Annotated in this window: 52 protein-coding genes and 10 pseudogenes (1 of these 62 running past the window's edge); 41 read left to right on the top strand and 21 right to left on the bottom strand. The window is 70.5% G+C overall.

The annotated features are described in order from the left end of the window. Window positions 1–377: 377 nt before the first annotated feature. The 3 genes and pseudogenes from QC029_RS10180 to QC029_RS10170 form a co-directional block, all read right to left on the bottom strand. Window positions 378–984, bottom strand: a pseudogene (locus tag QC029_RS10180) (transposase family protein); the annotation flags it as partial. A gap of 46 nt (window positions 985–1,030) precedes the next feature. Continuing rightward, window positions 1,031–1,417 carry a transposase gene (locus tag QC029_RS10175; protein WP_279555205.1) on the bottom strand — a complete coding sequence of 129 codons (387 nt, stop codon included), beginning with the start codon at window positions 1,415–1,417 and terminating at the stop codon, window positions 1,031–1,033. A 266-nt stretch (window positions 1,418–1,683) separates the two neighbouring features. Beyond that, entirely contained in the window at window positions 1,684–2,595 is a 912-nt protein-coding gene (locus QC029_RS10170; protein ID WP_279555202.1) for an alpha/beta fold hydrolase, read from the bottom strand. A gap of 122 nt (window positions 2,596–2,717) precedes the next feature. Here QC029_RS10170 and QC029_RS10165 point away from each other — a divergent pair, with 122 nt between their 5' ends. After that, window positions 2,718–3,356, top strand: coding sequence for a TetR/AcrR family transcriptional regulator (locus QC029_RS10165; protein ID WP_279555201.1), 639 nt, complete (start codon window positions 2,718–2,720; stop codon window positions 3,354–3,356). 80 nt (window positions 3,357–3,436) lie between these two features. Here QC029_RS10165 and QC029_RS10160 read toward each other — a convergent pair. After that, window positions 3,437–3,568: pseudogene (locus tag QC029_RS10160) on the bottom strand (IS3 family transposase); the annotation flags it as partial. Between the two features lie 1,465 nt (window positions 3,569–5,033). Here QC029_RS10160 and QC029_RS10155 point away from each other — a divergent pair. From QC029_RS10155 to QC029_RS10110, 10 genes and pseudogenes are all read left to right on the top strand, one after another. After that, the gene (locus QC029_RS10155) at window positions 5,034–6,164 is read left to right on the top strand and encodes an ATP-binding protein (protein ID WP_279555200.1); all 1,131 of its coding nucleotides are present in this window, start codon (window positions 5,034–5,036) and stop codon (window positions 6,162–6,164) included. Then, on the top strand, window positions 6,164–6,565 hold the full coding sequence (locus QC029_RS10150; protein WP_279555199.1) for a roadblock/LC7 domain-containing protein: 402 nt from the start codon (window positions 6,164–6,166) through the stop codon (window positions 6,563–6,565). Before QC029_RS10155 ends, QC029_RS10150 begins: the two co-directional genes overlap by 1 nt. Continuing rightward, entirely contained in the window at window positions 6,562–6,936 is a 375-nt protein-coding gene (locus tag QC029_RS10145; protein WP_279555197.1) for a DUF742 domain-containing protein, read from the top strand. Before QC029_RS10150 ends, QC029_RS10145 begins: the two co-directional genes overlap by 4 nt. Next, window positions 6,911–7,507, top strand: coding sequence for an ATP/GTP-binding protein (locus QC029_RS10140; protein ID WP_279555196.1), 597 nt, complete (start codon window positions 6,911–6,913; stop codon window positions 7,505–7,507). The genes QC029_RS10145 and QC029_RS10140 overlap by 26 nt, the downstream gene beginning before the upstream one ends. A gap of 10 nt (window positions 7,508–7,517) precedes the next feature. Beyond that, complete coding sequence (locus QC029_RS10135; protein WP_279555195.1) at window positions 7,518–8,879, top strand: cytochrome P450; 1,362 nt, start codon at window positions 7,518–7,520, stop codon at window positions 8,877–8,879. Window positions 8,880–8,980: 101 nt separating this feature from the next. Next, window positions 8,981–10,231, top strand: coding sequence for a cytochrome P450 (locus tag QC029_RS10130; RefSeq protein WP_279555194.1), 1,251 nt, complete (start codon window positions 8,981–8,983; stop codon window positions 10,229–10,231). A 7-nt stretch (window positions 10,232–10,238) separates the two neighbouring features. After that, window positions 10,239–11,012, top strand: a complete 774-nt coding sequence (locus QC029_RS10125; protein WP_279555193.1) for an enoyl-CoA hydratase/isomerase family protein — start codon at window positions 10,239–10,241, stop codon at window positions 11,010–11,012. A 121-nt stretch (window positions 11,013–11,133) separates the two neighbouring features. Beyond that, window positions 11,134–11,397 (top strand): annotated as a pseudogene (locus QC029_RS10120) (transposase); the annotation flags it as partial. A 101-nt stretch (window positions 11,398–11,498) separates the two neighbouring features. Continuing rightward, window positions 11,499–12,311 (top strand): hypothetical protein, encoded by an 813-nt coding sequence (locus tag QC029_RS10115; RefSeq protein ID WP_279555192.1) that lies wholly within the window; start codon window positions 11,499–11,501, stop codon window positions 12,309–12,311. A gap of 258 nt (window positions 12,312–12,569) precedes the next feature. Beyond that, window positions 12,570–13,211, top strand: a complete 642-nt coding sequence (locus QC029_RS10110) for a carbonic anhydrase (RefSeq protein WP_279555191.1) — start codon at window positions 12,570–12,572, stop codon at window positions 13,209–13,211. Between the two features lie 334 nt (window positions 13,212–13,545). On the opposite strand, the gene QC029_RS10105 is transcribed toward QC029_RS10110, so the two are convergent. Continuing rightward, complete coding sequence (locus tag QC029_RS10105) at window positions 13,546–14,523, bottom strand: L-threonylcarbamoyladenylate synthase (RefSeq protein WP_279555189.1); 978 nt, start codon at window positions 14,521–14,523, stop codon at window positions 13,546–13,548. 85 nt (window positions 14,524–14,608) lie between these two features. Continuing rightward, window positions 14,609–14,864: pseudogene (locus QC029_RS10100) on the bottom strand (transposase); the annotation flags it as partial. 470 nt (window positions 14,865–15,334) lie between these two features. Between QC029_RS10100 and QC029_RS10095 the strand changes: the two are divergent. The 3 genes and pseudogenes from QC029_RS10095 to QC029_RS10085 form a co-directional block, all read left to right on the top strand. Then, window positions 15,335–15,646, top strand: coding sequence for an STAS domain-containing protein (locus QC029_RS10095; RefSeq protein ID WP_279555188.1), 312 nt, complete (start codon window positions 15,335–15,337; stop codon window positions 15,644–15,646). Between the two features lie 183 nt (window positions 15,647–15,829). Next, on the top strand, window positions 15,830–16,249 hold the full coding sequence (locus QC029_RS10090; protein ID WP_279555187.1) for an ATP-binding protein: 420 nt from the start codon (window positions 15,830–15,832) through the stop codon (window positions 16,247–16,249). 125 nt (window positions 16,250–16,374) lie between these two features. Continuing rightward, a pseudogene (locus QC029_RS10085) lies at window positions 16,375–16,697 on the top strand (helix-turn-helix domain-containing protein); the annotation flags it as partial. Window positions 16,698–16,822: 125 nt separating this feature from the next. On the opposite strand, the gene QC029_RS10080 reads toward QC029_RS10085, so the two are convergent. Then, window positions 16,823–18,022 carry a hypothetical protein gene (locus QC029_RS10080; RefSeq protein WP_279555186.1) on the bottom strand — a complete coding sequence of 400 codons (1,200 nt, stop codon included), beginning with the start codon at window positions 18,020–18,022 and terminating at the stop codon, window positions 16,823–16,825. Window positions 18,023–18,106: 84 nt separating this feature from the next. Here QC029_RS10080 and QC029_RS10075 point away from each other — a divergent pair, with 84 nt between their 5' ends. The 14 genes and pseudogenes from QC029_RS10075 to QC029_RS10010 form a co-directional block, all read left to right on the top strand. Further along, window positions 18,107–19,084 (top strand): ABC transporter substrate-binding protein, encoded by a 978-nt coding sequence (locus QC029_RS10075; protein WP_279555185.1) that lies wholly within the window; start codon window positions 18,107–18,109, stop codon window positions 19,082–19,084. Window positions 19,085–19,188: 104 nt separating this feature from the next. Beyond that, window positions 19,189–20,331, top strand: coding sequence for an iron ABC transporter permease (locus QC029_RS10070; protein WP_279555204.1), 1,143 nt, complete (start codon window positions 19,189–19,191; stop codon window positions 20,329–20,331). Beyond that, window positions 20,328–21,335 (top strand): iron ABC transporter permease, encoded by a 1,008-nt coding sequence (locus QC029_RS10065; protein WP_279555184.1) that lies wholly within the window; start codon window positions 20,328–20,330, stop codon window positions 21,333–21,335. Before QC029_RS10070 ends, QC029_RS10065 begins: the two co-directional genes overlap by 4 nt. A 20-nt stretch (window positions 21,336–21,355) precedes the next feature. Further along, window positions 21,356–22,177 carry an ABC transporter ATP-binding protein gene (locus QC029_RS10060; protein ID WP_279555183.1) on the top strand — a complete coding sequence of 274 codons (822 nt, stop codon included), beginning with the start codon at window positions 21,356–21,358 and terminating at the stop codon, window positions 22,175–22,177. A gap of 57 nt (window positions 22,178–22,234) precedes the next feature. Further along, window positions 22,235–22,348, top strand: a complete 114-nt coding sequence (gene amiA / locus QC029_RS10055) for a streptamidine family RiPP (protein ID WP_241270818.1) — start codon at window positions 22,235–22,237, stop codon at window positions 22,346–22,348. A gap of 92 nt (window positions 22,349–22,440) precedes the next feature. Then, window positions 22,441–23,295, top strand: coding sequence for a hypothetical protein (locus QC029_RS10050; protein WP_279555179.1), 855 nt, complete (start codon window positions 22,441–22,443; stop codon window positions 23,293–23,295). After that, a complete protein-coding gene (locus QC029_RS10045) occupies window positions 23,292–24,773 on the top strand; it encodes a CocE/NonD family hydrolase (RefSeq protein WP_279555178.1) in 1,482 nt (493 codons plus the stop codon). The genes QC029_RS10050 and QC029_RS10045 overlap by 4 nt, the downstream gene beginning before the upstream one ends. Next, entirely contained in the window at window positions 24,770–26,149 is a 1,380-nt protein-coding gene (locus tag QC029_RS10040; protein ID WP_279555177.1) for a YcaO-like family protein, read from the top strand. The genes QC029_RS10045 and QC029_RS10040 overlap by 4 nt, the downstream gene beginning before the upstream one ends. 8 nt (window positions 26,150–26,157) lie before the next feature. Then, window positions 26,158–27,312, top strand: a complete 1,155-nt coding sequence (locus QC029_RS10035; protein ID WP_279555176.1) for a SagB/ThcOx family dehydrogenase — start codon at window positions 26,158–26,160, stop codon at window positions 27,310–27,312. After that, complete coding sequence (locus QC029_RS10030) at window positions 27,309–29,048, top strand: ABC transporter ATP-binding protein/permease (RefSeq protein WP_279555175.1); 1,740 nt, start codon at window positions 27,309–27,311, stop codon at window positions 29,046–29,048. The genes QC029_RS10035 and QC029_RS10030 overlap by 4 nt, the downstream gene beginning before the upstream one ends. Then, window positions 29,045–30,799, top strand: coding sequence for an ABC transporter ATP-binding protein (locus QC029_RS10025; protein WP_279555174.1), 1,755 nt, complete (start codon window positions 29,045–29,047; stop codon window positions 30,797–30,799). The genes QC029_RS10030 and QC029_RS10025 overlap by 4 nt, the downstream gene beginning before the upstream one ends. Before the next feature lie 148 nt (window positions 30,800–30,947). Further along, window positions 30,948–31,696: pseudogene (locus QC029_RS10020) on the top strand (transposase family protein). A gap of 92 nt (window positions 31,697–31,788) precedes the next feature. Next, window positions 31,789–32,292: pseudogene (locus QC029_RS10015) on the top strand (transposase family protein); the annotation flags it as partial. Next, window positions 32,278–32,777 (top strand): annotated as a pseudogene (locus QC029_RS10010) (Tn3 family transposase); the annotation flags it as partial. The pseudogenes QC029_RS10015 and QC029_RS10010, both read left to right, overlap by 15 nt. Before the next feature lie 128 nt (window positions 32,778–32,905). On the opposite strand, the gene QC029_RS10005 reads toward QC029_RS10010, so the two are convergent. Beyond that, on the bottom strand, window positions 32,906–33,772 hold the full coding sequence (locus tag QC029_RS10005; protein ID WP_279555173.1) for a GNAT family N-acetyltransferase: 867 nt from the start codon (window positions 33,770–33,772) through the stop codon (window positions 32,906–32,908). A 262-nt stretch (window positions 33,773–34,034) separates the two neighbouring features. Between QC029_RS10005 and QC029_RS10000 the strand changes: the two genes are divergently transcribed. The 4 genes and pseudogenes from QC029_RS10000 (at window position 34,035) to QC029_RS09985 (ending at window position 37,568) form a co-directional block, all read left to right on the top strand. After that, entirely contained in the window at window positions 34,035–35,537 is a 1,503-nt protein-coding gene (locus QC029_RS10000; protein WP_279555172.1) for a carboxylesterase family protein, read from the top strand. A 159-nt stretch (window positions 35,538–35,696) separates the two neighbouring features. After that, window positions 35,697–36,074: pseudogene (locus QC029_RS09995) on the top strand (transposase family protein); the annotation flags it as partial. A 92-nt stretch (window positions 36,075–36,166) separates the two neighbouring features. Beyond that, on the top strand, window positions 36,167–36,586 hold the full coding sequence (locus QC029_RS09990; RefSeq protein ID WP_279555171.1) for a hypothetical protein: 420 nt from the start codon (window positions 36,167–36,169) through the stop codon (window positions 36,584–36,586). A 202-nt stretch (window positions 36,587–36,788) separates the two neighbouring features. Further along, window positions 36,789–37,568: a GNAT family N-acetyltransferase gene (locus QC029_RS09985; RefSeq protein ID WP_279555170.1), complete on the top strand. Its 780-nt coding sequence runs from the start codon at window positions 36,789–36,791 to the stop codon at window positions 37,566–37,568. A gap of 32 nt (window positions 37,569–37,600) precedes the next feature. Here QC029_RS09985 and QC029_RS09980 read toward each other — a convergent pair whose 3' ends face one another. From QC029_RS09980 to QC029_RS09970, 3 genes are all read right to left on the bottom strand, one after another. Continuing rightward, the gene (locus QC029_RS09980; protein ID WP_279555169.1) at window positions 37,601–37,990 is read right to left on the bottom strand and encodes a hypothetical protein; all 390 of its coding nucleotides are present in this window, start codon (window positions 37,988–37,990) and stop codon (window positions 37,601–37,603) included. Between the two features lie 40 nt (window positions 37,991–38,030). Further along, a complete protein-coding gene (locus QC029_RS09975) occupies window positions 38,031–38,402 on the bottom strand; it encodes a C40 family peptidase (RefSeq protein WP_279555168.1) in 372 nt (123 codons plus the stop codon). Between the two features lie 136 nt (window positions 38,403–38,538). Continuing rightward, window positions 38,539–39,459, bottom strand: coding sequence for a leucine-rich repeat domain-containing protein (locus tag QC029_RS09970; RefSeq protein ID WP_279555167.1), 921 nt, complete (start codon window positions 39,457–39,459; stop codon window positions 38,539–38,541). Window positions 39,460–39,635: 176 nt separating this feature from the next. Here QC029_RS09970 and QC029_RS31180 point away from each other — a divergent pair, with 176 nt between their 5' ends. Further along, window positions 39,636–40,037, top strand: coding sequence for a transposase (locus tag QC029_RS31180; protein ID WP_369281317.1), 402 nt, complete (start codon window positions 39,636–39,638; stop codon window positions 40,035–40,037). A 172-nt stretch (window positions 40,038–40,209) separates the two neighbouring features. Here the strand turns inward: QC029_RS31180 and QC029_RS09965 are convergent, their stop codons facing one another. After that, entirely contained in the window at window positions 40,210–41,115 is a 906-nt protein-coding gene (locus QC029_RS09965; RefSeq protein WP_279555166.1) for a helix-turn-helix transcriptional regulator, read from the bottom strand. Window positions 41,116–41,273: 158 nt separating this feature from the next. Between QC029_RS09965 and QC029_RS09960 the strand changes: the two genes are divergently transcribed. Beyond that, window positions 41,274–42,056, top strand: coding sequence for an SDR family oxidoreductase (locus QC029_RS09960; protein WP_279555165.1), 783 nt, complete (start codon window positions 41,274–41,276; stop codon window positions 42,054–42,056). 43 nt (window positions 42,057–42,099) lie between these two features. After that, a pseudogene (locus QC029_RS09955) lies at window positions 42,100–42,510 on the top strand (SDR family NAD(P)-dependent oxidoreductase); the annotation flags it as partial. A gap of 112 nt (window positions 42,511–42,622) precedes the next feature. Here the strand turns inward: QC029_RS09955 and QC029_RS09950 are convergent. After that, on the bottom strand, window positions 42,623–42,760 hold the full coding sequence (locus QC029_RS09950; protein WP_279555208.1) for a hypothetical protein: 138 nt from the start codon (window positions 42,758–42,760) through the stop codon (window positions 42,623–42,625). 9 nt (window positions 42,761–42,769) lie between these two features. On the opposite strand from QC029_RS09950, the gene QC029_RS09945 reads away from it, so the two are divergent. Beyond that, on the top strand, window positions 42,770–43,009 hold the full coding sequence (locus QC029_RS09945) for a hypothetical protein (RefSeq protein WP_279555206.1): 240 nt from the start codon (window positions 42,770–42,772) through the stop codon (window positions 43,007–43,009). A 29-nt stretch (window positions 43,010–43,038) separates the two neighbouring features. Then, a complete protein-coding gene (locus QC029_RS09940) occupies window positions 43,039–43,269 on the top strand; it encodes a 4-oxalocrotonate tautomerase family protein (protein ID WP_279555164.1) in 231 nt (76 codons plus the stop codon). A 113-nt stretch (window positions 43,270–43,382) separates the two neighbouring features. Here QC029_RS09940 and QC029_RS09935 read toward each other — a convergent pair whose 3' ends face one another. Together QC029_RS09935 and QC029_RS09930 are read right to left on the bottom strand one after the other, a co-directional pair. Continuing rightward, complete coding sequence (locus tag QC029_RS09935; protein ID WP_279555163.1) at window positions 43,383–43,619, bottom strand: hypothetical protein; 237 nt, start codon at window positions 43,617–43,619, stop codon at window positions 43,383–43,385. A gap of 226 nt (window positions 43,620–43,845) precedes the next feature. Further along, on the bottom strand, window positions 43,846–44,301 hold the full coding sequence (locus QC029_RS09930; RefSeq protein WP_279555162.1) for a hypothetical protein: 456 nt from the start codon (window positions 44,299–44,301) through the stop codon (window positions 43,846–43,848). A 250-nt stretch (window positions 44,302–44,551) separates the two neighbouring features. Between QC029_RS09930 and QC029_RS09925 the strand changes: the two genes are divergently transcribed. Further along, window positions 44,552–45,148 carry a hypothetical protein gene (locus QC029_RS09925; protein WP_279555161.1) on the top strand — a complete coding sequence of 199 codons (597 nt, stop codon included), beginning with the start codon at window positions 44,552–44,554 and terminating at the stop codon, window positions 45,146–45,148. A 41-nt stretch (window positions 45,149–45,189) separates the two neighbouring features. After that, the gene (locus QC029_RS09920) at window positions 45,190–45,960 is read left to right on the top strand and encodes a transposase (RefSeq protein WP_279555203.1); all 771 of its coding nucleotides are present in this window, start codon (window positions 45,190–45,192) and stop codon (window positions 45,958–45,960) included. Between the two features lie 63 nt (window positions 45,961–46,023). On the opposite strand, the gene QC029_RS09915 is transcribed toward QC029_RS09920, so the two are convergent. Then, entirely contained in the window at window positions 46,024–46,458 is a 435-nt protein-coding gene (locus QC029_RS09915) for an Rrf2 family transcriptional regulator (protein WP_279555160.1), read from the bottom strand. A 128-nt stretch (window positions 46,459–46,586) separates the two neighbouring features. On the opposite strand from QC029_RS09915, the gene QC029_RS09910 reads away from it, so the two are divergent. Further along, window positions 46,587–47,336, top strand: a complete 750-nt coding sequence (locus QC029_RS09910; protein ID WP_279555159.1) for an SDR family NAD(P)-dependent oxidoreductase — start codon at window positions 46,587–46,589, stop codon at window positions 47,334–47,336. Window positions 47,337–47,711: 375 nt separating this feature from the next. Here the strand turns inward: QC029_RS09910 and QC029_RS09905 are convergent, their stop codons facing one another. Further along, the gene (locus QC029_RS09905; RefSeq protein WP_279555158.1) at window positions 47,712–47,951 is read right to left on the bottom strand and encodes a transposase; all 240 of its coding nucleotides are present in this window, start codon (window positions 47,949–47,951) and stop codon (window positions 47,712–47,714) included. A 375-nt stretch (window positions 47,952–48,326) separates the two neighbouring features. Here QC029_RS09905 and QC029_RS09900 point away from each other — a divergent pair, with 375 nt between their 5' ends. Then, the gene (locus QC029_RS09900; protein WP_279555157.1) at window positions 48,327–48,677 is read left to right on the top strand and encodes a hypothetical protein; all 351 of its coding nucleotides are present in this window, start codon (window positions 48,327–48,329) and stop codon (window positions 48,675–48,677) included. Here QC029_RS09900 and QC029_RS09895 read toward each other — a convergent pair. The 4 genes from QC029_RS09895 to QC029_RS09880 all read right to left on the bottom strand — a co-directional run. Next, window positions 48,668–49,513, bottom strand: coding sequence for an aminoglycoside phosphotransferase (locus tag QC029_RS09895; RefSeq protein WP_279555156.1), 846 nt, complete (start codon window positions 49,511–49,513; stop codon window positions 48,668–48,670). The genes QC029_RS09900 and QC029_RS09895 overlap by 10 nt on opposite strands. A gap of 76 nt (window positions 49,514–49,589) precedes the next feature. Next, a complete protein-coding gene (locus QC029_RS09890; protein ID WP_279555155.1) occupies window positions 49,590–49,829 on the bottom strand; it encodes a transposase in 240 nt (79 codons plus the stop codon). A 498-nt stretch (window positions 49,830–50,327) separates the two neighbouring features. Next, window positions 50,328–52,304 carry an AMP-binding protein gene (locus QC029_RS09885; RefSeq protein ID WP_279555154.1) on the bottom strand — a complete coding sequence of 659 codons (1,977 nt, stop codon included), beginning with the start codon at window positions 52,302–52,304 and terminating at the stop codon, window positions 50,328–50,330. 146 nt (window positions 52,305–52,450) lie between these two features. Then, window positions 52,451–52,660 carry the end of a hypothetical protein gene (locus QC029_RS09880; protein WP_279555153.1) on the bottom strand. It continues 324 nt past the right edge of the window, so the window shows 210 of its 534 coding nt (coding positions 325–534); its start codon lies off the right edge, out of view; it ends in the stop codon at window positions 52,451–52,453.

The following is a 52,660-nucleotide window of genomic DNA, read 5'->3' as shown; positions in this document are numbered from 1 at the left end:
GACGACCGGGGACACGCCGGTCGTCAGCCCGACCGCGGACGCCCCCAGAAAACCGCGGCGGCTGACAGCGTCGAAATCCATCTCCGTCTCCTTTCCGGCGAACTCCGCCGAAGCCGCCGAGCCGAAGGCAACGGCGGATGACGACGGAACCCGTGGACGGGCCTGTGGCTGTCTCGGTTGCCCAACCCGCAAGCGCGGCTCGTGTCTATTCTTCTCCCGACCCGGCCGGTCGCCCCGAGGCCCCCGCCCATCGGTAGCCGATCGGAGCAGCACATCCCGCCGCCACGGGGCGCGCTGGGCGCACCGCTGGACGTGTACGGCTTGGACAGACGGTCGATGCGTCGGGTTGAGCAGTGGGCCCGTTGTAGTGCCCGTCACGCCTTCAGCCGTGCGGCTCCGCGTTCGACCGGTGCTCGTGCCGCTGGCAGGGCCCGGTTGACCGTGCGCTGGGTTGGTGTGCGTTCTCGGTGGGGTGGGCGTCGGATCGGTGTGGTCACCCAGGGGCCGGCTCCGAGGTAAGCGCGGTCGGCGAGCACGGGCACGCCCTGCCGTTCGCAGATCCGGATGATCTGGTGGGTGCGGGCCGCGGTCAGGTCGTGGGTGCGGCCGGGCAACGCGGGTGAGATCCACAGCAGTCTGCCCGTGGAATCGATTACGACCTGCACGTTCACGCCGTGGCGGCGGTGCTTGTGGGAGAAGTCGGCCCGGCTGTCACCGACCCGGTCGCACTCGGCGAGCGTGCCGTCCGGGAGGACGTGCTGCGGGATCGGTCTCCCGCAGCACTCGCAGCAGCCCGGGCGCCCGGCGGGACAGATGGCCGACGAGGGCGGTGACGCAGGCGTGGGTGGTGCCGACCGAGATCCCGAAGCCTGCCGCGATCTGGGCGAGGGTGTCGTGCCGGCGCGGGTACGCCAGGCCGACCGGGGCACGCTGGTGCGGCGGGAGCTTGCAGCGGCGGTCACCTTCGCGGGTGACGATGAGCATCGTGACCCACTCCACCAGCGCGTGCGACAGGTCCAGTGCGATGCCCCTATGGACGGCAAGTGGCCGCCGACAAGGTGAAGCCGGTGTGGAGGATCGTGTAGACGGTTGGGGCGAGGTAGCGCTTCAGGCAGCGGATGATCTCCCGTTTGGACAGGTCCTCGGCGGTCCGGCGCTTGAGGTACTCCTGGGTGGCAGGATCCCGGCGCAGGCGAGAGAGTACCGCCCGGTGCAGGGCGGCGTTGGCCTGCCGGTTGCCGCCGCGGTTGAGCCGGCGGCGGCTGGTCTTTCCGGAAGACGCCTCGACGGGGCCGGCCCCGCACAAGGCGGCGAAGGACGCCTCACCCCTCACCCGGTCGGGGTTGTCCCCGGCCGCGATGAGCAGGGCGGCCGCCGAGTCCGGCCCGATGCCCTGGACCCGCAGCAAGGCGGGCACCGTCTGCTGGATCAGGCCGGTCATCTGCCCCGGAACATCCTTGATCTCCGCGTCCAGGTACCGGACGCGCCGTGCCAGCCGGCCCAGCGTGTGGACGACGGCCGACTCGGCAGGGCCGAGACCGTCCTGTGTCAGCGTGGTGCACCGGGCGAGGAGCCGCGGCGCGGCCAGGCCCTCCAAGGGATCGCGCACCCATGCAGGGGCGTTGACCAGGACGGCCTTGAGCTGGTTCACGGCCTGGACGCGTGCCTTGACGGCTTGCAGTACTAGGCGACGGAGGCCATGAAGTCCAGCATCCGGCGGTTGATTTCCTCCGCGTGGTCGATCTGCGGTCCGTGGCCGGTGCCGGGGATGATCTCGGCCCGGGCGCCCGGTATCACGCGCGGCACGCGCTCCATTTGCCGCTGGGGGTGCACGAGGAGGCTTCGCTTGCCGAGCACCAGGTAGAGCGGGGTTCGAATCGTGGACAGTTCGTCATCTGACAGGGGCAGGGGGGCTGGGCGGCGGATGCGGTAGGCGCGGACGGCCGTCCTGATCATCGTGCGCAACTCCGGCACGACGAGGACCGGCTGTTCCAGCCAGGCTGCGAGGCGTGGGCGCAGGGCCTTGGGCGCGAAGGTCGCGAAGAGGCTGATGAAGATCCAGACGAAGAAGCGCAGCCCCACCTTCTCCAGGCCGCCGGGGTCGAGGAGCGTGACCGAGGCGAGGCGGCCGGGCCTGCGATGGGCCTGGTTCAAGGCGAGCCAGCCGCCGTAGGAGGTGCCGACGAGGTGGACGTGGTCGAGGCCGAGTCCGGTGAGCGTCTCCTCGAGCCACTGGGCGGCGTGTTCGGGCTGGTGAAGAGGGGCGCGCTGGACGCTGCGTCCGGGGTCGCCGGGGGTGTCGAGAGCGTAGACGGGGCGGTCGGCGCTGAGGTCGGGGGTGTTCGGGTACCACATGGCGGAGCAGGAGCCTGCTCCGTGGACTAGGACGATGGGGGTGCGGGATTGGGCCGCCGGGTCGGCGGGGCCGTAGTGGTACACGTGGGTGGTGCCGAAGGAGGTCTCCACGTCCTGTTCCGCGAGGGCGGGTGCTCCCAGTGCGTAGACCGCGTCGCAGGCCTCGAAGTAGCGGTCACGCCAGGTGTCGCTCACGTAGCGGCCGACGTCGGCCGGGGTACGGGCAGTGGTCCCAGGCATGGTCGCCTCCGGAGGGGTCTCGGTTTGTGATACGAACGTACCATGATGTTGGTACGGTCGTATCATCAAGAGGGTCCGGTGGAGGCCGTACCGGCGGGAACGAGAAGCGGAGGAGTGGACGGGTGCCCAAGCGCGTGGACCACGCGGAACGACGCACCGAGATCGCCGAGGCGCTCGTCCGGGTCGCCGGGCGACGCGGGCTGCATGCCGTGAGGATGCGCGATGTGGCAGCCGAGGCGGGCGTGTCACTGCGGCTGGTGCAGTACTACTTCGAAACGAAGGAGAAGCTGCTGCTCTTCGGGCTGGAGCATCTGGCGGCGAGATTCGGGGATCGGGTCTCCGCCCGCGTCCGGGCTGCCGGTGGCAGCCCGGGCCCGCGCGCGATGGTCGAGGCGCTGCTGATGGCGGCCCTGCCGGCCGACGAGGAGAGCCGCACGTTCCACCACCTCTACACCTCGTACGCCGTTCTGTCCGTGAACGACCGGGCTCTCGCTGCCCAGCCCTTCATCAAGAATCCCGACGCCGCCGAAGACGCCGTGACCGAACTCCTCCGGCAGGCGCAAGAGACGGATCTGCTCGAACCCGGTCTGGACGCGCGGTTGGAGGCAGTCAGCCTGCTTGCCATGTCTGCGGGGCTCGGCACCAGCATCCTCGTCGGCCAGCGCAGCCCGGAGTCCGCCGCCGCAGTCCTGGAGCATCACCTCGACCGGATCTTCCGCACTCATGGGGGCGCCGCGTCGACGCAAGGGACTCCAGAGTGATCACTTGTTCTTGAACGGACAAAAGCGTTGCACACCGGATGCCGGGCCTCCTCGACCTCGTATTCAAGAGCGAGAGGGCCGGTGGTGTCGGCGAGCCGCAGCTGGTTCGCACAGGTCGCGGTGAAGTCACGGCGGACCAGGTCGTCGTGCACAGGCGGGCCGGCCTTCTTGCCGAACACGCTCCACCAGCGGTTGTCCCGGCAGATCCGCCGCGCAGTCCGGTCCGCCATCACGGCCCCGGCGCCGCGCGCTTCGTCGGCCAGGAAACGGTAACCGAGCCCCTGCGTCCGCGAGATAGCCCTGAAAAACAACCTGCTCACCGTGTCGCTGGGCCCCGATTCCCTGGAGGACCTGGAACTGGAGGACGCGCAGATCGAAGCCGTGCTCAAGGTGCCGGCCGGGGACATCCAGCAGCTGAGGGAGGCACTGGTCCGGATGCTGGCGCTCGGACGCCACGACGCACGCCCCACATACGAGTCGACCTCGAGACCCTGCTCTGCCCCGCAAGTCGGCGGCGGACGAGGGCGACACCCTCGGACACGGCCCGGATGCCGTTCCGCCGCCGACCAGCCTGAGCACCCCGGCGCGTCAGCTCTTCATCCCCGCCGCCCCGTACACCGGCACGGCACGGGCCCGGGGCGTCGGCCATCTGGGGCACGCGCGCCGACGCGTGGACCTGTCCTACGCCCGTCGGGCGGCAGCCGGTCATATGGTCGCCGTGGCACGCTAAGGCGCAGAACCCCGGGCGTTGGCCGGTGACAGGAGCGCGCCACCGGGCAGGCCCCGCACACCCACGGGGTCTGCCCCCTGCGTCCCTGGGGCGCGCCGGCCGGTCCCGCACCGCGGCGCGTGGGGGTCCGCAGCGGGAGATGAGACCTGCCTCCCTGCCTGGTTTCGATCACGGCATGCTCTCCGCTGCTTCCCCGGCTCCGGGCGGCTGCCTGGAGCGTAGGCGGCTTTCCGTCACCGGGGCCGGGGATGTGGAGGAAGCGGCGTGGGGGACGGCGGCACGGCCGCTCACGTCGACGGTGCGGACTTCGGCCGACTTCGATGAGATTCAGGGCCTTGCGCCAGCACCCGGGCGGGTACCTGCGGGGTGTGGAAACCTCTCTGAGCGCCTGGGGCATCACTTGTCCAGCAAGGTGATTCCGTCAGACCCGGGGCACATCACGCCGGTCGTTCGATCTCCTCGCGCAGGGCCAGCGGTTTCCCGGGCAGCTGTGCAGCACTACCGTGGCGGCCGTCCCCCGCCTTGGGAACGGCGATTTGCCGGGTCCGGGCTGCCTGGACCGCGGTGGCTGCGACCGCCCGAGCGCTTCGAAAAACATGCAAAAGGTAAGCGAAGGAAAAATATGTCAGCGACGGCGAAAAGGTGCGCTCCTCTAAAGTCGGCGACAGGAGGGCGGTGCTAAGATCGACGCGCTTGCTTGACAGTACCTGGGCCTCCAAGGGTGACCGTGGGGGAAGTTCCCGGCAGTGGGGAACGACGGGGTCCGCGGCGACTACGCTTGGCGGTGCTGAGCACGCAGCGGGCGTGGCGGGGGGATCGCGGCGTCCGGTGCGCTTCCGCGTTTCCTGCGAGACAAGCAAAGTGCGGTCCCATCATGATCCCTCGTTAAACAGAGAGAGCTCATGCCACATTACTTTACAGACCCGGTTTTCTGGGGTCTGGCTGCTGTGGCACTTGTCGCCATAGCCGTACTCCTCCTGAGCAGGCGACGTGTCCGGCAGTTGGCCAACGACTTAACGCTGAGGAACGCGCATATTGAAAAACTGGAGAAGGAGCTGAGGGAGACCGGGCAGCGACTGGCCAGGGCCGAGGAGAGCGCCGAAGAGGCCGCCAGGGAAGTCCGGGACATCACTGACGGAAAGATTTCCGCAGTCCTCAAGTCGGCCATGCAGACCCTCCGCCTCCTCGCCGGCGAGCAGCAGCTCATGCTGGACAAGCTGGAGCGGGAGTACGGCGGCCACAAGATCCTGCAGTCACTCCTCGAAGTGGACCGTGCCAACGCCCAGTTCGCCCGGCGTGCGCTGGGTATCACGATCCTGTGCGGTGGATTCCCCGGGCGGCGGAGGGAGCCCGCGTCGGTCCATGACGTGATCCGGGGCGCTCAGGGCCAGATCGGCCCCTTCGAGCGGGTCCAGATCCGCTCCCAGAGCAACTTCGCCATCGTCCCCGCCGCGGTCGACGGTGTCGCCCTGGCCGTCGCAGAGTTGCTCGCCAACGCCGCGAGCTACTCGCGCCCCGAGAGCATGATCGAGGTGAACCTTCAGCCCGTCCACCAAGGGCTGTGCATCATCATCGACGACGCCGGTCCGGGATTGAGTCCGGAGAAGAAGCAGAAGGCCGCGGAGCTCTTCTCGGGCCAGTACAGGCCCGGTCTGTCCGAACTCGGCAACCCTCCGCAGTTCGGGTTCCCCGTGGTGGCCGAACTGGCGCGTCGTTTCGGCTTCGCCGTGGATGTCAGCACCACCTCTCCCTTCGGCGGTGCGCGGGCGGTCGTGCGCCTTCCCGAGGCACTCCTGACAACGGAGCACACCGACCGGAGGAGTACACCCGCCATGGCAGCCACCCCGCGGAAGGCTCCTGCCGCGCAGAATCCCTCCAACGACCGCACGGCCAACGGCCTGCCCAAGAGAGGCGAGCGCAAGGCTCCCATCGCCCTCGTGCACACCACGCCCTCGGAGGCAGGCAAGCAGCCCGGACAGGACGTGGAGTCCGCCGCTGCCAGAATGGCGGCGCTGCAGAGAGGCACTCGGACAGGTCGGCAGCGCCCCGTGACGAATCAGGAAGGACAGGAGTCTTGATGCAGGAAGACCTGTCATGGATGCTCGGGAACATCCTGAAGGTGCCCGGCGCGCGGCATGCGCTCCTCGCCTCCGCTGATGGGCTCAAGCGAGGCATGACCGAAGACCTCCATCCCGATCTGGCCGACAGGGCGGCCGCGGCAATGAGCGTCCTGCAGTCGATCAGCCGTTCCGCGGCGGACTTCGTAGGCCCTGAAGAGGAGCCGCGGTGGCGCCAGACAGTGGTCGAGTTCGACCATGGATGGCTGTTTCTCGTGGCAGCCGGAAGTGGGGCTTACCTGGCCGTGTCGGCATCGGTCGACGTCGACATGGAGGGGATCACCTTCCGTATGCACCAGCTTGTGCAGAGCCTCGGTGAGGAAATGACCACTCCGCTTCGTGAGACGGCTGATGGAACGTGAGTGCTGAAGATTCGGCTTTTGAGTCGACCGGAAGATTAGTGCGTCCCTATGTCATCACAGGGGGTCGTGAGATTCCCTCTGAACGGGAGTTCTCAGTGACAACACTGATTACGGCCGCTGATGACGCATCCGACAAGTGGGTGACATCCCCGGAGAGCCGCAGCGTCCTGGAACTGTGCGCGGGCGGTTACCTCTCGGTCGTCGAAATCGCCGGGTACCTCAACCTTCCCCTGGGAATCGTGCGAGGGCTGCTCGCCGAGCTGGCGGAAAACGGACTGATCCTGACCCGTGCGCCGGTGCCGAGCGCCGAGCGCGTTCCCAGACAACTTCTCGAGGACGTACTGGATGGCCTCCGTGCTCGATTCGCCTAACCGTGGGCCGGTACACCTGGGCCGGTCTGTCCAGACAGCGGTGAAACTCCTGGTCGTCGGCCACTTCGGTGTCGGGAAGACGACCTTCGTCGGCAGTATCTCCGAGATCGAGCCGCTGCGCACCGAGGAGCTGATCACGGAAGCCAGCACCGGTGTGGACGACCTGGCCGGCACGCCGGACAAGACGACGACCACGGTCGCCCTGGACTTCGGCCGCCTCACCCTCAGCGAGGAACTGGTCCTGTACCTGTTCGGGACCCCCGGGCAGCAGCGCTTCCAGCAGTTGTGGGAGGACCTCTCCATCGGCGCCCTGGGCGCACTGCTGCTGGTCGACCCGGAGCGACTGGGCGAGTCCTTCCCGATCCTGGACCTCGTGGAGCAGTACGGGCTCCCGTGCGCGGTCGGGGTGAACCGCTTCGACGGATCCCCCTCCTACGCCGCGGACGAGGTCCGCGAGGCGCTCAACCTGCCCGAGGACGTGCCCGTGGTTCCCTGCGACGTCCGGGACCAGGCATCCTCGGCCAACACCCTGATCACCTTCGTGGAGTACCTCCTCTCCCGCACCGACTAGGAGCACCACCGTGCAGTACCAACCGGACTACCGCCAGCCCCCGCCCGGCTGCCCCGCCCACGGCAGAGTCCCCCTGTACACACCCGAGTTCGGGATCGATCCCGACCGCTACTACGACCATCTGAGGCAGTACGGCGCCAGCGCGCCCGTGGAGGTGGCGCCCGGCGTCGAAGCGGAGCTGGTGACGAGTTACGCGGCCGCGCTGCACATCCTGCAGCACCCCGACGTCTTCGTCCGGGACGCACGCCGCTGGCGCGCCCTCAACGAGGGCCGCATACCGGCCGACAGCCCCGCTCTGCCCATGATGGGCTACCGGCCCAACGCCCTGTTCTCCGACGGAGCCGACCACGCGCGGCTGCGGCAGGTGGTGACCGACAGCCTGGACACCGTGGACCCCCATCAGCTGGGGCGCCACGTGGAACAGGTCGCCGACTACCTCATCGACCAGATCAGCAGCCGCGGCCGCAGGGCCGACCTCGTGACCGACTACGCCCAGCAGCTGCCCCTGCTGGTCTTCAGCGAACTCTTCGGGTGTCCCCCCGACATCGGCGACGACGTCATCTTCGGCATCTCCGGCATCTTCGAGGGCGGATCCGACGCCGAGCAGGCCAATCAGGTCCTCGGTCAGGCCCTGCACAAGCTCGTCACCCTCAAGCGGCGGTCACCGGGCACCGACGTGACCTCGCAGATGCTCAAGCACCCCGCGGGCCTCAACGACGACGAGATGGTCAACCAGCTCGTCACGCTGCTGTCGGGAGGTACCGCACCGCTGACCTCCCTCATCAGCACGGGCATCGCCCTGATGCTCGGCGACGACCGGTACACGGGCACCCAGATGCTGGTCGAGGACGCCGTCAACGAAGTGCTGTGGAAGTACGCGCCCATCGCCAACTACGCCGTGCACTACCCCGTGCAGGACGTGGAACTCGACGGCAGGATCCTGCGGGCCGACGATCCCGTGGTGATCAGCTTCGCGGCGGCCAACACCGACCCCGCCGTAACCGGGGACCGCTACGCCCTCAGAGGACGGGCCTACCTCGCATTCGGTGCGGGCCCTCACGTGTGCCCCGCCAAGGACCCCGCCCACCTGATCGGAACCAGAGCCATCGAAAGGATGCTCACCCGCCTGCCCGACGTCTCCCTGACCATCGACTTCGGCGATCTGACCTGGCAGCCGACCCCCTGGAGCAGGACGCTCACCACCCTGCCCGTCCACTTCACCCCCGCTCCGCCGTCGGCCCGGCAGACCCAGACCCGCCCCCGCCAGGCACCGGCTGCGGAGTCCGCTCACCACGCCGCGCCGTCCGTGTCGCAGTCCCATGCGAAGGCCACGCGGTGGAGCTCCTTCCTCAAGTGGCTCACCGGAGCGTGATCTACGCAACAGTATGTGACGGAGGGATATTCGCATAGTCATTTCGCCGCATGGGTAGAGACGGCAGGCCGTTCCGACTGATTGTCTCGAAGGAGCCCTGCGTGGAACCCGCGATAGCCCCGTCCACCGACCGGCGCGCCGTCGCAGCCCTCATCTCCCGCCTGCGGACCGCACAAGGCCAGAGGGACCCCTACCCCTACTACGCGGAGCTCCAGGCGATGGGGGACATCATCCCGGCCCCGTGGGGAGGGCACCTGATCACCTCTTTCGGCCTGGCCGACCAGGTCCTGCGCAGCAGGGACTGGCACGTCCCCGACGCCCGGTGGCGTGCCAGTCAAGGGGAAGCGACACGGTGGAGCGCGGCATCATCCCGCGAGATGAGCAAGACCCTGCCCTCGCTCAACCCACCCGACCACACACGGGTCCGCCGCGTGACCGGCAGCAGGCTCGACCGCCGATCACTGGAGAGGCTGCGCCACCCGGTCGCCGACATCACCGACGGTCTTCTCGACCGGTTCGCCGAACACCTCACCGGTGGAGAGGCGGACTTCGTGCCCCTGGTCGCCGAAGAGCTGCCCGTCATCACCATCGGCCGGTGGCTCGGCCTGCCGCCCGCCGACTACCCGCTGCTGCGTGAACTGACCCACGACCAGGTCTTCGCCCAGGAACTCCTCCCCTCCGCCAGCCAGCTCGCACTGTCCGACGCCGCGACAGCGCAGCTGCGCGACTACTTCACCGCCCTGGTCCGCGAACGCCGCGCCACACCCGGACCCGATCCGGTCTCGGCTTGGATCCGGGCCTGGGACGAGACCGAGCCCGACCAGGACGCCGCCGACGAAGCCGTCTACCACATCAGCTTGTTCGTCCTCCTGGCCGCGCTCGAGACGACCTCCACTCTGCTGGCCACCACGGTCCGGCTCCTGCTGGAGCACCCGCGGCAGTGGGGCTGGCTGCGCGGCCACCCCGAGCAGGTCCCGGCGGCAGTCGAGGAAGCGCTGCGGTACGACGCCCCCACCCACATCGTCAGCCGCATCGCGCGCAAGGACCTCACAGTCGCCGGCGTCGACATCCGCGCGGACCAGATGGTGCATCTCATGATCGGCGCCGCCAACCGCGACCCCGCCCACCACCTTGCCCCCGACACCTTCGACGTCCGCCGCAAAGCGGCCCATCTGAGCTTCAGCGGCGGCATCCACTACTGCCTCGGCGCGCCTCTGGCCCGCCTGGAAGCCACAACCCTGCTGACCGCTCTGCTTGAACGTTTCCCCGCCCTCAGCCTCGCCCGCGAGCCCCAGTGGGCCCCGCGGGTCGCCTTCCGCCGCATGCTCACCCTGCCCGTCGCCCTGCCATGAGGTGCCCGTGACCACCCCGATAGACAACCAGTACAAGACGCTCCACGTCAGCCAGGACGGCCCCGTCCTGCGCATCCGCCTGAACAGCCCGGAAACCGGCAACACCCTCACCGCCGCCCTCCTCGACGAACTCCTCGCCGTCCTCAACGCGGCCAACGACCGCCCCGACATCCGGGTTCTGGTGCTCTCCGGAGCAGGGGAGCACTTCTGCCTCGGCGCCGACCGGGAGGAGTTCGCCACCTCCCTGAAGACGGACCCCACCGGAACCGGACTCCGAGTGATCGCGGACAAGGCCCGGCGGGTCTGCGAAGCCCTGGACACCACCACCGCGGTCACCATCGCCCAAGTCCACGGCAAGGTCATCGGCGCCGGCCTCGCCCTCACCATCTTCTGCGACCTGCGGGTCGGGGCGGACACCACCCGGTTCCGGCTGCCCGAGGTCGCCCTGGGCGTGGCACCGGTATGGGGCGGTGTCCTGCCCCGGCTGCTCAGCGAAGCCGGAACCGCCAGAATCCGCGAACTCCTCCTCACCTGCGCCCCGTTCGGAGCCAAGACAGCGCAGGAGCTGTCCATCCTCCACAAAGCGGTGCCGGCCGATGAACTCGGCACGGCCGCCGAGGCCTGGGTCAAGCCGCTGCTCCGCCGCCCGCCCGAGGCGCTTCCCCTGGCCAAGGCCATCCTGGGGGCGTACTCCAGAGGCACCCGGCTCGCAGACGCCGGCCTACTCGACGCCCAGTTGCTGTCCGCAGCCTCCGCAGTCTCCGCTTCCCAGCTCAGTTAGGTCGTCACCGCCGAACGGCGTACCGGCAAGGAACCAAGGCACCTTCGTCCCATAAGTACCCGGAGCCTGACTGACCGTTTCAAAGTGAGATCGGTGTGTCGCCTGGTCATCTGCGACGGTTCTGAGCAGGGTCGGTCGGGCGCCTGCCGACGCCGACCTTGTGCCCGATGACCTGTGGGAACGCAAAGCTCCGCTGCTGCCGCCCCGGCTTCCGCGCCGACACCGCCATCCCGGTCGGCGACCGGTATCGGACCGGGCCGCGTTGGCCGGCATCGTCTACGTCCTGCGCACGCGCGTGAGCCGGCGCGACGTCCCGGCCCAGATGGTCGGCTGCTCGGGGGTGACCGCCTGGCGCCGTCTGCGGGACTGGACCGAGGCAGGTGTGCGGCCGGTGAACTGGCCGCGCTGACCTACGGCGGCACCGCCGCGCAGAGTGCCGCGGCGGCCGCGGCGGTGCTGGTGGGCCACTGCCTGCACGGGGCGTCGATGTCGCACGCCCTCGCGTCCGGGACCGAGGCGGTCGAGGCCGCACGGGGCTCGGTCGGTGATCTGGCCGTCCGGCTGGTCGGTGCGCGCGAGCACGCCGAGAGGCAGCCCGCCGACCCCGCGCGGCTCGCTCTCCTCGCCCCGGATGCCACCGCCGAGGCAGTGCTGCTCGCCGTCGCCTTGGAGCCCCGCACTGAGCGCCCGGCCCGGGTCGGGTACGCGAGGACGTCGGCCGCGTGGCAGGGGCTGGCGAGCCAGCTCGAACCCTTCACCGGCCCGCTCAGCGGCATCTACGACCCAGGCGGCATGGGCGCGATGTTCTTCGCCGCCTTGGCCGCCGCCCAGATCGAGCGCAACTACATCCGCGAGAAGACCCTGGAGGGCCAGGTGACCACCGACGCGAAGGGCAACCGCGGCGGACGGCCGAAGGTCATCGACGACGACATGCTCCTCTTCGCCCGCGCGCTGAAGGACCGCGGCGTCCCCGTCCCTGAGATTGCGAAGAAGCTGACCATCAAGACGGGTAAGAACGCGAGCCAGCACCCCTCGGTCTACCGCGCGCTCGCCGAAGCGGAGGCGACCGAGGCACCGGCAGGGCCGGAGATCATCGCCCCGCGCCGGCCGACGCGGGTGGACCTCACCGGCCTCGGCAGCAGCACCGAGCCCGAGTTGGTGGAACGCCTCACACGGCAGGTTCTCGACGGCACAAGCGACGAGGTGACCGACGCGCTTGCTGAGCAGACCGGGGACGGAACGAAGGACGTGGTGGCCCAGCTGCTGGCGCAGGCCCGGAACGGAGGGGAGGGCGAGTGATCCCGGGCGGTCCGCCCTCGTTGGGCCGACAGCGCGGGCGGTGCCTGGCTCGTTGTGCGGGTGTGGACGATGAACGGAGGGTTGTGGAACGGTGGCCGTATGGAGCGGGGCAGCACCGCCGCGCGCTGAGGTTCCGCACCGAGGCCGCTCTCACCCGGCGCCTGGAGGTGGTGACAAGGCCGTCAGCGTGGCCCGCTCCGGCGACCTCCGGCGGGACCAGGCGGTGCGACGGCCGGTGCCGACTCGTAGGCTGCCGCCATGACCGAGACCCTGAACCTGACGCCCCGCGACGCCTTCGAACTGCTCATGGCCGGTAATCAGCGCTTCGTCGCCGGTACCCCCGAGCACCCGAACCAGGACGCGACCCGCCGCGCCGAGATCGCACCGTCCCAGCAGCCCTTCGCCGTGCTGTTCGGATGTTCCGACTCCCGGCTGGCCGCCGAGATCATCTTCGACCGCGGCCTGGGCGACCTGTTCGTGGTGCGCACCGCCGGGCATGTCGCGGGGACCGAAGTCCTCGGGTCCATCGAGTTCGGCGCGAGCGTCCTCAACGCCCCGCTGGTCGTCGTGCTCGGCCACGACTCGTGCGGCGCCGTCGCCGCGGCCTGCTCCGCATTGGAGAACGGTCAGACACCGGGCGGCTTCGTCCGTGATGTTGTCGAACGGGTGACCCCGAGCGTGCTGGCTGCCCGCGCCGCCGGACGCGAGAAGGCCGACGAAATCCTGGCCGAGCACATCGAGCACACCGTGGACCTGCTGCTGGAACGCTCCCGCGTCCTGGCCGAGCGGGTGGCCGCCGGCCGCCTCGGCGTGGTGGGGCTGTCCTACCGGCTGGCCGACGGCAGTGCGCAGCTCGTCGCCTCTCGCGGCCTCGATGCGGCGGTCCCTGCCGCGTCCTGACCATCCCGGCCGTGGCCGCCCTGGCGTGATTCGCCCCGGTCGGTGGGGACCCGTATACGTGAAGGAGACCCCACCGGGTTCACCGCTCGATCACCCGCGGAAGGGCACGACCCGATGGCTCACGGAGCCGATCACGCGCCCAGCACCGCGGCCCGCGCCGATCTGGCGCGGGCCGCGGGCTGCGAGGTGTGGCGGGAATGGGGAACGGCCGTCACCGGCGACGGGCGGCACGAGCTGTGCCCGGCCTGCCAGACCGGCGGAGGCTCAGCCGAATCCGCCCCGGATCCGCCAGGCCCCGCGCCCGGGAGCAGTAAGGGCAGGGCGCCGGCGCTGGTCACAGGGTGGTCCGCGGCCCCGCGGCGCGGCGGAGCCGGTTGGCGATCGCCAGTCCCAGCCCCTCCTCCGCCGGCAGGGACGCGACGATGAGGTCGCACCCCCGCTGGTCGAGTTCGCGCAGGAACCCGTACAGCCCCCGCGCATAGGCGGCCATCGAACCGGGGACCTGCACCACCGCGTGTGCCTTCACCTCGGCACCGGCGAAGGCGGCAGGAAGAAAGACGCCCACCCGCTGCCCCAGCTCCTGCGCCAGCTCCGCCTCGGCGACGATCTTCTCCGGCTCGACCAGGACGACCCGGGCACGCGGCGCGTAGTGCGATGGATGCTGGCCCGGCACCCGGATGCGGCTGGTGGCCGGGATCTCGAGTGGGCATCCCAGCACCGCTTCGAGGTCCTCGCGCGTCATCCCGCCCGGCCGCAAGATGGTCAGGGCATCGCCCGTGGCGTCGACGATGGTCGACTCGACACCGACCTCGCAGGGCCCGCCGTCCAGCACGAAGTCGACGGCATCGCCGAGTTCGGCACGAACGTCGTCCGCGGTCGTGGGGCTCACCGAGCCGAAGCGGTTGGCGGACGGGGCCGTGACACCACCACCGAAGGCCGACAACAGCGCGAGCGCGACAGGGTGGTCGGGCACACGCACGGCCACCGTCTCCAGGCCACCAGTCGCTTCCAGGGGCACCCGGCGACCGCGCCGCAGGACCAGCGTGAGCGGCCCCGGCCAGAAGCGTTCGGCCAGCAGACGCGCCGCCTGGGGCACGTCCTGGACCCAGTCGTCCAGTTGCTCCGCGCCGCCGATGTGGACGATCAGCGGGTGCGAGGACGGACGTCCCTTGACCTGGAAGATGCGCGAGACGGCAGCGGGGTCCTCGGCGTTGGCGCCCAGGCCGTAGACGGTCTCCGTCGGAAGAGCCACCAGGCCCCCGGCGCGCAGCACACCGGCCGCCTTCTCGATGTCACCGGTTCTTGCCCTCACCCTCGCAATTCTAGGTGCGTCAAGAACCGGCGATGGTCATGATCAATCTCCGCGCCAACGGCTGTATCGATGTTCCCCCCAGGCCGATCCTGGGAGTGATGCCGCGGGCCCGGAGGATGCGCCGGTATGTGCCGAAGTCATAGCCGCGGTCGGCGAACAGCCGGCCCGGCCGGTGCCTCGGTCGCCTGCGGGCCCTGCGGATGCGGAAGATCGCGTCCAGCAGGGGTGGGTGTCAACTGGGTGACACCGTGGCGGTTTCCGCCGGTCAGGGAGACGGCGAGAGAGGTTCCGCGTCGGTCGGTGATCAAGTGGTGCTTGCTGCCCAGCCCGCCTGGCCGGCCCGGTTCGGCCAGACCACCTTCCGCCGCACCCGGGACGGGCCGCTGCTGCGGGGCGGGTGGGGGAAGCGGCCGCGAGGCCGGTGGCCGGTCCGCTTGGGGGCGGGGAGGCCGGCCCGTGGGCCGGGCTGGGCCCCCGGGGCCGTGGGGTGCGGGGTCCCGGGTGCCCAGCTGTGCACAGCGCGGCGGCGTCTGGTTCAACGAGTGGCCGCTGTCGGTGGTTACGCGCATGTGGTCTGGCGCGGCCAAGGGGCCGTGCTGGCGGGTGAATGTCTCGTGGCGGCTGGCCTGGGAGGGTGGCGGTACGGGGCGGAGGTGTGTGACGGTGAGGGGTGGTCGTCCCGCCGGCTTGGCGGGGTGGCCGTGTGGTGCCTGCGGTGATCTGGGCGCGACTTGCGCGCGGGAGTCTGCCGCGGGTGAGCGGGTGCTGGTTGGTGTGGGCTGATCCACCCCGGGAAGGGGGTCGAGCAGCCATGTACATGTTGTCTGTCCCGGCCAGCTGCGAGCGCGGCACGCTGGTGCTGCATCCGGTGGGGGAGATCGATCTTCACACCGCGCCGGCGCTGGCCGACGCGGTGCGGGAGGTGACCGGGCCGTGGCGGGAGCTGGTGGTGGACCTGTCGGGAGTGTCCTTCATGGACTCCGCCGGCCTGCATGCCCTGATCGGCCTGTCCAAGTGCTGCCGGGAACGCGGCGGCCGCCTGGCCCTGACCGGGGTGAGGGAGCAGTCGGCCCGGCTGCTGGATCTGACGGGCCTGTCCGGCGTGTTCCCCAATATCGCCTGACCGGCCGGTCACCGGCGGGAATTCGGGGCGCCCGGTCGGGGGAGAGGGCGGGTGCGCCCGGCCGGGGAGCGGGAACTTGTACACCAGCGGAGGCTCAAGCTGGCGCTGCCTGGCATAGGCTGCTCGGCGTCGACGGGCGGCTGGCCTCCGCGAGCCGTTGCAGGGAAGACGGGGGTCCAGCATATGGAGATCACCGCCAGCCAGGGCGTGGGAGCGCCGCATCTGCGGGCCGAGTTCGACGGCCGCCCTCCGGCCATCGCCCGCGCCCGGGACGCCGCCGACGCTTTCCTGGCCGCCCTGGCCCGCACCACGCCTCCGGCGACCGACCGACACCGCGAGGATGTGCTGCTGGTGGTCTCCGAACTGGTCACCAACGCCGTCCGCCACGCCCCCGGCCCCCTCACCCTGTGCCTGGCCCTGGTCCGCGGCAGTATCCAGATCACCGTCGGCGACACCAACCCGGCCCCGCCCCGGCCCCGCGCCGACGACCTGCACGGCGGCACCGGCGGGTTCGGCTGGCCCATCGTCCAGCGCCTGGCCCACCACACCGAAGTGCCGGCCCGGGCGGGCGGCAAGGAGATCCACGCCTTCCTGCCCTGGTGACCTGTGATCACCGCGGTCGCAGACCACCTGATTCCGGAACCGGAAGCGGCCGAGGACAGGAACAAGGCACCAGCAAGGGACGCGGCTGGTTCAAGTGCAGTATATGGACCTGCTACCGGCGCACGATGATGCTGCTGGCCTCGGCTGGCGGGAACCGGGGTGCCGGTGATCGCCCGGCTGGTGCGGGCTGACGAGGATACCGTCAGGAGTGTGATCCGCCGCTTCGACGAGATCGGCCTGGCCTGCCTGGACCCTCGGTGGGCGGGAGGCCGTCCCCGCCTGCTCAGCGAGGACGAGGACTTCGCCATCCAGACGGCCACCCACCACCCGCCCCATCGCGCTCGGCCGGCCCCTCACCCGCTGGTCGGTTGCCTACCTGCGCACCGTCCACGGCCGGATCAGCCGCATCGGTCGCGAGGCGTTACGTGGCCTGCTGCTGCGTCGCGGGACCGGACTCGGCAGCCAGCCACGATAGGAGAAACGGCGTAGGGACGCACGTGTGGCGTGGTACCGGACATCGCTTCTGTGGGCGGCTGTTCCGGACGCCTGGAGCGTGCCGGCCCGCGCAGGCCGTCACCGTCCCACGGGATCACCGTCGGCGCCGTCATTCTGGACGCGCAGTGTCATGTGGCCGCCGTGATGCAGCGGTGTGCTCAGCCGTGGACGGGCCGCCTCATGGCCGGTCTCTGCGTCGACGATGTGCACTTCGCCGTGGCCGCCTCGGGTGACGGCGATCCAGTCGGAGCCCGGTGAGGCGGCCACCGCTCGGCGTTGGACGCCTTCCCAGGGGGTGCCGCCGCGACGCGGCGCGCCGTCCATGGCCGGCAGGGGGGAGCGGCGGACGACGTTGTCGGCGTCGAGAAGGATCAGCTCGTCGCCGTCGGGATGGATACGGGTGAAGGCGGTGTGGCGCCGGGCGAGGGCCAGCCGGAAGACGAGTCCGGGACCGAGGTCCGTGAGCAGCGTGCGGCCTGTTCCCAGATCGTGGTGCCATGCCTGGTTGGTCCACTGCGGCCATTGCAGCGGGTCCGGGTCGCCGCCGCGCAGCGTGGTCCACAGCGCCTGCCGCCGAGTGTCGAGCCGGAGGTACCAGCCCCGGGCGGGCGATCCCCACGGAATGGTCGCCTCGGTGGTGAGCGCGTCACCCTCCCTCCGGGCCCGGTGCACTCCCTCGCTCGTGGCCGCGAACACATGCTCCGAACCGGGTGCCTGTGCGTCCCCGTGTCCGTCGTCCGGCAGCGGCAGGATCGCGTGAGGGGCGACCGGAGGGCAGCCGGGCGGAGCCGCGAGGAGGTCAGCGAACCGGTGGACGGCCAGCGCGCCGGGTTCCCGGTGGCGCAGCACGACCAGCGGGTCGGTCTCGCCCAGTACGGTTACGCCCGGTTCGCCGATGCGCGTCCGTACCCGCGCGGCCTCTCCGGTGGCCAGGTCGAGGACCGTGAGCAGGTCCGACCAGGGTTCGCTGTTCTTGCCGAGGCCGGTGGTGACGGCCAGCCGGCGGCCGGACGGGTCGCAGGCGAGGTGTTCGGCCGGCACGGCGACCGGGATCGCACGCTCCACGAGTTTCTCGGCGAAGGGATCGAGTACCAGCAGTTCCCCTCGACGGTCGTCGACGCAGGCCACCCGCCCGCCCGGCAGCGCCAGGAACCCGGCGTGCTCGGAGAGATGACGGCCGGTGAGGCGTCCTACTGCGGTGCCGTCCGGCACGGTCAGCAGGTGCACGGCTCCGGCCACATGGTCGGAGACGAGCAGGACGGGTGTGGCAGTGGGCATGAGTCCTCCAGAAACCAGTCTGTGAAAACGATTATCATGTATCTTCGATGCGTTCCCGGTACCTGAAAAGAAGCGAGGGCATCGATGCTGCGCTCATCGTCGAGATTTGTTCGCAGTTGGATCGCCGCAGCGGCGGTGGGTTCGGTCCTGGTCGGCTGCGGCTCGTCCTCCGAAGAACCCGCGAGCGACAAGGCCAAGCCCGGGGCGAAGACGGAGGTGACCGTCGAGCCCATCAAGGCGTCGACGGAGGTGACCGACACCAACGGCGTCAAGGTCTCCCTGAAGAAGGAGCCCGAGCGGATCGTCTGCCTGTTCGCCCTGTGCGACGACGTCCTGACGGAACTGGGCATCGTGCCGACGGCCACCAACAGCGCGCTGCTCGCCCACCCGGACTTCCTGGGGGAGGAGAAGGCCAAGGAGGTGGACGTCATCCCCGGCGGATTCATCGCCCCGGAGGTGGAGGCGATCCTCTCCCACAAGCCCGATCTCGTGATCGGCCTGGGGGACACCCACGGCAAGCTCGCCCCGGCGCTCAAGGGCGCCACCACGTTCTGGGCCATGCAGCCCGAGACGTGGCAGGACAGCGTGGGGTACCTGCGCGACGTCGCCGCGCTCACCGGCCGCACCGCCGAGGGGGAGAAGGCGGAGAAGACCTTCCGGACCAAGCTCGCCGAGGCCGAGAAGGCCCCGAGTGAGAAGACCGCGCTCATCATCTACGGCAGCGACGAGAACTTCGGCGTCGCGACCCCGGAGGGCGACGTGGCCGCCAGCCTGTTCCCCAAGATCGCCGACTACCCGTGGAAGTCCCGCGGCGTGGAGGGCAGTTACAGTCTCGAGGAGATCCTCGCCCAGGACGTCGACGTGCTGTTCGTCGAGACGCTGAGCTTCGGCGACGCGGCGGGCAAGCTGTCGGAGAAGCTGGCCGAGAACCCCCTCTGGGGCAAGATCCCGGCAGTGAGGAACGGCGACGTCCACGAGGTGAACTCCGAGGTGTGGGCCAAGGGGCGCGGCACCCGTTCTCTGGGCATCGTCCTCGACGAGGCCACGGCCTCGCTGCGGTGAGGAAGCCCTTCTCGGTGCCCGCCGCGGCCCATCGCGCCGCGGCGGGCGGACAGCGGCCGTCGCCCGGAGCGCGGAGGTGGCAACCGCTGCTGGTGGTCGTGCTGCTGGCAGCCTCCTCGGTCTGCGCGCTCAGCCTCGGCACCCCCTCCGTCCCCCCGCACCGGCTGGTCGCCGCGGTGCTGGACGGGGACACCAGCCTCGCCGGGATCGTCGTGACCGAACTTCGCGTGCCCCGCCTGCTGCTGGCGCTCGTCGCCGGAGCCTGTCTGGGCGCGGCCGGACTGGTGCTCCAGGAGGCGCTGCGCAATCCCCTGGCGGTGCCGGAGATGCTGGGTGTGTCGTCCGGGGCCGCGCTCGGGGTGGCCGCGCCGTTGGTGCTGGCTCTCTCGCTGCCCGCCGCCGTCCAGCCTCTGCTGGCCATCGTCGGGGCCGCGCTCGGGGGCGGCCTCACGCTGCTCGTCGCCGGGATCGGCCGCAGTCCGTCCGCCGTGCTGCTGACCGGCGCCGCGGTGGCGGCCGCGCTGCAGGCCGCGCTACTCGTCCTGATGGTCATGGCCGACCAGCTCGACCTCCAGCTGATCTACCGCTACCTGCTCGGCTCCCTCTCCGCCCGGACGTGGGAGGACGTGACGGGCCTGTGGCCATGGCTGCTCGTCGCGGCGCCCGCCCTCGTGCTGTGCGCGCCGGTGCTGTCGGTGCTGCGGCTGGGCGACGAGGACGCGGAGGCGCTGGGTGTGCGGGCTCAGCGCGCCCGGCTGGCCGCGCTGGCCATCGCCGTGGTGCTGATCGCCCCGGTGACGGCGGTGTGCGGGCCCGTCGCGTGGGTGGGTTTCCTCGCCCCGCACCTGAGCCGCTGGTTCGATCCCGCGGCCGGGGCGGTGCGCTGGCTCCCATGGTCCGCGGCGTGGGGCGCTGTTGTCGTGATGGTCGCCGATGTCCCGGCCAGGCTGGCGCTGGCACCCGTGGAGACGCCTGCCGGCGCCTGGACCGCCCTGCTGGGAGTGCCGGCCGGTGTCGCGCTGATGCGGTCGGGTGGCCGCCGCCGGGCGGTCCGGCGGGGACCGGCTGCTTCGGCCGCAGCACGCGAGCCGCTGCCCGGACCGCGGAAGGCGGCTTTCGGTGCGGTGGACGAGGGCCCTCGCGCGGGGGCGTCGGACCACGCCGGCGGGGGCGACCCCGGGTGCGGCGGGTCCGGTGGTTCCCCCTCGCGCGCGCTCAGGACGACCGGAGGGGAGGACGCACGGTGACCCGTCGATTCACGGCGCTCGCGGCAGCCGCCGTCGTGTGCGCCGGGGTGGAAGTGGTGGCCGGGCGCGGCATGTCCCCGGGTGTGGTCTGGGACGTCCTCAATGGTGGCGGTGACGCGACGGAACGCCACATATTCTTCCAACTGCGCCTGCCCAGACTGCTGGTGGCCCTCGGCGCGGGCGCTTGTCTGGCGGTGGCGGGGCTGGTCCTGCAGTCCGCCCTGCGCAATCCCCTGGCCGGGCCGGAGGTGACGGGCGTGACCCCGGGGGCGGTGCTCGGAGCCGTCACCGCGACCGCCCTGGGACTCGCCGGGTGGGATTCTCCCCTGGCCGTGGTCCTCGCCGCGTGCGCGGGCGGGTGTGCTGGAGCGGCGCTGTTGTGGCTGCTCGCCGGACGCGGGCGCGGTGATCCCGCGCAGACCGCCGTGCACGGGGTGCTGGTGTCGGCGGTGCTCGGCGGGCTCACCGCCATGGTGCTGCTGGTGGAGCCGGGCGAACTCGGCAGCGTGGTGCAGTGGCTGGTGGGCACCACGGAGGGCCGGGTGTGGGAGCACTGGCACCTGCTGTGGCCGTGGGCGCTTGTCTGGGGAGCCGCGGCCTGGCTGCTGGCCGGGCCGTTGACCCTGCTGCGCTGCGGGGACGACATCGCCCTCGCCGCGGGGCTCTCCGCCCGCCGGGCCCGGACCCTGGCCCTGCTGTGCGCGGTGGCGCTGACGGCGGGCGCGGTGGCCGCGGTCGGGGCGCTGGGTTTCATCGGGTTGCTCGTCCCGCATCTGGCCGTGGCCGTCTTCGGCGCGGACCTGCGCCGGAGCCTTCCCGGCGCCGCCCTGACGGGCGCGGTCGTGGTGTGCGGGGCGGACGCGGCGGCGCAGTTGTCCTCGCGGCTGCTGGCGGCGGCCCTGGACTCCGGACGGCTCACGCTGCCGGTCGGGGCGCTCACCGCCTGCCTCGGCGCCGCGTTGCTGCTGATCGTCGTACGCCGCACGCCGAGCCGTACGTTCTGACGTCGAATTGAGGACAGAGCATGACCGAGTCCGTGGGGATCCACGTCGAGGGGGTCCACTTCGGCTACCCCGGACGGCCCGTGCTGCGGGGCGTCGACCTGACCGTCCGGCCGGGCGAACTGACCGCCCTGATCGGCCTGAACGGCTGCGGCAAGTCGACTCTGCTGCGGCTGGCCGCCGGGCTGCTGCAACCCGGCCAGGGGCGCGTGCTGCTCGGCGAGGACGACCTCGCCCGGCTCTCCAGACGCGCCACGGCGCGGAGGGTGGCGTTGCTGCACCAGTCCGCCCCGGCCGTCCCGGGTATGACGGTCAGTCACCTCGTCCGGCAAGGACGGTACGCGGCACGCGGCCCGCTGGGCATGCTGCGCGAAGGCGACGACCCCGTCGTGCGCCGGGCGCTGCGCGACGTCGGAGTGGAAGAGTGGGCCGACCGTGACGTCGACGCGCTGTCCGGCGGCGAGCGGCAACGGGTCCGGCTCGCGATGGCGCTCGCTCAGGACACCCGGGTCCTGCTGCTCGACGAGCCGACCACGTACCTGGATCTGCACCACCAACTCGACGTGCTGCAGACCGTGGTGCGCCTGCGCGAGGAACGCGGGCTCACGGTGGTGATGGTGCTGCACGACCTGGCCCACGCGGCCCGGTTCGCCGAACGCATCGTCGCCCTGCGCGACGGCCGTGTGGTGGCCGACGGAACGCCCGGGGAGGTCGTGACACCGCGGTTGCTGGCGAACGTGCTGAAGGTGGCCGGCCGGGTCGGCCGGGATCCGGAGAAGGGGTGGCCGGTGTGTTACCCAGATCACCCTCTCCCAGCTCTAGAATATGAAAATCACATCCATTAAGTTGTGGTCACGGCGCTCACCCGAACGCCGTATCTCCCCACCGATGAAGGAGAGTTCATGGACAACGAGCAGGTCTTCGCGCCGATCGCCGACCCGGGTCAGCTGGCGCACGACTCGGCCTCTCACTCCAACGCGCTCGTCGAGAACCCCTTCGAGGACACCGAGGAGTAAGTGAGGGCCTGACCACCCTCGACCGTGGGCCCGCCCGATGCCTTCCGGGCGGGCCCACGCCCGTCCCAGGTCCCGCCGACAGGAGGAACACCGTGTCCCGTAGCCGACTCGTCCCCGGTGTCGAGGTCGTCGCCGTGCCCGGGCGAGGGCTCGCCGTCCGCACCCCCGCAGGAGAGTTCTTCAGCGTCAGGACAGGAGGCGTCGACGAGGACGCCCTGCTCTCCCTGCTCACCGGGAGGACCACGGCCCCGGTGGACGAGGAACTGGAGCGCGTGGTGCGGGCGTTCGAGGAGGCCGGCTACCTGGCGGAAGAGCCGGGGCACCCGCAGTGGCCCGCCCGTCGCGGGGACATCCGAATCCTCGGCGACCCGGTGCTGACCGAACCGCTCGCCGTGCAACTGGCCGCCCTGGGCGCGCGGCCGCGCACGACTCCGGCCGCGACCGGCTCCGGCAGGTCACCGGTGGGCATCGAGGACCTGCTCGACGGAAACCCCTCCGCGGTCGTGTGGTGCCTGGACGGACCCGTGCCGGACGGGCTGTGGGACGCCGCCGACCGGCTTCCCGAGCACGGCGTCGCGTGGCTGCGCTGCCACCGCGAAGGCTGGCAGGCGTACGTCGAGCCGGTGGCCGCCGCTCCCGGCGACGTCACCTCGGCGCACATCCGGTCCCGTCGGCTCGCCGCCACGCCCGCCCACCGCGAACTGGCCGCGTACTGGAGCGGACCCCGTACCTCCGGTGCACCGGTCCGACTCGCCGTGCCCGCCGCCATCCTGCTCGCGGCGCTGCTCGCGGACGATCTCGGCCGATGGGCCACCGGCGCCCCCGACACGGCCGGCCTCCCGGCACGGCGCCGGCTCCGACAGGTGGACCTGCGCACGCTGACCGTCACCGAGCACCCCGTCCTGCCCGTTCCCGCCGTCGCACCGATGCCGAAGAAGGACGGATGACGGCGTTCAGCACGGCAGTCGAGGGACTCGCCACCGACATCACCCTGCCCGAGGACGACGGCCCCTTCCCGGCCACCGTGATCCGCACCCCCTACGACCGCGCCCGGCACCGGGCCGAGGCGCGCGGCTGGGCCCGCCGCGGGTTCGCCGCCGTCGTCCAGGACGTGCGCGGCCGGTTCGCTTCACCAGGGGAGTGGCACCCGTACGCGAACGAGACCGTCGACGGAGCGGCGACCGCCCGCTGGATCCGGCGGCAGCCGTGGAGCGACGGCAGACTGGTGGCCGTCGGCGCCTCCTACGCCGCCCACTGCGCCCTCACCCTCGCCCTCGACGCGCCCGACGACGCCCGGCCGGACGCCGTCATCGCGGCCGTACCAGCCCTCGGCCCGGCGGAGACGGCGCGCGAGGCGTCCGGCGTGGAACGGCTGCTGTCCCGCGCCGGATGGTGGGCCGCCCACGGCGACCGGCGGGACTCCGACGAGAGTGCGCTGGAGAAGGCCCTTGCCGCCGACCCCGGACTGCTCACCCACCTGCCGCTCGCCGGCCTCCCCGAACGGCTGGGTCGCAGCCTGCCCTCCTGGGCGGACCTATGGCGGCACCGCGACCGCGGCCGTCTCGTGGCGCGGGCGGCACACGCCGGAGTGCCCCTGCTCGCGGTGGGCGGCCACCACGACCACTTCGCCGGGGACACGGTCGCGCTGTGGCGCGCCTGGGGCGGACCCTCGGCCCGGCTGCTGCTGGGCCCCTGGGGCCACTCCCTCGTCGCCGCGCCCGGTCCCGACGCCGGCCCCGCCCACCGGCTGAACCTCGGCGATCTGTACGTGCGCTGGGCCCGCCGCGCCCTGACCGGTGAACTCGCCCCTGGCCACCACGGCGCCCAAGGACTGGGCGGAGCCGGCCTGTGGCTGCCGGCCGGCATCGAGGGCGAACCGCGCGCAGCCCGCACACGGCTGGTGCACGGCTCCGCCTTCACCGCCGACCCCGCCCGGCCCGTGCGCTCCGACGACCTGACCGTCCCCACCGACGGTCCGCCCGACCGCTGCCTGCTGGTCACGCCGCCGCTACCGCGTCCGCTCGACGTGGTCGGCCCCGTGAGCGTGCACCTGCGGGCCACCGCTCACAACCCGTCCGCGGACTGGGCCGCCCGGCTCGTCGCGCTCCCACCGGAAGGGACCGCCGAGCGGCTCGCCGTCGGCGTCGTCCGGCGTGCCGAACCGGCGGGCCGGGAAGCCTCGTTCACCGTCGTCCTCGGCCGACTCGCACGCCGGCTGCCGGCCGGCACGTGGCTGCGCCTGGAGATCGCCGGACACCATTTCCCGGCCCACGCCCGCAACCCCCACACCGGGGAGGACCCGGTGACGGCCGACCGGCTGCTCCCCTCCCGGCGGGAGGTCGACCCGCACAGCGTGGCGCTGACCCTGCCCGCCCTCCCGTCCCGCCCCACCCCCACCGACCCCGCCGAGGAGATCCTGCGATGACGACGCTGCCGCTGGAAGCACTCGTCGACCCCGTCTGCGGCATCGTCCGCAAGGTCAAGCCCGTCGAACACCCCGCGGGCGCCCCACCCCGCTACACCGCGCTCACCGCCGAGATATCCGACGCCCGCAGACTCGGGCTGTGGCCCGCCGACCGGGTCTCCCTCGGCACCACCTTCGGCGATCCGGAGCAAGCCCGCGTCGCCGCGATAGCCGAGGGGATAGAGCGGTACTGCGGCAACCGCGTGCCGCCGCACGGCCACCCCGACGCCCCCGTGCGCGCCACCGCCGCCGAACTGGCCGAAAAGGGCCTGCGGCTCTACGGCCCCGGCGACCTGCCCGCGTACGCCGACTGGCAGTACGCCCGGGAGAAGTTCCCCTACCGCCCCGTCACCCCCGACACCCCGGCTCTGTGGACGCGCGGCACCGAGTCGCTGCCCGGTGGGGGGACGGCGGAGGTCTGGGCACCCGTCGCACTGACCCACCTCAACTGGCGCCAGGGCGCACTGCGCGAGCTGCCCCGCACCCACCACCTCAACTACGCGGGCATCGCCACCGGACAGGGCCTCGACGACGCCATCGAGCGCGGCCTGCTGGAGATCGTCGAGCGCGACGCTCTGGAACTGTGGTGGCATCTGGACGGCCCGGCCCGGGGCATCGACCCGGCGAGCGTGCCCGGCCTCGCCGACGACCTCGCCGGGTCCGCGCTCGATGTCCACATCGTCGAGATGCACTCGGAGTTCGCCCCCTGCATGGCCGCGCTCGTCCACGATCCGCGTCTCGGCCTGTACGCCGCCGGATTCGCGTGCAAGTACGACCCGGCCGAGGCCGCCCGCAAGGCCGTCCTGGAAGCCGTCCACACCTGGGTCTTCACCCAGGGCCTGACCGACTCCGACGGCTGGGTGTTCCAGGCTGTCGAGGCCGGGCTGCTGGCGCGCGGGCTGTACCTGGAGCACCGGGCCGACGGCCGCTATCTCGATGCGTGCGGCGAGCAGTTCGAGCACGTGCGGGACCTGGGGGCGCACGTGCAGGTGTGGCTGGACGAACGGATGGCGGCCGAGGCCCGGCGCTTCACCGAGCCCGCGCTCGGGACCGTGTCCGTCGACGAGGTCGAGCCCGGCAGCCGGGAGCGGCTGGAGAACACGCTGCGCGCGGGCGGTCACCGTGTCATGACCTTCGACCTCACCACTGAGGACGTGGCCGAGACATCGCTGCGCGTCGCCCGGGTCCTCGTCTCCGACCTCCTGCCCAACGCCCCCGCCGCCTTCGGCTACTTCGGCTGCCCGCGCCTCGCCGAGGCCGCAGTCGCGCGCGGATGGCGCACGACCGCGCCAAGCGCGCCGGAGGACTTCACGCTGGCGCCTCCGCCGCACATGTGAGGACCGCTGTGGAAGACCTCCGCGAGGACCGCCCGGTTGACCTCGCCGCCGCACTCGCCCGCGCCCGCTCCCCGGAGCGCCCCGGCCCCGACACGCCCGCCGGGACAGCCGTCCGGGCCTGGCCGGGGCCGCCGCGCCCGCTCCCGGAGGCCGGCCCGGCGGAGCTCGATCTGCGGGCCCTGCTGCGTCTGTCCCTGGCGGCCTCGGACGAATCCGGCCGCCTCAGACCCGCGCCCTCCGCGGGCGCGCTGCACCCGGTGGACGCCGAACTGGTGGTGGGCGCCGGCTGCTCCCTGCCGCCCGGCCGCTACGGCTACGACCCACTGCGCCACCGCGTCCACCACGCCGGCCCGCCTCCCGACGACACCCCGCCGGGCGTGACGGTCGAACTCTCCATCACCGCACGACGCACGCTGTCCCACTACGGCCACCGAGCCTGGCCCCTTCTGTTGCTGGACACCGGGCACGCCGCCGCGGCGCTGTTCCTCGCAGCCCGCGTCTTGGGCACGGGCGCGCCGGAGGCACGGCTGGACGGACTCACCGAGAACCCGTTGGCCGCAGTACGCATCCCACCACCCGGCGGGCGGAGCCCGATGCACCCGGCAGACAGCCCTCACGTCCCGGAACTGCCCGGGGGTACGCCCACCCCGGCCGAACTACTGGCGCGCCGCAGCACCCCACCGCCGCTGCCGGGCACCCCCTCCCACGACGCACTGCGGGCAGTCCTGGCCACCGCCGAAGGGGCCGACACCGGCCACCTGCTGCGCTGGTGCGCCGCGGTCGGCCCGCCACAGCCCGGCCTCGTGCAACTGACACCCGACGGCACGACCCTGCGGCGGTACGCGGCGGGCGAGGCCCGCCCGACACTCGCGGCCTGGGCGGCGGGCCAGGCGTGGATCGCGGACGCGGGAGCAGTCCTGCTCGCCTACGGCTGCCCCACGGACGCCGACACCGCGCACGTTCGCCGCGCCCACCTGCGGGCCGGATTCGCCGTCCACCTGGCCCACGTCACCGCCTGCCGCCACGGCCTGGCGGCCCGGCCCGTCGGCTCCTGGCAGCAGGCGGATCTCGGCGCCGCCCTCGGAGCCGCGCCGGACCGGGACTGGGTCGTGCACGCCCTGGCCCTCGGCACCCGTCACGCCGATGAGGAGAACCCCACGTGATCGTCCACCCCGAGCTGCGCCGCGCCGCAGCGCGCGCACGGCGCCCCCTGCTCGCAGCCACCTTCCTGCAGGGTGCCGTCACCCTCACCCACCTGGCGCAGGCCGCACTGCTGGCCCTCGCGCTCGCCGACCTGGCCCACGGTGACACCGGCCGGCTTCCGTGGCTGCTGGCCGCGGTGCTCGCCGTCGTCGCCGGGCGCGCCGGGCTCGCCGTGTGGCAGCGGAGCACCGCCACCCGGGCCGGGGCACGGGTCAGGGTGGCCCTGCGGGACGAACTCTTGGCTCACCTGGGCCGACTGGGACCCGCTCACCTGACCACCGCGCGGGCCGGAGCCGTCCGCACCACCCTCGTCGAGGGGGTGGAGGGCGTCGACGCCTACGTCTCCCGCTACCTGCCCCAGCTCCTGGTCACCCTGGCGGTACCACCCCTGGTCCTCGCCGCCCTCGCCGTGGTGGAACCCCGGGCCCTCCTCGGACTCGTCCCCGCCCTGCTCCTCGCCCTGGCCGGGCCGCGCGCTTGGGACCGGCTCCTCGCCGCCCGCGGCAAGGAGCACTGGGACACCTACGAAGGACTGGGCGCCGACTACCTGGAAGCCCTCCAGGGCATGCCCGACCTGCGTGCCGCGGGCGCGGTCGGGCGCACCCGCGCACGCCTGGAGGAGCGGTCCGCGGCTCTGCACCGGGCGACCGTCGCCAAGTTGCGGGTGTCCCTGGTCGACACCGGCATCACCGACCTGGCCATCCAGGGCGGCACCGCCGCCGCCGCACTCCTGGCGTGCTGGTCGGCCGTCACCGGATCCACCACGGCGACCGGCACCTATCTGGTGCTGCTGCTGGCATCCGAGTGCTTCCGCCCCGTCCGCGACCTCGCCCGCGAATGGCACGCCGGATATCTCGGGGCATCGGCCGCCGACGGGCTCGCGGCCCTGCGCACGACCGAACCGGCGGTCCCCGACACCGGAACGGCCCCCGCGCACTGGCACGCTCCGCCCGGCCTGCGCTTCGACAACGTCCGGTTCACCTACGACGGCGCCCCGGCGCCCGCTCTGGACGGCGTCTCCTTCACCGCGCAGGCGGGACGGACGACCGCGATCGTCGGCCCCTCCGGCGCCGGCAAATCCACACTGTTGGCCCTGCTCCTGCGCCACCACGACCCGCAGGAGGGCCGGATCACCCTCGACGGGCGCCCCACGACCGAGTACGCGCTCGACTCGCTGCGGCAGGGCATCGCCGTCGTCTCGCAAGAGACGTACCTCTTCCACGCCACCATCGCCGACAACCTGCGCCTGGCCCGGCCCGACGCGACGGACGACGACCTGATCCGAGCGGCGCGCGTCGCCGGTGTCCATGACGAGATCGCCGCCCTCCCCGACGGTTACGCCACCGTCCTCGGCGAACGCGGCGCCACCCTTTCCGGCGGCCAGCGTCAGAGGCTCGCCCTCGCGCGGGCCCTGCTGGCCGACGCCCCGGTCCTCGTCCTCGACGAGGCCACGAGCGCCGTCGACGAACGCCGGGAGGCGGACATCCTCCGGGAACTGCTGAACGCCGCGAGCGGCCGCACCGTCCTGGTGGTGGCCCACCGGCTGGCCGCCGTCCGGCACGCCGACCGCATCGTCGTCCTCGACCAGGGACGGGTGGACGCCGTGGGCGAGCACCCCGACCTGGCCGAGGCCGGCGGCGTCTACACGCGGCTCGTCGAGGCAGGCCACGCCCACCGAGGAGAACGCGCCGCATGAGTACCGCCACCGCCGCCACCACCGCCGCCGACGTACCCGCCCGAGGCGCACTGCGCGCCCTCCTCCCCGCCCTCGCCGCGCACCGGGCCATGACAGCTCGCACCTGCGCCGCCGCGCTCCTTGAACAGGGATCCCTCGTCGCGCTGCTGACCCTCGCCGCGCACACCGTGGGCACCGCCGTCATCGAAGGGCACGCTCCCTCGGCCGGCACCGTCACCGCGCTCGTCGCCCTGGTCCTCGTCCGCGCCCTGATGACCTGGCGGGAGATGGACCTCTCGCACGACCTGGCCTACCGGGTGCTGGCCGCACTGCGGGTACGCGTCTTCGACGGACTCGCCCGCAGCGCGCCCGCCCGCGTCGCGGGCCGGCGCAGCGGCGACCTCGCCGCTACCGCCATGGCCGACGTGGAGGCCCTGGAGTTCTTCTACGCCCACACCACCGCCCAACTGGTCGCGGCAGGGACGGTCTTCACCGGCGGCTCCATGGTCCTTGCCACGGTCGAGCCGTGGCTGCTGGCGGCCGTGCTGCCGGTCACGGCCCTGCTCGCCGCGGCGCCCTTCGCGGACGCACGCGCACGCACCGCACGCGGCGGCCGCACCCGCACCGCCATGGCGAAGCTGTCGGCCGACACGGTGGAGGCCGTCGACGGGCTGCGCGAACTGCTCGCCTTCGGTGCTCTGACCAAGCGCCGCCACAAGCTCGCGGAGCGAGGGCGGCAGGTGGGTGACGCCCAACGCGCCGAGGCCACCTGGGAGGCCGTCGCCGCCGCGGTCCGCGACCTCCTCATCGTGGCCGCGCTCCTCGGCGTGGTCGCCGCGGCGGCACAGTCGGTGACCTCCGGACGGCTGCACGGTGCCTGGGCCCCGGCGGCGATGGCCCTGTCCTTGTCCATCCTCGGCCCCGTCGCGGAATCGGCCCGCGCTCTGAGCCAGGCCGTGGCACTGCGCGCCGCCGCTTCCCGCGTCGACGCGGCCGTCAAGGCTCCCGCCCTCGCACCGCCGCCCGCCACACCTCGCCCCCTGCCGCCCGGACCGCTGGGCGTCCGGCTGCACCGGCTGAGGTTCGACTACGGAGGACGGCTCGTGCTCAACGGCGTCGATCTGACCGTCCCTCCGGGCCAGACACTTGCCCTGGTCGGCGCCTCCGGTGCCGGCAAGTCGACCTGCGCCCACCTGCTCGCCCGCTTCTGGGACCCGTCCGCCGGCGCGGTCCAGTTGCTGCCCGCCGGCAGCGACCCCGTGGACGTGCGTGAGGTGAGCGACGCGGAACTGCGGCGTGCGGTGGTGCTGGTGGGACAGAACACGCCCCTCTTCCACGGCACCCTCGCCGAGAACCTGCGGCTCGCCGCACCCGAGGCCGACGACCAGGCGCTGGCCGAGGCGGCGCGGTTGTGCGGCGTCGACCGCATAGCCCCGATGGACACCCTCGTCGGCGAGCGCGGCGCCACGCTCTCCGGCGGTCAGCGGGCCCGCATCGCTCTGGCCCGCGCATTGCTGGTCCGGCCGAGGGTCCTCGTACTCGACGAGTCCACCGCCCACCTGGACAACACCGGCGACGCCGAACTCGCCACCGCGCTACAGGAGGAGGGCCGCACGACGATCGTCATCGCACACCGCCCGGCCACCATCCGCCGCGCCGACCGCATCGCCGTTCTCGAGAAGGGCCTCATCACGGAAGAGGGAACCTGGGAGGAACTCACGAGCCGCCCCGGTAGCGCGCTCAACCGCATCCTCGCCACCGCCCCCTCCTGAGCACGGGGCCTTGTCTCGGGAGCCGGACCCAGTGAGGTTCTTCAGCGTGGCCACTGAACGGGTGGTGGGCCAGGGGCCGTGACGGGCGAGGCCCCCGGGCGGTTGGTCGAGGTGTCTGACGTCTCAACCGAGCAATTTGGGGGCCTCGTTGGTGACCTATCCTGCCGCACTGGACCTGCCGCACGCACTGGTGAAGTGGGTCACGATGCTCATCGTCACCCGAGAGGGTGAGCGCCGCTGCAAGCTTCGCCCCTCCCAGCGGGCCATGGTCGCCCTGGTCTATCTGCGCGAGCACACCACTCTCGCCAAGGTCGCCACAGGCTTCCAGATCAGCGAAGCCACCGCCCGCGCCTACGTACACAGCGTGACCGCGCTGCTGGCGGCGAAGGCTCCCTCCCTTACCCGCGCCCTGCGGCGGCCAGGCCGGAGTACGTGCTGGTGGGCGGCACCATCGCCGAGTGCGACCGGGCCGGCGACGGCGACGGCGACCACTCCGGCAAGGCCCGGCGGCACGGCGTGAACATCCAGACCGTCACCGACCCGGCCGGCGAGCTGATCTGGTACTCACCGGCGCTACCGGGCCGCACGGCGGACACCACCGCCGCCCGTACCCACCACATCGTCACCGTGTGTGAGCGCTTGCGGATCCCGGCCCTGGCGGACAAGGCGTACGAAGGAGCCGGCGGCGCCTTCTGTACCCCGTTCAAACGGCACTGCGGACGCGACCTCACCGTGCACCAGAAATCCGTCAACCGCGCACACGCCCGCCTGCGCAGTCCGGTCGAGCGTGCCTTCGCCCGCCTGAAGAACTGGCGGATCTTCCGTCACGCCCGCTGCAGCCCCAACCGGCTCACGTCAATCGTTCAAGCCGTCCTCACCCTGGAGCAGCACCGCTGAAGAACCTCACTGAACCCTTTTCATCCTGTGCTGGCGGGTGAGATGGGCTGGTCAGCGGGCGTGGTGACGAGGCAGAGCCCCTCGTCGTTGGCGTGGTGATTCCACTCAGCACACCAGCGACCGAAGGGGCCCTGTTGGTTCCGTATCCTGCCACGCTCGATGTCCCGCATGAGCTCGTCGAACATGTTGCCTGGCCGCTGTACGAGCACCGCCAAACTCGCAACATCCGCTGGCGCAAACTCGGCTGCTTTGACCAAGCGCTGCTTACGCTGGTCCATCTACGCAAGAACGAGACGTTCTCGCAACTCGGAGCCAGTTTCGGGATATCGCAGGCCACTGCCTGGCGGCACGTGAACGAGGTCTTGGAGGTTCTGGCTTCCTGAGCGCCCGGCCTTCATGAAGCCCTTACCGGTCTCGGTGAGGGCGACCACGTCATCGTCGACGGCTCCCTGATCCCCATCGACCGGATCCGCGCGGACGAGCCGTACTACTCGATGAAACACCGCCGGCATGGGATGAACGTGCACGTCATCGCCCGCCCGGACGGCACACCGTTGTGGTTTTCCCGCGCGATGCCGGGCCGCACCCACGACCTGATCCGCATGCTCTCCCGCGACGGCAAACCGACCGGACTGGGCGATGCGTTCGCCCACTACGGACGGATCTTCAAGACCCTGCACCTTCTCCAGTTCGTCTCCGACGAGGGATACCGTCGCATGATCGGCGCCCAGCTCAACGTCACCGAGGCTCGCCACCGCCTCGCCCGGAAGATCTTCTTCGGACAGCGCGGCGAACTGCACCAGCATTACCGCGAGGGCATGGAGGACCAGCTCGGCGCCCTCGGACTGGCCCTCAACTCCGTGGTCCTGTTCAACAGCCTTTACATCGACGCCGCCGTCAAGCAGCTGGCCGCTGATGCTTCCCCGTCACCGACGAACTGCTCGCCCGGCTCTCCCCGCTCCAGTACGACCACATCAACTTCCTCGGCCGCTACGCCTTCACCCGGCCGGCCGCGCCGGGCCTGCGGCAGCTGCGTAACCCGCACACCGATGACGAGGACGACGACGGCGAGCAGGACTGAGCGTCACCGACCCGAAGGCTGATCAGAGTGCCCGCCACCGCTTTCGTCAGCCGCTTCGCGGCGGTCACAGCCGGTACGTGACAGGTGCGTTTGCGCCGATCACGCCCTCACCCGGCTTGTGGTGCGCTTCAGGAGAACTTGTACCCGGCGAAGTCGGCGACATGGACATACCCAATGCGCTGGTAGAGGGCGTTGCTGGTGGGGTTGTCCGGGTCCGTGAACAGGACGACGTCCGCCGCGCCCGCGGCCAGCGCTGCCCGGCTCGCCTCGACCGTCACGGCGCCCGCGTAGCCGCGGCCCCGGAGGTGGGCCGGGGTGTAGATGGGGTCGATCCGGACCATGCCGCCAATGACCGAGGTCGCGGCTGCCATCGAGACGGGGGTGCCGTCCGGGGCCTCCCAGAAGGTGAAATGCCGGTCACCGAAGCGTGAGTCGTCCCAGGAGCCAGCGTCGATCAAGTCGATGGAGGACTGCTCCCCGATGTCGACGCAGAACTCACGGCACCAGCGCACGACGTGTTCGCGGTCTGTCCCGTCCGTGAGACGGCCCCGGCCCTCCGGGTGCGGCTGCGGCGGGGTGAGTGTGCCGAGACGGTAGAGATGCGTCCGCCAGAAGAGTGCTGGCGCCGCGCCCGTGTGCCGCTGCCAGGAGTCGGCGAATGCGGTGGCGGTGTCGTGGTCCGCGATGACGTTGGCGGGCGAGTGGCCGAGGACAGCCAGATGGGCGGCGAGGGCGTCGGTCTGCTCGACAGGGAGGGGAGTGAGGCCCAGGCGGCCGCGCGAAGTGAGATAGAAGACCGCGTGGACCTCGCCTCCGGCCTCCAGTCGGCCGAAGACGGCGGTGACGGGGCCGTGTGCGTCCGGCCTGCGTATCCGCAGTTTCTCGATGTCCGTCAGCGGCGTGTTGTGTAGGGCGGGGCGCGAGCGCAGGAAGTCCCCGGCCCGGGCGAGGAAGTCGTCAACGTTTTGGGTGAGGTGCCAGTTATCCGGGAGCATGCTTCATGATCCCGGATCTCCTCGACTCGGGGAGCGCTTGCTCAATGCCTTTCAGTCACGTGACGTAGCTGCCCCGATCAGCCGCAGGATCTTGTCGGCAAAGGTTCGTTTGCCGACAGGCGCGGACTGGTAGCAGCGGGGGATTGACATCACTGGTGCGTCAGTCTTAATGATCTTGGTGTTGGTCCTGGGGTGCCACGCGATGCAAAGCTGAAGTCTCCTCCTCCCGGCAATCTGGCGCGTAATGAGAGGCAGTCTTCCCATGGGCACCTTCAAGACGAAGAACGGTCAAGTCCAAGGTTTTCGGGCCTCTGCCGAAGTCGTCGCCGTCCTTGGTGTCCCCTATGCCGCCCCGCCGTTCGGCGCCAACCGGTTCCGGGAACCGTTCCCGGCACCGGCGTGGACCGAAGTGCGGGACTGCACGGCCTTCGGACCGGTCGCCCCGCAGTCGGCGCAGTTGCCCGGCGCACCGGTGTGGTCGCCCGACGACGAGGACATCCTCACCCTCAACATATGGACCCCGGCCCCCGAGGGCGGCCTTCTGCCCGTCCTGGTCTGGATCCATGGCGGTGCTTACACCTTCGGTTCCTCAGCTCAGCCCGACTTCGACGGCACCGCGCTGGCCCGCGCCGGTCTGGTCGTGGTCACCCTCAACTACCGGCTCGGTTTTGAAGGCTTCGGCCACATCCCCGCCGCCGAAGCAACCGCCTACCCGGACAACAGGGGCCTGCTCGACCAAGTTGCAGCTCTGCGCTGGGTCCGTGAGAACATCGCCGCCTTCGGTGGCGATCCTGGCAACGTCACGGTCGCCGGCCAGTCCTCCGGGGCCGCTTCGGTCGCCTGCCTGATGGTGATGGACCGCGCCCGCGGCTTGTTCCACCGCGCGATTGCCCACAGCGCCGCCAGTCCCTGCTACACGCGCGAAATCGCTGCGGCAACCACCCGCGAGATCGCTGCCGCGGCGGGCTGCCCCGCCACACCCGAGGGCCTGACATCTGCGACTTCGCAGTCCCTGGTCACCGCATCCGACCAGGTGGTTGACGACTACCGGCGGGATCCCGCCTCCGGATCCCGCCACTACGACCCCTCGCTCTACGCTCCCGTCCTCGACGGCGACGTCCTGTCCACCGACCCCCTCACGGGGATGGCCGCCGGTGCGACCCGGGGAGTGGACCTGTTGGTCTGCCACACCACGGAGGAATACTGGCTGCTCGACGCCGTCGGCAGCAGCGCGAAGATCACCACCGATGAACAGCTGGCACTTTTCGCCGAAGACTTCAGCCTCCCTGACGGCCTGGTGGCCGGCTATCGCGCTGCGATGCCCCACGCCCCAGTGCTCGACATCTACCTCGCCGTCTTCGGGGATCTACTGTTCGGTGAGTACAGCAACCGACTCGCCGAGCTTCACGCCCAAGCCGGCGGCCGGGCGTTCCTGTCGCGCTTCGATCGTCGGCGCACCGGCCCGAACGGGGTCGTGCGGGCCTGGCACTGTGCGGATATCCCCTTCGCCTTCGGCAACATCGACACCGACTGCCTGGCCTTCCTCATCGGCGGCGCACCCACATCCGCAGACCATGGACTGGCACGCCGCATGGTGCGCGCGTGGGCTGATTTCGCTGCCACCGGGAACCCGGGCTGGCCATCGGTCAACAACTCCACCACCCAGGCCAAGATATGGAGCACCGACGACAATCCCGTCGACGGCAGGACCGCCTCTATCCGTGCTCTTTGGGCCAAGGTCAACTTTCCAGTCCTGTCTCCGTGAACTGGGGAACCACCTCGGCATCTCGAAGCCCCAAGTAGTCACTGAGCTCTTTCAGTCTGGGCCCCGTGTGGGTGACGAGCGGGCCGGCCGCAACGCACAAGGCTCCCGTGCCGTTGGGTGAGGTGTTCGACGTCTCAACCTGCCGGTCCAAGAGCCCTGTTGGTTCCCTATCCTGCCTCACTCGACCTGCCTCACGCGCTGCTCGAGTGGGTAACCATGCTCATCGTCACCCGTGAGGGTGACCGCCGCTGCAAGCTCCCGCCGCACCAGCGTGCTCTCGTCGCCCTGATCTACCTCCGCCGACACGACCCGCTCACGCAGATCGCCGCCGGCTTCGGCATATCCGTCGGCACCGCCCACGCCTACGTCACCGCCGTCGTCGGCCACCTCGCCCGCCGGGCACCAGGGCTGCTGCGGGTCCTGCGAGAGACCGATCCCGACCATGTCCTGCTCGACGGAACGCTCGCCGAGTGCGACCGGGTCGGCGACAGCCGGGCCGACTTCTCCCACAAGCACCGCCGCCACGGCGTGAACGTGTGTCGGCCCCGCGCAGGCGGGGATGGTCCACCGCATGACCCGTTGTTGATCCGTCAGTAAGCTGTGTGCGACCGGCCGATGGGGAGGGAAGCGTGAGGACAGGCTCATGGCGGGTCCTCGCCCTCCCCATCGCGGTCCTGGCACTCGCCGGGTGCGGCCTCGACCCGCTCGGCTCGTCCGACAGGGTGAGCCTCACCGTCAGCGGCGGTATCGCCGGAGTCCAGCGCGGCATCGACGTCGCCTCCGACGGCGAGGTCCGCATCACCAGCCGCAAGGGCACCCGCTCGGCCCGGGCACTGTCCGACGCCGAGCGGGGCACCCTCGACTCCCTTCTGGACGAGGTGGACTTCGATGAGCTCCCCGACCGCGTCGTCTCCGACAGGGCCCGGGACCGCTTCGAGTACCGGCTGGAGCACGGTGGGCACACCCTGGTCACCGATAAGAGCGAGGACCTCGGTGCGGCCGACGACCTGATCGAACACCTCCAGGACTGTCTGAACGACCGCCTCTGAGAAGCGGCTCGTGTCCCGCCCCGCCCGGCTTCGGCAGCCGCCTTACAGGCCTGGGCCGCCCGAGCGGTCTCGACCACCTCCTCCCTCCGGGCGAGCCGCTCGGCCTTGTCGGCCTTGGCCCGCTGCCCGGCCAGCGCGACCGAGCTTTCCCTGACCAAGAGAGCCCAGCAGTAAAAGAAAGCTGTTGCCCACGGCAGTAGCAGTGGTCGATCATGACGAAGTGTCGGATCTCCTTGAACGCGTGACAGCCTTCCGCGCCGCCTTCGCCCGGCGCCAAGCCGTCGAGACTGTCGAGCTGCCCGGCGCCTTCGCTGTCCGTGACCCGCACTTCTTCCTTTCTCAAGAACACAACCAACTGATCGTCGACGCACCGGACGCTGATCCGGCGGCGCTGCCTGAGCTGGCCGCGCAAGGCCTTGGGCCGCGCCAGCAGTACCGGATCACTGTGCTGGATGAGGCGCTCGGCGAGGAGGCCACCTCGGTGCTGGCGGCAGCCGGCTACCGTCGGGACACCGAACTGGTACTGGCCCGGGAAACGACTGGCTGTGCACTGCCCGACACTGCCGCACACCCGGTCGAACTGGCCAAACTGCGGGCGGCGGTGTTCCGACAGCAGCTGGCCTGGGCCCCGGACGAGGAACTCGCCCGGCAGCTCACAGAGCGCCGCGCCGCCCGCCTGCGTGGCGCAGAAGAGGTGCTTTTCCTCGCCACCTGGACACCGGAGGGGGAGATCGCGGCTTGGACCGACCTCTACCTCGACCGGGCCACCGGGCTGGCCCAACTGGAGGACCTGGTCACCGCCACGCCGCACCGTGGGCAGGGCCACGGCGACACCCTGCTCGCCACCGGCCTGGCACTGGCTGGCGCTGCCGGGATCCCGCAGGTCTTCCTCATCGCAGACGAGACCGACTGGCCGCGCGAATGGTACGTCCGCCGTGGGTTCGCCGAGATCGGCCGCAGCCACTCCTTCGTCAACGGATGACGACGGGGGAGGGGCTGGTACCCGCGGCTGTATCAAGCGTTATCGGGTGCATCCGAAGGTTCTGGTGGTGTGCGTTGGGCTGATGAGTCGGTGAAGACAGGCATGCCGAGGTCGACCAGCCGTGACCGGCCGTCGGTAGGGGTGCGCTTGAGGCTGTGCGATTTGGCGTTGGCGGTATTGAGGCTGATCCGGAGTCCTTCGACTTCGCCGAGCCAGCTGTTGCCACGGGCTTCGCGGATACGGTTGCGGAGGCTCTGGGTGGTCTCGGTGAGCTGGCCTCGCTGGCGTGGGTCGATCAGGAGGACGGGGCAGCGGATGCGGGTGTGCTCGTGTTTGCAGGGGGTTCCGTAGGGGCGGGTGCGGGTGCCCAGGGAGACCTTGCGCAGTTCGAAGTGCTGCTGGAAGTCGCGAAGTCGCGCCACTCCTGCTCGGGGGGCAGGAACTCCGGGGACAAGGCAGGCATCAGCCCACACGCTTCATGACGAGGATCTGTGACTTCCAGTATGAAAGCGGCTTGATCCGCACCTTGAGCCCTGTCCGGGGAGCGTCGATGACCTGTCCGTTGCCGACGAACATGGCGACGTGCTCGGGGCGGTCGGCACTGCCACGGCTGAAGATCAGGTCACCGGCCCGCAAATCGGCGGTGGAGCGTATCTTCGTGCCCCCTTTGACCTGATCATATGTGGTGCGGGGGAGGTTCACGCCGACGCTGGCCCAGGCCATCTTCACAAGGCTCGAGCAGTCGCATCCGTCGTTCTTCGTCAGGCTGAAGGGCCTGCGGCAGTTGCCGCCCCACTGGTAGTCGGTGCCCAGGGCCGTTTGGGCCGCAGCCACCACCTGACCGGTACGTCCGCTGCCGGCAGGGACCGGGCCGCTCCGCTGCAGGACGTCGGTCCACTTCTCGGCGAGACGACGGATGGTTTTGACGTAGTTCTGGGTCTCCGGATACGGGGGATCCCCTGGTGTTTCTTCACCGTGTGCGGGCCGGCGTTGTACGCGGCCAGCATGTTGTCTGCCTTGTCGCCAGGGACGTTGCGGACGTCCCCGGCGATGTCGCAGTCGTAGTCGAGAGGTGGGCGAGGTTCGGCAGCCCGGCGAGTCCCTCCAGGTCCGTGAGAGACCCGCAGGAGCGGAGATTCAGGGATTCCAGAGCGCCGAGCGTCCCGCCGAACATACGGAGGGAGCGCACCTTGGTCCAACTCAACCTCAGCTGACGCAGACCACTGAGGTTCAGCAAGGGCTCGAAATCCTCGACGGCGCCGCACCGGCTCAGGTCGAGGCGGGTGGGCCAGGAAAGACGGCCGATCGGGATAAGGTCCTCCACGCTCGTGCAGCCACCAAGACCAAGGTCCGTGAGACCGGTGAGTTCACCGACCTCGGTGAGGTCGGTGAGCCCGTCACACAGGTAGAAGTCGAGCTTCTCGAGCATCGTGAGATGCCGCAGACCGTGTAGGGAAGAGGTGTACGGCAGCCTCAGCTCCGTCCTGCCCTCCTGGCGGAACGCCGGAGCCGGCAGGTGCTCGGCGAAACTGTCCGGGTCACGGTCCGTCCTCCACAGACGGATGAGGAACTTGGACGCGTACGGGTCCAGAGGGGTGAACCGGGCAGCTAGTTTCAGGACATGCCCGCCCTCACCCGGCGCGGACAGGGAAACCGGTTTCCTGACGGCCTTGCGCGCGCGGTACGCCGGGGCATCCAAGTTCTCGCAGAAACCGAACGGATCTCCGTCGGCGATCGCCCACAACCGGAGCAGTTCCTCGGTGGAGCAGTCGGACATGCCGCTGTACCGCACGGCCAGCTCCAACGCCGCGTTGCCGCCGGACGCTGCCAGCAGCATGAGCTCCCTGACCGCCTCACCCGCCTCGGCGGGATTCGCGGTTTCCAGAAGCACCTTTAACTGCCTTGTTCGCGCTGCTGTGTTGTCGTCTGTGTGTCATCGGCGGGCACACCGGAGAAGGTTGGTTGTGCCATGGGAGGACTCTAGGGACCAGGTGTGACATGGAGCTCCCTCTTGATCGTAGACACCTGGAAACTGAGATCTGGAGGTTCCAGAGGAAGTAGCACCAGGTGGGAAACAAGTACACGAAGCGGTACACCGAGGAGTTCAAGCGGGCCGCGATCGCACTCGCCGATTCCTCGGGCAAGACGGTCACCGCTGTTGCCCGAGAGCCCGGCATCAGCTTCGAGTCTCTGCACGGCTGGTACCGGCGGGTGAACCGTAAACACGTCGCCCGCGCGATGCGTGAGCGCGGCGTCACCCGGCGCAGGCGGTGTTCGCTGGCCCGCCTGTACGACGACCAAACCCGCCCCGGACCTGATCGGCCGCGACCTCCATGCCGAGCGCCTCGGGACCGAGCTGATCTGCGACATCGCCTATCTGCCCACCGCAGAGGTCGGTTCTCCCTCGCCTGCCGACCGAACCTGGCCACCCACGAGGTCGTCGGCTACGCCATGACCGACCACCTATGAAACACCGGCGCTGCCGCGTCCGGTCAACCTGCCGCTGCGGAGACCATCCCGTGAGCGTGAGGAAAACGGGAATCAAGGGGGTCATCGTGAGCCCCGGACCGGAGAACACATCTCTGCGGGGGTAGGGACCGCCACGCCTTGCCGGGAAGGCGGTCCCCCTCGGCGGCGCGGGTCAGGGCTGCGATCCGGATTCCGCCGCGGACAATCCCTCCGGTGCCGTGCCCTCCGTGATACCCAGGTCCTGGGTCCCTATGACGGACAGCAGTTCCAGTTGCTCGGCTCCCGGGCTTCCGGGCGGGGCGGTGAACCACAGCAGGCGTTGGCGTCCGTCTTCGCTGAGGAGGTTGTAGCAGTCGAGTTCGATGATGCCGAGCGTGGGGTGGACGATCTTCTTGTGGTCTATGCGGCGCACCGCGACGTCGTGGGTATCCCAGAGGGCTGCGAACTCCTGGCTGCGGCGGCGTAGCACGGCGATCATCTTCGTGACCTCCGCGTCCCGGCCGCGCTTGGCGGCCGCTGCTTGGAGGTCGGCCACGAACACCCGGGAGTGGTGCGGGTGATCCTCGGGCGGGTACCTCTCGCGCGCCTGCGGGTCGGTGAACCAGCGGTACACGAAGCTCGCCGCCGGGCCGCGGTGTGCCGGGGACTCGCCGAGCAGGTTCCTGGCCAGGTCGTTTTCCACCAGGGTTTCGTGCAGGTCGGTGATGACGCGCGCGGGGGTGTTGGACAGCCGGTCCAGCAGTCCGAGAAGCGCGGGCTGCACGTGTGCCGACGGTCCGTGCGCTGACGGAGGGCCCGGCCGTTCGGCGAGGTGAAACAGGTGGTCGCGCTCGTCGCCGTTCAGGCGCAGGGCTCGGGCGAGGGCGGCCAGGGTCTGGGCCGAAGGCTGCACACCGTTCTTCGCGCTGCCGCGTTCCAGCTCGGTGTAGTAGTCGGCTGACAGCCCTGCCAGCTGGGCGACTTCCTCGCGGCGCAGCCCGGGGACGCGCCGGCGCGGGCCTTGGGGGAGACCGACATCGGAGGGGCGGATGCGGTCGCGGCGTGTCCTGAGGAAGGCGCCGAGTTCTGGAAGGTTCACCCCTTCATGGTCGCGCGCGCGCCGAGCCGTAGCCAGGGGGTGGCATCCCCTGGGTGAACGCACCCCTGGCTAGGGGTGGGGGACCGGTCGATCGTGGATGACGCAGCAGGGCGACGGCGAGACCGCGGCCCGACCCGCATTCACCACAGGAGTCAGTAATGCCCATCCCCACTTCCCCCGACGGGACCGTTGCCCCGGCTCAGCCCTCCGCCTCACCCCGTGTCGCGATCGTCACCGGCGGCTCGCGCGGCATCGGCCGCCGGACCGTCGGGCGGCTGGCCGCCGACGGATACGCCGTCGTGGTCGGCTACGCCGGCAACCGGGACGAGGCCGAAGCAGCCATGAAGGAGGCTGTCACCGGCGGCGTCCGGGCGATCGCGGTGCGTGCCGACGTCGCCGACGAACACGCCGTCGCGGCCCTGTTCGACGCGGCCGAAGCAGAGTTCGGCGGTGTCGACGTCGTCGTGCACGCGGCCGGGCGGGCACGCATGGCGCCGATCGCCGAGCTGGACCTGGCCGTCCTGGACGACCTGCACCGCACCAACATCCGCGGCACGTTCGTCGTCGTCCAGCAGGCCGCCCGTCGGGTGCGCCCCGGCGGTGCGATCGTGACGTTCTCCACGTCCGTGGTGGGGCTGGCCTTCCCGGGCTACGGCGCGTACTCCGCCAGCAAGGGTGCGGTCGAGGCGCTGACGCTGATCCTGGCCCGGGAGCTGCGGGGCCGGGACGTCACCGCCAACGCCGTCGCGCCCGGCCCCACGGCCACCGACCTCTTCCTGGACGGCAAGGACGAGGAGACCATCGCCCGCCTGGCCGCCCAGTCCCCGCTGGAGCGACTCGGTACCCCGTCGGACATCGCCGAGGTCGTCGCGTTCCTGGCCTCCCCGGCCGGCCACTGGATCAACGGACAGGTCGTCCGCGCCAACGGCGGAATCATCTGAACCGCCCGCCCAGCCACCTCATCGATCAACGAAAGACCCTGTCATGAGGAACGACGACACCGGAAAGGCCATCCTGGTCACCGGAGCCTCCAGCGGCATCGGAGCGCTGTCCGTGCGTGCTCTGGCCCTCGCCGGTCACACCGTGTACGCGGGCATCCGCCAGATGGCGACCCGTAACGCGACCGCGGTGGCCGACCTGGTGCGCTACGGCACCGACCACCGGGTCGACGTGCACGCCGTCGAGCTGGACGTCGCCTCCCAGGACTCCGCCGACGACGCAACCGACCGGATCGTCACTGAGCACAGCCGACTCGACGTGGTCGTGCACAACGCCGGGCACATGGTCCTGGGCGCCGCCGAGGCGTTCACCGCCGAGCAGTTCGCGGACCTGTACGACGTGAACGTCCTGGGCACCCAGCGCGTCAACCGCGCCGCCCTGCCGAAGTTGCGTGAGCAGGGCTCGGGGCTGCTGGTGTGGATCGGCAGCTCCAGCACCCGCGGCGGTTGCCCCCTTTCCTGGCCCCATACTTCGCCGCCAAGGCCGCGATGGACGCCCTGGCCGTCAGCTACGCCGCCGAGGTGCTTCCGTTCGGCATCGACACCGCGATCGTGGTGCCTGGTGCGTTCACCACCGGCACCAACCACTTCGCCAACGCAGGCACCCCGCCGACATCGACCGTGCGGAAGCCTACGACCAGCGTCACCAACCCCTTATGGACGACCTGGGCAAGCGCCTGGCCGCGCTCATCCCTTCGGACGCCGATGTGACCGAGGTCGCTGAAGCCGTCGCGCGACTGGTCGCGATGAAGCACGGTACCCGGCCTCTGCGCACCCACATAGACCCCAGCCGGGATGGCAGCGAAGTCGTCTCCGCGGTCGCCGACCGCCTCCGCGCCGACTTCTTCCGCCGCATCGGACTGGACAGTCTGCTCACCGCAGGCAGCTCCCTGTAACACCCCACTGAGAGAGGGAACAACCAGCCATGCCTTTTGCGAACTTCAAGGTCCCCGAGAAGACCCTCACCCCGAAGCAGAAGGAGGAGATCATCACCCGCACCACCGAGCTGTACGTCGAAATCTACGGTGAGCGCGCCCGCAACAACACCATGGTTCTGGTCGAAGAGGTCGCCGACGGCGGCTGGGGCATCGCCGGTAACGTGCTCACCCTCGCTATGCTCGGCGAGGCGACACCGACCGACACCAACGACGCCTGACCGCACCGGCCGTCATTCGGCCAAGACACCACCTTGAAACCGAAGGCCACCGGGGCGAGCGTCCGGCCACACGGCCTCGTTCATCCGGGGGCCGGTGAGATCAGCGAAGCCCTTCAATGTGTCCCCGCACTCGATCGGTCGGCGATATCCGCCGGGTTGCGAGGGCGGGGCACGGCAGCGGTCAGCCCCAGGTCGAGCCGCTTGTCCATGTCCAGACGGAAGGCGCCGTACGGGTTGACGTTGGACCAGAACAGTGCGGTCAGTCCGCGCCGGTCCTCGTCCCTCAGATTCTTCGCCCAGGCCGGCTCGGCCAGGCGCTGATCGTGGCGCAGCACGGCCAGGACGATCACCGCGATCTTCCCGGGCGGCAGGATCCGCTACCTGGACCGGATCACTTTCAGGTGATGTCGCAGCAGATCGCGAGGTGGTTGACGGTGCGCGAGGACAGCGGCGGACGGCACTGGTAGTAGACAAGCGGGCAGGTATCCTCGCCGTGCTTTTTGGTTTTCGTCACACAATTCCAACGGCCGCTGGGGGACTCCGGTTACGTCCGCGCCGCGCTGCTGCAGGCTCAGGTCACAGGCGCGTGGTGAACCGGCCGTCGGGTAGTTGGCGTAGCCAGCCGCGATCGACGAGTCTGGCCAGCTTCCCACGCAGCGGCTCCAGCTTGGCCCGCACGCTGACGTCGATTCCCAGCGCGTCGCCGACCTGCCGGGCCTTGACCGGACCGGCGGCCTGCCGCACGGCGGCGAGAATGCGCTGGTAGTCCGGCGGAAGGGTGGTCTCTTCCACGCTCGGGGTGCGGTGCGGGATCAGCATCACCGTACGTCCGCCCACCTGCCCGGGCACCGGCGCGACAGAGGCGCGCTCGTCGGCGAGCTGTTCGCTCATCCGCTCAAGGACCCGCTCTGCGACGGCGAGCTCGTCCCTCTCGGCCCGCACCTCCGCCAGCTGCTTGGCCAGCTGTTCTTCGAGTTCGTCCAGCTCCGCGCGCCGCGCGGTGATCCGTTCCAGCGGCTCGGGATCCAGCATGCACCGGATCTAGAAGGCCACCCGGTCACGGTGAGTGCGAACCGACAAGATGGTCCTGGAGCGAGAGATGGCGCAACCGTCATTGGCGTGACTGGCTGCCAGGCTATTCACTGGCTTGGGCATCGATGGGGATCTTGGTGATGTCAAGGCGTAACGGGGAGGCTAAGGGCTGTCCCGCAATGACCTGGAGGCACGCGTCAGGGCTCAAAAAGATGCGATGCCGTGCGAGGAGGGTGTGTACGGTGCCGGAGTGATCGACACTGATGGCGCTTGGTTGGGAACGGAGGCCGCGCGGCGGTTGGCGGAGGCGGACTGCTGTGAGATAGCTCCAGGGCTCACGGAGGAAGAGTTCAGCCGGATCAAGGCGACCTACGGGTTCGAGTTCTCCCCGGAGCATCGGGCCTTCCTGGCGGCAGGGCTGCCGGTCGCCTCACCTCCCGAGGAAGGCGCAACGTGGCAGCAGCCCTGGCCCGACTGGCGGCACGCCGATGCGGACGACCTGCGCCATCGGCTGGAGTGGCCGGTACGAGAAGTGCTGAGCGATGTCGCTTATGGCAGCTGGCATCCGGCCCTGGGGGTGCGTCCCACCGCCACTGAAGAGGCCGTTGAGGTGGCCCGAGAAGTACTTGCACGAGCGCCACGGCTCGTTCCCGTCTACGCGCACCGCTTCATACCCGCGGGTTGCGACACTCCGGGACATCCGGTCCTGTCAGTGTGGGGAACCGACATCATCTACTACGGCCACGATCTGGCCGACTACATCGACCGCGAGTTCGGCGAGGTCGATGAGGACGCGCCCTGGGCTCCGCAGGCGTCCGTGCCGTTCTGGAAGGACTTCCTCGGCTGAGATTGCTCCCCAGTTGGTGCCGGGCGTAAATGATCTCTGTCGTGCATGGTGTGATCACGGCCTCAGAGCCGTCCTGGATAGCCCCGTTCACTGGCGTGGCCCCGCGCCAGTTCAACCGGGTGGTGCGTGCGCTGCGGCGCGAAGGCGCCGACACCGCTCGGCGAGGCCGGCCGTGGGGGCTTCCGCTGGAAGACCGGTTGCTCCTGGTAGCCGCGTACTGGCGTACCAACCTGACACTGCGCCAGCTCGCCCCGCTCTTCGGCGTCTCGAAGTCCGCGGCCAACCGCATCGTCAGCCACCTCGGGCCTCTTCTCGCGCTCCGGCCCCGTAAGCGGTTCCACAAGGACGCCGTGCTCATCGTGGACGGCACCCTGGTCCCCACCCGCGACCACACGGTGGCCGAGCAGTCCAAGAACTACAGGTACTCGACGAATCACCAGGTCGTCATCGACGCTGACACCCGGCTCGTCGTCGTGGTCGGCCAACCTCTGCCCGGCAACCGCAACGACTGCAAGGCATGGGAGCTGTCCGGCGCCAAGGACGCCGTCGGGAACACCACAGTGATCGCCGACGGCGGCTATCGAGGTACCGGGCTCGTCATCCCACACCGCCGCGACCCCGGGCAGAGCGAACTGCCCGCCTGGAAAGAAGAACACAACACCTCCCACCGCAAGGTCCGCGCTCGAGTCGAGCACGCCTTCGCCCGGATGAAGACCTGGAAGATCCTGCGCGACTGCCGCCTCAAGGGCGATGGCGTCCACCGCGCGATGAGCGGAATCGCCTGGCTGCACAACCTCTCCCACGCTCGGTGACCGGACGACCCGAACAGCGACCGGCTCGTCCACACCGACCCAAGATCGTTTACGGGACAACCCTTAGCGAGGTGCCGCGAGTACGTCCCGGAGTACGTTTTCGAGCGTGACGCGGGCCAGCTCGTGCCTCAGGGTCTCCTCGATGCCCTCGTAGATGCTCTGCATCGCCGGCTGGATGCCGTAACCCACCACGCATCCCTGGTCCGGTGTGGTGCGGTGCATCGCGAACAGCGGGCCGGGTTCCACTGCCTCGTACACGTCGAGCAGGGTCATCGACTCCAGCTCGCGTGCCAGCGACCAGCCCGCGCCCACGCCCCGCCGGGACTCCACGAGCCCGGCCCTGCGCAACTCGCCCAGCAGCCGCCTGATCACCACGGGGTTGGTGTTCGCGCTGGCCGCGATCTGCTCCGAGGTGGCGACCTCATGGCCCTGGCGCTGATAGAGACCGATCCAGGCCAGCGCGTGGGCGGCAATGGTCAGCCTGCTGTTGGCGCTCATGAAGCCCTCCTCTCGGCCGCAACGCTTTATGTTACGACAACGCAGTCGTAACAGTGAAGGTTGCAACAGGCTGTCGTAACAATTAAAGTTACGACCGCTGGAAAGGGCCAATCAACGAGGTGAGAAGAATGAGCAAGCCACTCACGGGCAAGGTCGCCCTGGTCACCGGGGGGTCGCGCGGACTGGGAGCCGCGACCGTACGGCTGCTGGCCGAACAGGGCGCCGACGTCGCCTTCACCTACGTCAGCTCCGAGAAGCAGGCGCAGGCCGTCGTCGACGAGATGCACGCCAAGAGAGCCAAGGCCGTCGCCTTCCAGTCCGACCAGGCAGACACGAGCCGGGCGCCGGCGCTGATCGACGACGTGGTCGCGCACTTCGGCGGCCTGGACATCCTCGTCAACAACGCGGCGATCTCCGTGGCCGGCACGGTGGACGACCCGGACGCCGACACCGCCGCACTGGACCGGATGCACGCCACCAACTACCTCGGCGTGATCGCCGTCATCCGGGCCGCCTCCCGAGTGCTGCGCGAGGGCGGCCGCATCATCACGGTGAGTTCCGGACTGGGCTCCCGGGTCGGCGCCCCCGGCCTTGCCGACTACGCGGCGACCAAGTCCGGGATCGAGAGGTACACCATGGGCGTCGCACGCGACCTCGGGCCCCGGAACATCACGGCCAACGTCGTGGAGGCCGGACTGATGGAGGGCGGCATGCAACCGCCGGACCTCGAGACCCTCAATGCCCTGGTCAGCTCGCTGTCTCTGCAACGCATGGGGCACCCCGACGAAATCGCCGCGGTGATCGCCTTCCTGGCGAGCCCCGCCGCGTCGTACGTCACGGGCGCGGTGCTGGACGCCCACGGCGGCTACAACGCCTGAACCCGAACCCCTGCCGCGCGCCCCGAAGGACATCGCGCCTTCGGGGCGCGCCCGGCCGACGACCCGCGACAAGGCGTACGACTCGAAGGCTGTGCGTGTGAGCTGCGACGCCGCTGCATCCAGGCGCTGATCTCCCGCAAGGGCTCCCCGAACATCAAGGGCCTGGGCAAGCTCCGCTAGTCGCCGAGCAGACCTTCGCCCTGCTCCACCAGTTCAAACGCCTCGCGGTCCGCTGGGAACAACGTATCGAACTCCGGGACGTCTTCGTCTCGTTGACTTGCAACCTCGTCCGCTCCACACGCCTCAAGAAGACCGGATCGTGATCGCGTTACGAGCTCTCAGCTTGACTCTGTCGGTGATCTTGGGGTGGTTGGGTCAGATGCCGAGGCTTCGCCAGGACTTCGAGCGGGGAACGCCGTGCTGGTCCAGGAAGGTCTGGAAGGCGGTCGGTGGCCGAGATGACGGCCCTTCCTCGGTGGATGGCAAGCTGCTGAGCCGTTCGATGTTCACGGCGATGGCTGTGTGCACGTGTTGCAGGTGGGTCTTCGGGTGTCCTCGGTAACGGCAGTGACGCATGCCGTGTCCGTGAGCGAACTCGTTGATGGTGTCCTCCATTCGGAGCGAACGGCGTAGCGGGCCCTCCAGTCGGGTTTCTGTGCTGCTCGGTACGAACGCGAACTTGGAGGTCACGGAGTTCTCGTGGGGGAAAGCCCGCCTTGCGGGCGCTCTCGCGTGAGCTGGTGCACCGGGGGTGGTTCGGACGCGGCTGGCACTGGCTCCTGGTGAACCGCGCCACGATCAGGGGGGCGGTGGTAGGCGAAGAGGTCGGGTAGGGACCGTGCCAGCCTTGGCCGACCTGGCCACGGGGGCAGGTGACCTGCCGGCGGTCGAAGTCGATGTGGAAGTCGTCGCGGTCGAAGCCTTCGTGTTTCTCCACCACCGCCGTGAGGTTCGCCCGGAGGGCGAGTACCGCGACACGACGGACCAGGAATGGGGCGAGTTCGAGGAGCACTTCTCGACCGCCGCAAGGTCGAACTCGGCTCCTGCGGACGCCCCTACGGCACCCCCTGCCAGCACGAACACGCCTGCATCCGCTGCCCGATGCTCCACATCAACCCGAAGATGCTCGACCGTCTCGAAGAACTCGAAACCGATCTCCTCACCCGCCTCCAGCGGGCCCAGGACGAGAACTGGCTCGGTGAGGTCGAAGGCATCAACCTCACCCTCACCTTCCTCCGCACCAAGCGAGAGGAAACCCAACGACGGGCCCGACGCCCCGCCGTCGACCTGGGCATCCCCCGAGCTCGTTCAGCCGGAAACCCAAGAGAGGACTACCCCTGAAGCACCGCCAACTTCTTCACCACAACGTCGGTTGCCCTTACATACCGCTCCGGCTCACCAGACTGAGCCCGCCCCGACGGCCCTGCGCTCTCGCTGTGCGCGACCAGCCTGAAGATCAGTGCCCGAACCAGCATCTGCTGCCAGTCAGGATGATCGCTGCCAACCGTCAGCAGGTCGGACGGAAGCTCGAACCACAGCAGACCATCCGCCACCACGACGGCCTCCGCGAAGAGCGGAGGCCGCCAGTACGGCGAAAAGTCGATCACAGCAGGCACTTCGTCCGCAGCGAAGAGCACATTGCCGGTGAGATCGCCGTGAATGAGCTGAGCCGCGTCCTGCTTCACCGGGCGCCTCAGCTCCAGCAGAGCCGAGAACGGCGCGGCAAGGTCCTCGATCACATCGACGTCCTGCTCACCCCACGCGACCCGATCGCCCACAGCCCACGGATGGGTATGCCGATCAAGGAAGTCGGGCCGGGGCACCTGCCGCAGGGCAGCGTGGAAGGCCCGGCCAGCGCTGAGGACACCGGCCCAGTGCCCCTGCGGACCAGGCTCACCAGTCACGAACTCGCTGGCCGTCCAGCCGTCCACGACGGTCCGCCCGTCGGCGGCCCGGAGCGGCAGCGGGACGCGGAAGCCGCTGCCCGGGGCCAGCTTCTCGAACAGGGAAGCAGCCCACTCGACCTCGTCCTCAGGTCCCTCAGCAGGCTTGAACACAAACTCACCGACGAGAACGCTTCGTCCTTGCCCGCCAACCAGCGGGACAGGAGTGCCCGTCACACCGAAGGCATCGAGGACGGCATGGGGCGGCACGGCGTTGCTCGGCAGCTCGGTCACGCCGGGCATCCTGCCGACATCACCTTGCCCAGCGCACCTTCTTTTCGCCCGGCCCCAGCCTCCGCACCGGCTCGCATCACTCTTCCGGTTGAAGTGCAGAGAAGCGGCAACGGACCGCTTCTGCTGCCTGCCGGTCCGACAGACCCAGCAGGAACTGCAGCACACAGACGGTGGCCAGCCGGGCGGGCGACAGACCGGGACGGCCATCACGCGGGTACCAGCCGGCGAAATCCTCGTCGTGCCACAGCCCGTCCAGCCGATCTCTCACCCACATCGCCGTCGCACCGGGAAACTCCAAGATCACCGACAGAGTCAAGCTGAGAAGCTGTTGTCTTTCCGAACCCGACCGTCTCATTTCTGCTGCTCAGGCACGGAGCTGGTTGTCTCGACGGCAGTGATGACACATCGTGTCGTCCTCTCGGTGGAGGTGTCGGGTGCCGTCGGTGATGGAGCCGCTGGAGGCGGGGGCAGTGCTGGAGCGTCGGGTGGCGGCGTTGGCGGAGCCGGCCGAGGCCCTGGCCGCGGGCGTTGTGGCGGAGGAGCCGGTCCGGCCGGAGCCGGTGCCGACCCCTGTGAAGGAGCCCGTGGCCGGGTCGGTGGTTCCCCGCCCACTTCCGGACGCTGCTGGCCAACGCCTGGCCGCCCACGGCCTGACCTCGCCGATCCGACCCCGCAGGCCGGATGCCCGGGTGCGCGCCCGGGCATCCGGTCCGGCGCCGCTCGGCTCCCCGGGCGCTGGGCTCGGCCTCATCTCCCGGAGCCGTCCTCCGCCACAGGCGACTCGTCCGCCCCACCCCACAGGACACCCTCCGGTTCAGGACCGCTCACGGGCATCGACATCGAGGGAGGCCGGCGGACGCGGCACTCCGGGGTGTCTCGACGCCGCGCCGGACGTACCCGTTCCCATGCCGTGGTCGTCCGGGAGCGGCACCGGACCCCCGGCGGGGGAGCGGCCGCCGTGCTCGGCTTCCAGCCGGGCAGCGACGTCCTCACGCAACCGCACCTTGTCGATCTTGCCGATTCCGGTCAGGGGCAGTGCGGATACCCTGACAACGCGCTCGGGCAGTTTGAACGGGGCCAGTCCGCCGTCTTCGAGGAAGCGGCGGATCTCCCGCAGCGTCGGGGAGCCCTCTCCGCCGTCGACGACGTACAGGCAGACCGCTTCGCCCAGGACGGGGTGGGGCATCGGGACGGCGGCGGCGGCGCGCACGCCGGGATGCTTCTGGACCAGTGCCTCCAGTTCGGCCGCCGGGATCTTCTCCCCACCACGGTTGATCACGTCCTTGACGCGTCCGACGACCACGAAGTTGCCCGAGGGGTGGCGGCGGACGAGGTCGCCGGTGCGGTAGAAGCCGTCGGAGGTGAACGAAGAGGGGTCCGTGTCGCCGTGGTAGGCCGTGATGACGCCGGGGCCCCGGGCCAGGAGCTCGCCCGTCTCCCCGTCGGCGACGGGGCGGTCCAGGCCGTCCACCACGAGGGTCTCGTCCCCCGGTGAGACGGGCCGCCCCTGGGTGGCGAACACCACCTCCGGGGGGTCGTCGAGCCGGGAGAAGTTCAGCAGGCCCTCGCTCATCCCGTACACCTGCTGGATCCGGCAGCCGAAGGCGTCGCCGAGCCGCCCGGCGGTCTCCTCGTCCAGGCGGGCCCCACCGACCTGAAGCACCTCCAGGCTCGGCAGGTCGGGCCCGTGCGAGGCGGTCCGTGCGGTGAGCCACTGGCGGGCGATCGCAGGAGTGAGCGCGCAGTGCGTCACGCGTTCCCGCTCGATCAGCGCCATCGCGCCGACGGGATCCCCGGGTGCGCCGAGGACGACCTTCCCTCCGTGGGCGAGTGCGCCGAGGATTCCGGGGTGGCCGAAGGCGAAGCTGTGCGTCACGGGCATGACCGCGAGATAGACCGAGTCCGGCGTCAGCGCCGACACCGCCGCCGAGGCACGGATGACGTGGCCGAACGCCTCGTGCGTGCGGGGAATGGGCTTGGGCGCGCCGGTGGTGCCGCTCGACAGCAGGAACAGGGCGATGTCCGAGGCGCGTCGGTGGTCGCCCGCTGCGGGGAACACCTCCCCGGCCGTGGTGAACTCGTCGAGGTCCAGGTGGCCGCGGGCCGGGTCGACTCCGCCGGAGACCAGCAGGTTCCGCACGAACGGATGGCGTTCACGGAGCCCTTCGGCGAACCGGAGGTGATCGAAACGGCCTTGCCGGGCCGGCACGGCCATCGCTCCCGGCCGTACCGAGGACAGCACGGGGACGAGCTCGTGTTCGCGCAGCGTCGGCGGAGCGAGGACCGGGCGTGCGCCGAGCCGGATCAGGGCGAGCACGAGGACGACGAGCTGGGGCTGGTTGGGGAGCTGCACGAGTACGTTCTCGCCGGGGTGCGTTCCGCAGCGCGCCAACCGGGCGGCGCAGCCCGACACGGCGGCGTCCAGTTCGGCTCCGGTGAGAGTCCGGCCGTCGCCGACGAGCGCCTCACGGCGGCTTCGGCGCCCGCGGGCCCCCAGGACCAGGTCGTCCAGCAGGTCCGGGCGCCACCAGCCGCGGCTCCGGTGGTCCGCCGACACCCGCGGATCCGGCCCGTTCCCGCCCAGGGCGTCGGCGAGCTGCCGCAGGGTGCGGTCGTGCTCACTCCAGAGGTCGACGCGGGTGCCGAGCCGTTCGGAGAATTCGATCTCCAGTTGCGTGATGTCGACCGAGTCGAGTCCGAGGTGTGCGCGCAGGAGCGCGTCCTCGCGCAGCAGCTCCCGTTCGATGCCCAGCTCGGAGAGGATCCTCCGTACGTCGTTGATGTCCGGCAACCGGCTCTCCTCGCTGGGACGGGGGACGTTCTGGTGGTGGGAGGGGCGGGAGGGCTCAAACGGCGGGCCGCTCGCGTCCCGGACCCGCGCGGCGGACCCGGGCACCCGGGTCCGCCGCGCCCGACGGATCGGCGGTATGGGCGGCTTCAGACGACGGTGAGCGTCGTCACCCCGGCCGCGCCCGTGACACCGGTGGTCAGACACAGCAGCAGTCCCGGCTGCGGAAGGGTGATGACCTGGGTCGCCGAGCGGCCCTGGAAGCGGCCCTGGACGACGGTCCCGGTGAGTGTGGTGACGACCTGCCCGGCGACCGCGGTGCTGCTGCCCTCGGCTTCGACGACGCTGGTGTCGCCGGT

It is taken from the genome of Streptomyces sp. DH37 (assembly GCF_029813835.1).
Classification (GTDB): domain Bacteria; phylum Actinomycetota; class Actinomycetes; order Streptomycetales; family Streptomycetaceae; genus Streptomyces.
The sequence above is the reverse complement of the archived record's forward strand: the minus strand, read 5'-3'. Positions and strand labels throughout refer to the sequence as shown.

What these genes read in the sequence shown, in the direction of transcription:
- QC029_RS10170 (WP_279555202.1), bottom strand. Translation starts at nt 2,595, where the DNA reads ATGCCTGGGACCACTGCCCGTACCCCGGCCGACGTCGGCCGCTACGTG.
- QC029_RS10150 (WP_279555199.1), top strand. Translation starts at nt 6,164, where the DNA reads ATGCAGGAAGACCTGTCATGGATGCTCGGGAACATCCTGAAGGTGCCC.
- QC029_RS10140 (WP_279555196.1), top strand. Translation starts at nt 6,911, where the DNA reads ATGGCCTCCGTGCTCGATTCGCCTAACCGTGGGCCGGTACACCTGGGC.
- QC029_RS10115 (WP_279555192.1), top strand. Translation starts at nt 11,499, where the DNA reads ATGTCGCACGCCCTCGCGTCCGGGACCGAGGCGGTCGAGGCCGCACGG.
- QC029_RS10110 (WP_279555191.1), top strand. Translation starts at nt 12,570, where the DNA reads ATGACCGAGACCCTGAACCTGACGCCCCGCGACGCCTTCGAACTGCTC.
- QC029_RS10095 (WP_279555188.1), top strand. Translation starts at nt 15,335, where the DNA reads ATGTACATGTTGTCTGTCCCGGCCAGCTGCGAGCGCGGCACGCTGGTG.
- QC029_RS10090 (WP_279555187.1), top strand. Translation starts at nt 15,830, where the DNA reads ATGGAGATCACCGCCAGCCAGGGCGTGGGAGCGCCGCATCTGCGGGCC.
- QC029_RS10080 (WP_279555186.1), bottom strand. Translation starts at nt 18,022, where the DNA reads ATGCCCACTGCCACACCCGTCCTGCTCGTCTCCGACCATGTGGCCGGA.
- QC029_RS10075 (WP_279555185.1), top strand. Translation starts at nt 18,107, where the DNA reads ATGCTGCGCTCATCGTCGAGATTTGTTCGCAGTTGGATCGCCGCAGCG.
- QC029_RS10060 (WP_279555183.1), top strand. Translation starts at nt 21,356, where the DNA reads ATGACCGAGTCCGTGGGGATCCACGTCGAGGGGGTCCACTTCGGCTAC.
- amiA (WP_241270818.1), top strand. Translation starts at nt 22,235, where the DNA reads ATGGACAACGAGCAGGTCTTCGCGCCGATCGCCGACCCGGGTCAGCTG.
- QC029_RS10045 (WP_279555178.1), top strand. Translation starts at nt 23,292, where the DNA reads ATGACGGCGTTCAGCACGGCAGTCGAGGGACTCGCCACCGACATCACC.
- QC029_RS10040 (WP_279555177.1), top strand. Translation starts at nt 24,770, where the DNA reads ATGACGACGCTGCCGCTGGAAGCACTCGTCGACCCCGTCTGCGGCATC.
- QC029_RS10025 (WP_279555174.1), top strand. Translation starts at nt 29,045, where the DNA reads ATGAGTACCGCCACCGCCGCCACCACCGCCGCCGACGTACCCGCCCGA.
- QC029_RS10005 (WP_279555173.1), bottom strand. Translation starts at nt 33,772, where the DNA reads ATGCTCCCGGATAACTGGCACCTCACCCAAAACGTTGACGACTTCCTC.
- QC029_RS10000 (WP_279555172.1), top strand. Translation starts at nt 34,035, where the DNA reads ATGGGCACCTTCAAGACGAAGAACGGTCAAGTCCAAGGTTTTCGGGCC.
- QC029_RS09960 (WP_279555165.1), top strand. Translation starts at nt 41,274, where the DNA reads ATGCCCATCCCCACTTCCCCCGACGGGACCGTTGCCCCGGCTCAGCCC.
- QC029_RS09945 (WP_279555206.1), top strand. Translation starts at nt 42,770, where the DNA reads ATGGACGACCTGGGCAAGCGCCTGGCCGCGCTCATCCCTTCGGACGCC.
- QC029_RS09940 (WP_279555164.1), top strand. Translation starts at nt 43,039, where the DNA reads ATGCCTTTTGCGAACTTCAAGGTCCCCGAGAAGACCCTCACCCCGAAG.
- QC029_RS09930 (WP_279555162.1), bottom strand. Translation starts at nt 44,301, where the DNA reads ATGCTGGATCCCGAGCCGCTGGAACGGATCACCGCGCGGCGCGCGGAG.
- QC029_RS09915 (WP_279555160.1), bottom strand. Translation starts at nt 46,458, where the DNA reads ATGAGCGCCAACAGCAGGCTGACCATTGCCGCCCACGCGCTGGCCTGG.
- QC029_RS09910 (WP_279555159.1), top strand. Translation starts at nt 46,587, where the DNA reads ATGAGCAAGCCACTCACGGGCAAGGTCGCCCTGGTCACCGGGGGGTCG.
- QC029_RS09905 (WP_279555158.1), bottom strand. Translation starts at nt 47,951, where the DNA reads ATGGAGGACACCATCAACGAGTTCGCTCACGGACACGGCATGCGTCAC.
- QC029_RS09900 (WP_279555157.1), top strand. Translation starts at nt 48,327, where the DNA reads ATGGGGCGAGTTCGAGGAGCACTTCTCGACCGCCGCAAGGTCGAACTC.